This is a genomic window from uncultured Mailhella sp., from assembly GCF_944324995.1.
Lineage (GTDB): Bacteria > Desulfobacterota > Desulfovibrionia > Desulfovibrionales > Desulfovibrionaceae > Mailhella.
The window spans coordinates 57,672-103,653 of the sequence record NZ_CALUYL010000005.1 but is presented as its reverse complement, the minus strand read 5'-3'; the positions used below and the strand labels follow the sequence as shown (position 1 = coordinate 103,653).

The following is a 45,982-nucleotide window of genomic DNA, read 5'->3' as shown; positions in this document are numbered from 1 at the left end:
ATGAACCAGGATTTGTCCTTCTGGGCCTCGTGGAAGGTGCGGATGTGCGAGGCGGCTTCCACGATGACGCTGCGTTCTTCGCCGGAAATGGAAGCCGCGGCGCGGGCGAGTTCTTCCTGCGGAACGGCGAGGGGCGGTTCAATGTCGGGAGCGTCGAACTGGCGGGTGCGCTCGATGAGCGCCTGATCGCCGCGTTCGCGCACGTCCGCTAGAATGGCGCGCACCTGATTTTCCACGTCCTGCCCGTTGCCGTCGGCGGGATTGCCGCGTTCGGCCAGACGGCGGAACAGTTCGGCGGCTTCCGCGTCAGTGGGCGACTTGATGTTCAATATACGACAAGACATTGATGACTCCTTGCTGTTGGAAGCATGCGGCGGGCCGGAGCGGCGTCGCGTTGCAAAGAATGGAGATTCCGGGGGCAATAGTCAAGTTTTGCGCCGCGTCTTGCGCGCCGCGTCACTTTCTGCGTTCCTTGATGACCTGTCTGCCCCGGCCGAGGGCGAGCTTTCCGGCGGGCACGTCTTCCACGATGACGGAGCCCGCGCCGACGAGGGCGTTGTCGCCCACGGTCACGGGGGCCACGAGCGCCGTGTTGCTGCCGATGAAGCAGCCTTCGCCTATCACGGTGCGGAACTTGTTTTTTCCGTCGTAGTTGCAGGTGATGGTGCCCGCGCCGAAGTTCACGCCCGGGCCGACTTCGGCGTCGCCGAGGTAGGTGAGGTGATTGGCTTTCGAGCCCTTGCCGAGGCGGGTTTTCTTGAGTTCCACGAAGTTGCCCACGTGGGCGTTTTCATCGACGAAGGCCTGCGGACGCAGCCTTGCGTAGGGGCCGATGAGCGCGCCGCTTTTCACTTCCGCCTTTTCGATGTGGCAGAATTCGCGGATCTCCGTGCCGCCGTCGATGCGGGCGTCGCGCAGCACGCAGTGCGAGAGAATGCGCGCGCCGCTCTTGATTTCGCTGTCGCCGTAGATTTCGCAGGGGCCGAAGATTTCCACGCCCTTTTCCACGCGGGAGAGCGGGCTCACGCGCACGAGCGAGGGAGCGTGCAGCACCACGCCCGAGGCAAGCAGTTCGTCGGCGCGGCGCTTGGTGAGAATTTCTTCGGCCGCGGCGAGTTCCACGGGCGTGTTCACGCCGAGCAGGGCCGTTTTTTCGCAGCCCGCGCCCTCGGCGCGGATGCCGCGCACGTCCATGCCTTCGGCGAGGCCCAGCGCGACAAGATCGGTAATGTAATATTCCCCGCCTCGGTTGTCGCAGGTGAGGCGCGGCAGCAGACGGCGCGCCGCGGGCAGAGAAAAGAGGTAGATGCCCGTATTCACTTCATGCGCGTCTTCGAGCGGGCCGTAGAGGGCGGGGTCGAAGTCCCTGGCCTCCACGATGGCGCTCACCTTTCCCTCGCGGCGCACCACGCGGCCGTAGGCGGCGGCGTCTTCGAGTTCGAGGCTCAGAAAGGCCGCGTCCGCGCCTTCCGCGGCGTCGAGAAAGTGATTGAGCACCTCGGGGGTGACAAGGGGCGCGTCGCCGTTCACCACGAGCACGCAGCCGTCGCCGCCGAGCCCGGGCATGGCGGTCATGAGGGCGTGGCCCGTGCCGAGCTGCTTTTCCTGCCGGATGCAGGAGGAGGCTATGCCCAGCCTTTCGGCCGTGCGTGCGGCCTCGGCGGAAACCATGTCGGCCTCGTTGCCCACCAGGGTGAGAATGCGGCCCACGCGGGGCATGGCCGCCAGCGTGGACGTGACCAGCGCAAGCATGGTTTCGCCAAGAAGCGTCTGGAGCACCTTGGGCCTGGGGGAGGGCATGCGCGTGCCCTTGCCGGCCGCGAGAATGAGGGCGTCGATATTCATGTCAGTCTCCACGGAGAAAACGGCCCGCGGCGCACACGGCAACACCGAGAACCATGAGGAAAATGCCTCCCCTGCGCAGCGTCTCTTCAGGCAGCGAGAGCATTTCGAGAAGCGTCTGACGCGTTTTGCCGGGCGAAATGAGCCAGGGCAGCGCTTCGAGAACGCAGGCCAGGCCGAGCGCGGTGAGGAAGAGGGAAAAATTGAAATTCATCGGGGCAGTATCCTAGGTATCGGCCGACTTGTAAAGAGGGTTTTTGCCTTCTCAAGCCGTGCGGCGCCGGGCTTTGCGGGAACAGCAGGACGAAAATGCTTGCGAAGAATGAAAAATGCGTTCAAAACGTAGGGAAAGATTCTCCGCGACGCCCGCAGGGCAAAGGTCTGAATTTATGATAACGTTTGTGTCCGTGCTGAAATACGAGCAGGTGAAGGTCAACGCCGCTCTGGAAAGGGAACTTGCCGCCATGCCCGCGCCCCTGCGCGATATTGTTGGACATGTGCTTCTTGCGGGCGGCAAGCGCCTGCGTCCGCTCATGACGCTCGCCTCGGCGCGCCTGTTCGGCGCGGAAGGCGACGGCCTCTACGACGTGGCCGTGATTCCGGAAATGATTCACGTCGCCACGCTGCTGCACGACGACGTGCTCGACGGCGCATCCTCGCGCCGGGGCCGGGTTTCGGCGCACGTGCTCTACGACGTTCCGCGGGCCATTCTCGCGGGCGACGCGCTGCTCGCCGCGGCGAGTCACAAGACCTCGTCGTTCGGCAGGCCCGAGCTTCTCACCTGCGTGTCGGAATCGGTGCTCATGACCGCCGCGGGCGAAACGCATGAAATTGCGCTTCAGCATTCGCTCTCGCACAGCCACGCGGAATACGTGGACGTCGTGGCCGGAAAGACGGGCTGGCTCATCCGCGGCTCGTGCCGTCTGGGCGCGCTGTACGCCAAGGCGTCCCCTGCGGAGGTGGACGCCATTTCCGACTACGGCCTCAATCTCGGCATCGCCTTCCAGATGGTGGACGACGCCCTCGATTTCGCCGACGAATCGGAAACCGGCAAGCCCACCGCCGGAGATCTGGAAGAGGGCAAGTTCACGCCGCCCATCATGAAATATCTGGAGTTTCTGCCCCGCTGCGACAGAGAGGGATTCTGCGAGAAGTTCCGCAACGGCACATTCACCCTTGAGGACAGGGCGCGCATCGCCGCGGACATCCGCCGCCTCGGCTTCGACGCCGAATCCCGCGCCATGGCCGACGAATACCTCGACAAGGCGGAACGCTGTCTCGACGGACTGCCGCAGCGCTTCGAGCAGAAGCTCTTTCGGGAAGCACTGGAATTCGTGCGCAACCGAAAATCGTAGGAGCAGAAGATTATGGCTTATTTCCGCGTACTTTCCGCGCAGCTTGCGCAGCTTCAGGCTCTGCTTGTCAGGGAAGAGTCGTGGGCCATACTCATCACCGCCGACCCCGACGCTCTTGCCAGCGCCATGGCCCTTCAGCGCATCATACGCTCAAAAGTGAAGAGCGTGACCATCGCCCGAACCAACGAAATCACCCGGCCGGACAATCTGGCCATGATCCGGTATCTGAACATTCCGGTGGTGAAGTGGCGTCCTTCCATGCGCAGGAAGTTCCAGCGCTTCGCCCTGGTCGATTCGCAGGCGCATCACAATCCGGCGTTCGCGGATCTGGAGTTCTCCGTGGTCATCGATCATCATCCCAAGGCCGCGGAACCCTGTTCCGCGCCGTTTCAGGACATCCGTCCCGACTACGGCTCCGTGAGCACCATGATGACCGAATACCTCTATTCCGCAGGCATTCGCCCCGCAAGGCTGCTGGCCACCGCGCTGCAATACGGCATCCGCACCGACACCGCCACCTTCGGCCGAGGCTGCACCGACGTGGATCTGCGCGCCTATCATTATCTGAGCCGCTTCGGCGACGCCAACCTCATGAACCGCATCCTGCGCAGCGAATACATGCCCGAATGGCTTCCGTACTTCTCGCGCGCCTTTGAAACGCTGCGCCCCTGCGGACGCGGCAGCTACGTGTGGCTCGGCAAGGTGGAAAGTTCGGACATTCTCGTGGTTGTTGCCGATTTCTTCCTCAAGGTTCACGGCCTGCGCTGGGTGGCCGTGTGCGGCGTGAGCGCCGGGCGGGTCATCGTTGTGTTCCGCGGCGGCTACGGCAAAATGGATCTCGGCGCCGTGGCGTCGTGCGTGTTCACCGGTGTGGGCGGTGGCGGCGGTCACAAGACCATGGCCAGAGCCGAGGCTGCGCTTGTCGATCTTCCCGGCGAAGCCCGCAGCGGCCTTGAGGAGTACGTGTTCCAGCTCATTTACTCCGCCGCGGAAAAACGCCGCAGAAGCATGTTCAGCCACCCGAAAAAGGTCGAAACGGAACCCGCGACACAGGACAAATGACGCCCGGTTGGGCGCTGCGGCCCGTTTGCACAAGACACGCTGTACGGACTGCGAAACTTGTACGACGGCGGCTGCGTTTAACGCCGGAAGTGAATTCCGGCTACTTGCCTGCCGTCGGCGCGACCGTCTGAAGACAGGTCGCTGGCCCCGGAGCGTTGAGAGAATATTTTTCGGTCTGCATCGTCAGCTCTCGACGTTTCTTCCCCTAAAAAAACATCTGGAAATCCTTTCCTTTGACACGACTGTCCGGCGCAGGCCGGACAGGAGTCGGCCGCCGCAGGTGGGCGCAGCAGCGCACACCTGCACTGAGTCCGCAGCCCGAACAGCGCCCGCCGAGCACACCACCCCTTGCAGCCGTCGTCTTTCCGAACGCCCCGCCCTTTGCCTCGGGCATAATCTTCCCGTTCACCATGTCCTGCCGAACCGGCGAAGCCGGGAGGCGGAATCAGGGGGGCGCGGGGGGCTTGTCCCGACTTTGTCGGGGAATTATTTCCCCCGCATGCCTTTCCTTTCTTCCTGCCTTTCCGGGGTTCGGGGCAGCGCCCCGAGGCTCTTTCCTGATCCTCTTCCTCTCAATCCCTGTTTTGTCCGTCGAGGCAGAGTTCCATGAATGCCTGGAGGGGCGGGGTGAGGTATTTGCTTTTGTGTCGGATGATGATGAAGTTTCGTTCGAGGGCGGGCTGGAGGGAGAAGGGGCTGATGCGGCCGGTCTGGACGCTGGGGGCGACGAGCAGTTCGGAGAGCACGGCGACGCCGAGGCCTGCGGCCACGCCGCTGATGATGGCCTGGTTGCTGACGCTTTCCCAGAGGGGGCGGACGGAGAGCTGATCGAGGGCGAAGCAGGCGTCGAGGATTTCGCGGCTGCCGCTTCCTTTTTCTCTCAGCAGCAGGGGGAATCGGGCGAGTTCCGGCAGGGTGACGCCGGCGCGACCGGCGAGGGGGTGACCGGGCGGAGCGATGCCGCAGAGGCGGTCCTTTCTGAACGGGGTGCTGTGGATGTCCGGGTGTTCGGGATTGTTTTCGATGAGTCCCACGTCAATGGCGTTGTCCACGGCGAAGCGTTCTATGGTGGCGGAATTGTTGATGACGACTTCGGCGCGGATATCGGGAAAGCGCTGTTTGCAGCGATCGAGCAGGGCGGGGAGCACATGGGTTCCCACGGTGATGCTTGCGCCTATGCGCAAGGTTCCGGCGCTGTTCCAGTCGGCCATGTGGTGTTCCATGTCGCGGAACAGAGAAACGATGTGCAGCGCGTAGCCGTAGAAGCTTCTGCCGCATTCGGTGGGAACGATTTTTCGTCCTGTGCGTTCAAACAGGCGCACGCCGTAGTGTTCTTCCAGTTCATGCACGGCGAGGCTTATGGACGGCTGCGCCACGTGAAGAATATGCGCCGCCCTCGTGATGCCTCCGGCCTGAAACACCGTCACGAAAATATGCAGATGTCGGAGTGTCATGGCGATACATAATTAAACGGTTATGGATTTCATCAGATAATACTATTTTACTTCTTAATCAATCCGATTCATGGTTGCTGCGCAAAGGAGCACGACATGGCACGGCAACGCGGACTTTTATGGAAGCTGTTTCTTTCCACGCTGGAACTGAGCGCGTTCACCTTCGGGGGCGGCTACGTCATCGTATCTCTCATGAAGAAGACGTTTGTGGACAAGTTTCACTGGATAGAGAACGATGAAATGCTGGATCTTGTGGCCATAGCGGAAACGGCGCCCGGTTCCATAGCCATCAGCGGGGCCATCGTGGTGGGCTACAAGCTGGCCGGACTTCTGGGCATGTTCATCACGGTGGTGGCCACCACGATTCCGCCGCTGGTCATCATATCGCTGATTGCGCTGGGCTATCGTGCCGTCGGCGACAACGAACTCGTGAAGCGGCTGCTTCTGGGCATGCAGGCCGGCGTGGGAGCCGTGATTTTCGCCGTGGTGTGGGACATGGCGAAAGGATACGTGAAAAAGCGCGACCTGACGGCCATGCTCGTCATGGCGGGGGCGTTTGTTGCGGCGGTGTGCCTTCGCATCAACGTGATTTATGTGGTCCTGGCGTGCATCGGCGTGGGGCTCGTACACGCCCTGCGCCTCATGAGGAGCAGAAAACAATGATGTACTGGGATATTTTTTTCTGTTTTCTCAAGATAGGCGCGTTCAGCTTCGGAGGCGGATACGCGGCCCTGCCGCTCATTCAGGGCGAGGTGGTGGGAAACTACGGATGGCTGTCCATGCGTGAGTTCACCGATCTCGTCACCATATCGCAAATGACGCCCGGCTCCATCGCGGTCAACGCGGCCACCTTCGTGGGCACGCGCCTGGCAGGGCTGCCCGGAGCCGTCATCGCTACCGCGGGCTGCGTGCTCCCGGCCTGCTTCATCGTCACCCTGGTGGCGAAAATGTACCTGAAATACAGGGACATGACCCTGCTTCAAGGCGTGTTCGACATCCTGCGCCCGGCCGTGGTGGCCCTTATCGCCGCCTCCGGCGTGGATATCCTCATGTCGGCCTTCTGGAATCATGAGGCGATTTTCGCGCTCGGGGACGTCAATCTGCGTCTTGCGGGCATCTTTGTCTTCAGCCTTGTTCTGCTCCTGAAATTTCGGATGAATCCCATTCTCGTCATGCTGCTGGCGGGCGTCATCGAGGTGGGCGCGTGCCTTATGGAGTGACGCTGGCCATTGCAGAACGCGCGGGGCGCATCGCCTGCGGCCGCAGGGCCGGTTGCAAAAACGGGGCGGCTTCGTGCGCTTTTTCCGGCCGGGGCGTCGCCTTGTCTGCGCATCTCGTTCCCATGAGCGGCGGGACCCTTTTCCCTGCGTCCGACGCCGGTCTTTGGGGGAGGCGGGCGTTTGCGCAGCATGTCGTTTTCCCCTTTACAGAAAGGTTTGGATGATATATTTTGATATCGAATAATATCGACGGCGTTTTGCCGCACGTCTCTGTTGCCGGTTCGTGAACGGGACGCCGGGGCGGAGGCGCGGCGCAGGGAGGAAGAGCATGACCATACGGGAGATTTACGAACGGTTCGACCGCATAGGAAGCTGCGTGTTCGCCACGGTGAACGGCGACGAGCCGGCAACGCGCATTGCCCATTTTCTGGCGTGCGACGACGAGGGACTGTACTTCATGACCATGACCACGAAGCCGTTTTACCGTCAGCTCAAGGAAACGGGCAAGGTGTCTGTGTGCGGCATGTCGGCCTCGTCTCTGGTGACCATGCGGGACGACCGCTCGCTGGAGATGGCTCCGGGGTATTTCATCCGCGTGACGGGCGACGTGCGGGAAGTGAGCATGGAGGAGATAAAGGCGAAGAACGATCCGGCGTTCAGCTACGGCATAGAGGATCAGCAGCGCTACCCGGCCATGACGACCTTTGTGCTGTACCGGGCGAAAGGCGAGATATTCGACTATGATTTCGACATGAAATTCAGGGATCACAAGCTGGAGCGGGAGCGCTTTTCCTTTGGCGGACATCCCGTGGAAAAGGCCGGACTCCGCATTACGGAAGCGTGCGCGGGCTGCGGCATGTGCGAGCGCGTGTGTACGTTCAAGGCCGTGCATCGGGAAGGAGACAGGTATGTCATCGACGGTTCGCGCTGCGACGAGTGCGGCGACTGCTGGATTCATTGTCCCGCCCATGCCGTGCAGCACAAGGGACTTGCCGACGAGGCGGGGAAAAGGGCGTGACGCAGGGCGAGCGCAGAACATGGCTTATTGAGGCCCTGCTCAGGGAACGGGGCGAGGCGGCCGCAGCGCCTGCGGGCGAAGCGTCGCAGAAAAGGCTGCTTCGGGCGCTTTTCAACGTACGGCCTCCCGTGCCCGCATCGCGGGAGTTCTTGAGCGTGCAGGACGCCTATCTGCAGGAGGAGCTGCGCGCGCGGGGCGTGACGCCCGAAAAGGACGTGCCGTTCATGCGCGGGCGTCTCTCGCTCTGGCAGGGCGACATTACCACGCTCGGCTGCGACGCCATAGTGAACGCGGCCAACAGCGCCATGCTGGGCTGCTTCTGCCCGAATCACGGATGCATCGACAACGCCATACATACCTTTGCGGGCGTTCAGCTTCGTCTTGCCTGTGCTCGCATCATGAAGGAGCAGGGGCATGAGGAGAAGACCGGCGGCGCAAAAATCACGCCGGGCTTCAACCTTCCGTGCCGCTTCGTCATCCACACGGTGGGACCGGTGGCGCGCGGGCCGCTCACGGCCGGGGACAGGGCGGCCCTGGCCTCGTGCTACGCTTCCTGTCTCGACCTTGCGGCGAAAAACGGCGTCGCCAGCCTGGCCTTCTGCTGCATCTCCACGGGAGAGTTCCATTTTCCGCCGCAGCAGGCCGCGGAAACGGCCGTGGAAACCGTAACGGAACGCCTTGCCTCCCTTCCGTCCATACAAAAGGTGATATTCAATGTGTTCAAGGATTCCGACGCACAAATATACCGACGTCTGCTTCAGTGACGCCGAACGACTCGCGCGGGCGCTGGCCGAGGCCGACGCCGTGCTCGTAGGCGCGGGAGCCGGACTTTCCGACTCGGCGGGACTGACCTATTCCGGCGAGCGCTTCCACCGGCTTTTCGGCGACTTTGCCGATGCCTGCGGCATAACGGACATGTACTCCGGCGGGTTCTACCGCTTTCCCACGCCCGAGGAACACTGGGCCTGGTGGAGCCGCCATATCTGGTACAACCGCTACGAGCCCGGCCCCATGCCGCTGTACCGGCGGCTTCTGAAGCTCGTGCAGGGGCGGGACTATTTCGTGCTCACGTCCAACGTGGACCATCAGTTTCAGCTCGCAGGCTTCGACAAGTCGCGGCTTTTCTACATGCAGGGCGACTACGGCCTCTGGCAGTGCGCCACCCCCTGCCACGAAAGCACCTACGACAATGAATCCGTCGTCAGACTCATGATGGAACAGCAGAAAAATATGCGCGTCCCCTCCGAACTCGTGCCCCGCTGCCCCCGCTGCGGCAGACTCATGACCATGAACCTGCGCTGTGACGACTCCTTCGTGCAGGACGAAGGCTGGTTCGCCGCCAATGAACGCTACCGGAAATTCCTGAAGGAGCACGAACACTGCCGCCTCGTCTGCCTCGAACTCGGCGTGGGCTACAATACCCCCGGCATCATCAAGTTCCCCTTCTGGCAGCTGACCCGGAAAAGCAGCCTCGTCACCTACGCCGCCATGAACGGCGCCCCCCCCTGCGTCCCCTCGGAAATCGCCGACCGCTCCGTCTGGCTCAAAGGCGATATTGCGGAATCCCTCTCCCTCCTTGGATATTGAGAAAGGCAGGAAAGGCATCGGGGGGAATAATTCCCCCTGCGCCCCCTTGGTTCTTTCAGCTTTTTGACAACGCTCGGGGGAACGCGGGCGAGGTGAGGAGCCCGCGCCGACGTCCGCCAGTAGCCGCGATTCACCCGCGGCGTAAAGCGCAGCGGGCGTCGTGCAAGTCCCGCAGGTCGTACAGCGTGTCCAGGGCAGACGGGCGTGGGCGGTACTCGGGAGAAGTGTAATTTGCAATCTTCAATCAAAAGGTTCTCTCCCTTCCCCCGCCTAACCTCTTCTTCCTCTCATCTCACCAGCCTACGCGGGTGCAGGAGAAGATCATTTGCCAGATATTGCCGATATGGGCGCTGCGCATGGGGCAGTCGGAGTCTTCGTTGAGTTTTTTCAGGCGGTCGATGGTTTGCTGTTCTCTGTCGTGGCTGAACACTTCCACGGGCATGCCGTAGCGGTGTTCGTCGGTCATGATGCGGCGGCTCAGGTTGAAGCGTCGGCGCACGAGGGTGAGCATTTCGTCGTCAATGGCGTCAATTTCGGCTCTCAGTTTTTCTATGGCCGCTTCCGATCTGGGGTCTGCCATGCGTAGCCTCGCAGGTATGGGGCGCGTTGGTGTGGTCTTCTTCGTGCGGGGCGCGCCGTTTGCCGCTTTGCGGGAAGAAGGCCGAATTTCGGGGGAGCGCGTTGAGCGTTCCCCATAAGCTGGGAATGCTCTTGCCGGGCGTCGGTGTCAAGGGCGGGGCTTTTGCCGCGGGCAAAATTTTTCCCCGTCTCGCCCCATTGCCGAGAACGGGCAAAAAGCGTATCTCTTTCAGGACATTTCCGCTCCGGCTACGGAGATCGGGATATTTCACCACAGGAGATGACAATAATGAACAGAAACATAGTTTCCGCTCTTGCCCTTGTGTCCATGCTGGCGCTGCTCGGCGGCTGCAACGAAGAAGCCAAGCCCCAGAAGCCCGTTCCGCAGTTCGGCGTGGTGCAGATTTCCAAGCTGTATCAGGATACGAAGCTCGGCAAGCAGGGCATAGCCCGCGTCGGCGAACTGGAAAACAAGGCCATGGCCGTGCTGACCGAACTGCAGCAGAAGGTCGAAAAGGCGCAGAAGGACAAGAACGAGGCCGAAGTGCAGCGTTTGCAGAAGCAGCTGCAGAGCCGCGTCTATTTCCTGCAGAACGTCATCAAGCAGGATCAGGAACACGTGATGAACGTGATGCAGACCGAAATGAAGAAAGCCTTTGAAAAGTGCCAGACCGAGCGCGGTCTGTTTGGTCTGTTCAGCGACGAAGTCATGCCTTCCTACGCCCCCGAAGTGGATATGACGGAAGCCGTGAAGGCCATTCTCGACGCCGATCCCGCCACCTTCGGCGAGCTTCCTTCTCTGGAAAAGCCCGCGCTGCCCGAACCCGGCAACGCCACCGCTCCCGCCGACAAGGCTTCCGCCGATTCCGCCAAGGCTGCGGCTCCCAAGGCTGCCGCGCCTGCCGACAAGGCCGCTCCCAAGGCCGCGGCTCCTGCTGAAAAGGCTCCCGCCGCGAAGTAGCGTTTTTTCCGCGTCATGACAAAGACCCGTTCTTTTCGGAGAGCGGGTCTTTTTTTCTGCCGGACGGGCGACGTTCCGGGAGAAGGGCGGGGCGGGGCGTTGCGGGGCGCGGACAAGGCCGGGAGCCGTGATGCTGTTCGGTGCAGTGATGAATCTTTGGGGGGAGTGGGAAAAGCGGGCGCAGAGAGAGGCGCTCGCGGGAATGCGGCGGAATACTGCTTCGCGGAAAAAGCGCAGCAGGGGCAAGGCGCAAAAGCAGGGCAAAGGAACAGGCGCGGCGCAGGCAGGGAGAAAAAGCTGTCTGCGGCTGCGGCAAAGGAGCGGAGCGGCACGCATCGGCCCGGAAGACGGAATGCGTGGAGAAACCTCCCGGGAATATCTTTCAACATACTGAAATGTATTGTCTTCACTCGGCACTTGCCCCCCGGGCCTTCCCCTAGTATAAGGACGATATATTTTCCCTGAAACAGGAGTCCTCATATGTGCGGAATCATTGGCTACAGCGGGCATCGTCCTGCCGTTCCCCTTCTGGTGGAGGGGCTGCATCGTCTGGAATACCGGGGCTACGATTCTTCCGGCGTGGCCTTCGAGCAGGCGGGCCGCCTCCATGTGGTGAAGGCGGCGGGCAAGCTGGCGGCCTTGGAGGCCAAGCTGGAAAACAACGCCTATCTTCTGGCCACCTCCGGCATCGGCCACACGCGCTGGGCCACGCACGGCCTGCCCGTGGAGAAGAATGCCCATCCGCATCTCTCGCAGGATGGAGACATCGCCATCATCCATAACGGCATCATTGAGAACTTTCAGGAAATCAAGGACGAACTGTCCGCCAGGGGACACACCTTCCTTTCCGACACCGACACCGAAGTGCTGGCGCATCTCATCGGCGAGGAGCGCAAGAGCGCGCCGAGTCTGTGCGAGGCCTTTGCCCGCGCGCTGCGCCGCGCGCACGGAGCCTACGCCGTGGTCATGATGGGCGTGGAGGAGCCGGGCGTCATTTACGCCGCGCGCATGGCCGCGCCGCTGCTCATGGGCGTGGGCGTGGGCGAATGCTTCGTGGCTTCCGACATTCCGGCCTTCCTGCCCTACACCCGCGAAGTGGTGTTTCTGGAAGACGGCGAAGTGGCCCGCATCGAGGGCGCGAAGTGGCAGGTGTTTTCGCTGGCCGATCTTTCGCCCGTGAAAAAGAGCGTGAGCCATGTGCCGTGGGATATGCAGGCTGCGGCCAAGGGCGGCTACAAGCACTTCATGCTCAAGGAAATCATGGAGCAGCCGCGCGTGATCACCGACTGCCTCACCGGTCGCGTGAGCGAAGGGAGCGACGGCGAGCTTTCCGTGCATCTTCAGGAGCTCGACGACATCCCCGTGCCCGCGCGTCTGCACATTGTGGCCTGCGGCACGTCGTACAACGCGGGCCTCTGGGGGCAGCAGCTTCTGGAAAACGTGGGCGGCATTCCCACGGATCTCGACATCGCCTCGGAGTTCCGTTACCGCGATCCCATTCTGCTGCCGGGCGAAGCGGTGATGGTCATCAGCCAGTCCGGCGAAACGGCGGACACGCTGGCCGCGCTGCGTCTTGCCAAAGAAAAGGGCTGCCGGGTGATCGGTCTTTGCAACGTGGTGGGCTCGTCCATTGCGCGCGAGGCGGACGTGGTGCTCTACACGCAGGCCGGGCCTGAAATCAGCGTGGCGTCCACCAAGGCCATGTGCAGTCAGATGGTGCTGCTGGCGCTCATGGCGCTCTATTACGGACAGCGCCGCACGCCGGCCGTGTTCGACAGGGAACTGCTTGCCGCGCTGCACGCGCTGCCGGAAAAGCTTTCGGCCGCGCTTCCGGCCATGCAGGAGCGGGCCGGACAGCTTGCCCTGCGCTTTGCCTCTTCGCGCAGCTTCTTCTATCTCGGCCGCGGCCAGTGCCACGCGCTCGCGCTGGAAGGCGCGCTCAAGCTCAAGGAGCTTTCCTACATTCACGCCGAAGGCTACGCCGCGGGCGAAATGAAGCACGGCCCCATTGCGCTCATTGATCCGCAGTTCCCCACCTTTGCGCTCGCGCTCGACAACGCGCTCTTTCCCAAGGTGAAGTCCAACATTCAGGAAGTGCTGGCGAGACAGGGCAGAGTCATCGCTCTCGTGCAGGAGAAAAACGGAAAGGTTCCGGATCTTTCCGTGGAAGAGCTGTGGGTGCTGCCTGCGGCGCATCCGGTGATTTCCTGCTTCTTCGCGCTGCCTGCGCTCCAGCTTTTCAGCTATCAGATGGCGGACTACCTCGGCAAGGACGTGGATCAGCCGCGCAACCTCGCCAAAAGCGTGACCGTGGAATAGCCCTGGAGAGATTTCTTGCCATGGCGGCCCATAGGGGCTACCATGGCCTTTCCACATCCTGTGCCGCGCGCAATTTCGGCGCGACGGCTTTCCCTGAACCCGCCTCAACGGAAGTTGTCTATGAAAAAAATTGACGTCAGGCAGATGATGGAGAAAAACCAGTTCGCCAGGAACTACAAGCGCATGTGGCCGTTCATCAAGCCTTTCTGGCCCATGGCGCTGCTTTCTCTGCTCATCTGCGTGCCCGTCGGCAGTCTCGATGCCGTCATTGCTCTCTTTCTCAAGCCCTATACCGACGTGGTCGTGGTGGGCAAGAGCATGGAATCGCCGTGGTACATTCCCATTCTCATCGTGGGCTTCACCACGGTGCAGGGCCTGCTGAACTTCGGCGGCGCGTATCTCAACGCGTGGGTGGGCGGCAAGCTCACTCTGGGGCTCAAGGCGAAACTCTACGAAAAGCTCGTGGAAATCGAGCCTTCCTACTTCGACAAGACCACCTCCGGCGAGGTGCTCTTCCGCTTCAATTCCGACGCCGAACTCGCCTGTTCCGGTCTGCTCGGCAACCTGAAGAGCTTCATTACCAGAATCTGCTCTTCCATCGCGCTCATCGGCGTGCTGCTTTACAACTCGTGGCAGCTTTCCATTCTGGCCATCGTGATTCTCGTGGTGGCCGTGGCTCCGCTCACCAAGGTGAAAAAGCTGCTCACCTCGCTGGTTTCGCGCAACAACAGCTGCATGTTCCAGCTCAACACCACCTATAACGAAACCTTTTCCGGCAACCGCACCATCGCGGCCTACAACCTTCAGGAACGTCAGAGAAAGCGCTTCAACGGCCTGCTCGACGACGTGTTCACCCTTACCGTGGCCATGACGCGCCGCACCGCGTGGATCACGCCGTTCATGCATTTCGTCATTTCCATCGGCCTCGGCCTCGCCATCGCGCTCGGCAGCTGGCTCATCGTGCAGGGCACCATTTCGGCCGGCAACTTCGTGTCGTTCATCACCGCGCTGCTCATGCTCTATACGCCGCTCAAGAACATTACCAACGTGGCGGTTTCGGTGCAGCAGTCGTTTCTGGCCATCGACCGCGTGTTCCAGATTCTGGAACGTCCCAGAACGCTCAAGGAAAAGGAACATCCCGTGTCGCTGCCTGCCGTGAAGCGCAACGTCACCTTCGAGCACGTGTGCTTCTCCTACACCAAGGGCGTGGAAGTGCTGCACGACATCAATCTCGACGTGCGCGTGGGTGAAATGCTGGCGCTTGTGGGCAATTCCGGCGGCGGCAAGAGCACGCTCGTGAGCCTGCTGCCCCGCTTCTACGACGTGACCGGCGGCAGCATCAAGATAGACGGCGTGGACATCCGCGACTTCGGCCTCAACGATCTGCGTCAGCACATTGCCGTGGTGTTTCAGGACAACTTCCTTTTCGACGGCACCATCAAGGACAACATTCTGCTCGGCAATCCCTCGGCCACGGATGAAGACGTGCAGCGCGCCCTGCAGTGCGCCTGCCTTTCCGAGTTCATCGACTCGCTGGAAAAGGGCGTGGACACCTACATCGGCGAACGCGGTATTCTGCTTTCCGGCGGCCAGAAGCAGCGCGTGGCCATTGCCCGCGCCTTCGTCAAGAATGCGCCCATCGTCATTCTCGACGAAGCCACGTCCGCGCTGGACAACAAGTCGGAAGAAATCGTGCAGCGCGCCATCGACAACCTCATGCGCGACAAGACCGTGTTCGTCATTGCGCATCGTCTGTCCACGGTGAAGAACGCCAACCGCATTGCCGTCATTCACGAAGGCCATCTTGCGGAACTCGGCACGCACGAGGAACTCATGGCCATTCCGGGCGGTCAGTACCGCACGCTGTACAACATGCAGTTCAAGGCTCCCATTCATCATGGCGAGGTTGAGGAAAAGGCGGAAGAAGTCGCCTAGCCTGCGGCTGCAACGTGATTATGGAAAAGGCGGCGTGCTTCACGCCGCCTTTTTTGCACTCTGAGGCGGAAGTATGGCAGGCGTCGGGAGACGCATGGCCGGTTCTTTCGCTGCGTGAACATTTCAATGGCCGGACGGAACGCGCGAGGCAATGTTCTGAGAGTCCCTTGCCGTGACATTCCCTCGCTGTTCGAGGAAAATGTCCCACATTCTCACGCTGAATGTTCCTGCATGCTTCGGGAGAACGCGGACTGCGCCGACGCCTGACCGCCCACGCTGCTTGATGGCACGCAGCCTGAAGGGAATGGCTGCCGGGGAGGGGACAGGGCCCTCGCATCATTGCCGTGCGGCGTATCGAACACGCGCTTCATGCGGCGGGCCGGGCCCGGCAGAGGCGCGCGACATGCTCCGGCGGAAGCCGCGGATGCGCCGCCTCCCCGGAGCCGGTCGTCTTCGGCGCGGCAGGCGTTTGGTTCAGCGCTGCCTGCGGTTGTTTTCCGAGCGGGCGTAGAATTCGCGCTTGGCCAGATACATGTTTTTGTCGGCCTCGTTGAGCTGTTCGTCGATGTTGCCGTGTTCCGAGCGCCAGGAAACGCCGTGGGCCACGGAAATGTCGTCGTTGTGCATGGCCTGGGCCGTGGCCTGCACCAGGCTGTGAAAGACGTCACTGTCGGATTCGGTGTCGATGACGACGAACTCGTCGCCGCCGATGCGGTAGGCCTTTTTGTCGAAGTGGCGCAGCAGATGTTCGGCCGTGCGCCGGATGAGCGCGTCGCCGGCCTGATGACCGTGCAGATCGTTGGTTTTCTTCAGACCGTTGAGGTCGAAGTAGGCAATGCCGAGCCTTCCGCAGTCCCTGCCGTGCAGGCTTTCGCATACCTGATTGAATTTGTTTCTGTTGTGCAGGCCGGTGGAGAGGTCTTCCACGTACATGTGAACGATGAAGGCGTGCTGTTCCTCGATTTGTTTTTTCTGCAGGGCGATTTGTTCCTGGAAGTAGCGACGGGATTCGAGCGACATTTTTTCCGGGAATCCGACGTCGCCTTCATCCATTTCGTCGTAGGGATTGGAGAGGTGCAGATGACAGCATCGGGGGCCCTTTTCGCTCCAGCGGAACACGGTGCTGATGCGCTGATGCACGCGCAGATACGTTTCGGACGCGGGCGACGTGGACACCCACAACGTTCCGGAGCAGATGAAGATTTCCGGCATGGGCTGAATGACGTCGTAATGTTCGTCGGCAATATTGCAATGGGGGACTTTGCCCGCAAAGGAGCGCAGCGTGCTGGCCACCACGTCGGGATCGGCCGAGTATTCGTGTTCCGCCGTGCCTACCCAGCTGAACACGTCGTCGAGGTGGGCGAGCAGAAGTTCCGTGCTGTTTTCGCCGTAGTGCTTGTGCAGAAAAAGACTGGTCAGTTCCATGACCTGTCTTTTTTTCTCTTCGTCCGTGAAAGAGGCGTGTTTCATCGAAAGGCCCCTGAATTTTTTATGTTGTTGAAACAAAAGATATTTTTAAAAAGTATGTTATACTGATCCCGTATATGCAACAACAGCATGATAATGAGAGTTCGCTGTTTCCTTATCATGTTGAACGCGGGAAAATCAACTGTTTTCGGATGAGGCGAAAAAGAAGCGTCGGCGTTTTGGCGGACTGTTGCATGCATGGCGACGGAAAAAGAATGATTGTGGAAGTATTTTTTCAATGATGATGCGATGATAACGGCAACGGCGCGTCGCGAAAGCAGGCGGTGGAGCCGCATGATGCGGCGCGGATCGGAGCAGAGTGCGGCGCGTGATGGCAAGTCGGAGAGCGGCGTTTCGACCGGGCGGGCGTTGAACGGGCGGCCTTTTTGCGGAAAGGGAACAGCGAGATCTCTCTTGCGGATATCTGCGGCGGCCTGTGCGGGGGAGACGGCCCGGAGGACGAAGGCGCGGGCGGCTGCGGAGCGAGGGGCGGAAAAGTTGCGGAAGCGTGCGACCTCGACGCGGCGAGGTCGGAGAGGCCGTTGATGGGAAAAAATGTCGTCGAAGCGGGGGCGCGGGCGGGGCTGCTGGAGAGCGCGCAGCAAACACTGCGGAAGCGGGGGCAGGAATGAGCGCCGCAACCGTGGCGGACGCGGGTGCGGAAAAGGACGCGGAAGGACGAGCGGACAAGGGCGCGGAGCGGCGCAAAAGCGTGAGCGCGGCGATGGGCGCGGGCAAGGCGGAGCGAGTCGCGCGGCCCGGCTGCGGAACAGGGGCGTTTCGATGCCGGAAGGGCGCGGCGAAGGTGAGGAAGGAGGCGGAAGAGGGATGCTCCGGAACGAAGCCGGGCGAGCGGCGAAGAGCAGAAGGTTGCGCAGAGGGCAGAGCAGAAAAGAGCGGCTGGGAATGCGGGGAGCTTTCGGATAGGGAGACGCGGCGGGCGCGGACAGACGGGCGTTGTGAAAAGCGCCGTGCCGTTGCCGTCCGAACTGTGGTCCGAGGTCATGCTGCCCGCCTGCGGGCGCGTCAAGGCTCCGAGGCGGCTGTTTTTTCCGCTGCAAAAACTGCGGAGAGGGCGCAAAAAGCCGCCGGTTAAAGCATGCGATGGGCGGAGCTTCCCTGCGGACGCAAGAGACGTTTGTGCGGATTTCGCGCAAACGATGACCGACGCGTTTTTCCGAGAAGATTCTCAGAGCGACGCTTGAAGACAGCAAGGGAAAACAAAACCGTATCTATCTGTCTTTATTACTAAAAATGGTTATTATGGAAACCTTGCAGCGCCATTGTTTTTGCCAAATCTCATGGGATTTGGACGTTGATATTCCCACACGTAGCGGTTAAAGTCGAAATGTCAATACGATCAGTAAACGCCCGTAAATCTGTTTTTAGAATATTTTTCTGTTCAAGTAAAGCAGAATTATAGGGCAAAACTTAAAATTTTGTCCAACGTCTTGTTTTCATGCTTTTTGCAGCCGTTTAAGGCCCCATGCAGGATAAAGTTTAAAACAGGATGTTGGCTGTCAGAACGTTGTTTGTCCTATGAACACTCTTGGAGAACGCATAAAACTGGCGCGGGGCGGCATTTCGCAGGAGGCGTTTGCCCGGATTCTCAGCATCAGCAAAGGAGCTTTGGGCTTTTATGAGCGGAACGAAAATCTGCCCAACGTGGACGTCATACTAAAAATCTGTTCAAAGACCGGCGTGGGGCTGGAATGGCTTCTCATGGGCAGGGGGCCCATGCGTCCGGGCTGCGCGACGGAGGGTGTGCAGGGATCGCAGGCGGAGGAGTCCGGAGCGCCGGAGTCTGCCGCGTCGTGCGAACGCTGCGCCAGAATGGAAAACCGGCTGGATCGTCTGGAGGACGAACGCCGGGAACTCTCGGTGGAGAATCGTCGTTTATGGAAGGAAAACGCGGAGTTGCGCGAGCGTTGCGCGCGCTTTGAAGAACGCGAGAAACAGGAGGGCGTGCCGGCGTTTCTTGAGAAGGCAAAGAGAATGCGTTCCGGCGACAGAACGGAAAACGGCTGACGCAAAAGAGGCCCCTGGAAGAGGGACGTGTTTTTTGCGGCATCCGCTGATGCCGGAGGAGGCTGCATAGGCGGCGGCGAGGCGGAAAAAGGAGCCGTCCGGCGGGACGGCCCCTTCCGATGTTGAGATGAGCGCGCCGGGGAAAGAACTCCGGCGTCTGCGGCGTCAGCGGCTCATGACCATGCCCTGCGCTTCAAGGTCGTTGTAGAGCATGTTCAGGGACTGCCTCAGCGCAAAGGGACTGATGGTCTTGTTTTCCAGGTTGGCCAGAAGGTCGATGTTGTGACCCTTGGCGAACGAGGCGAGGTTGGGGCTTTTGTTGCCGTCGGCGTCTTCAAAGTGCCAGGCGTTCACGGTTTTGCCGTCAAAGTCGTCGATCACGATGCGGAAGTAGTTTTCGGGGCCAGCAAACACGTTGCTGGCGCTGTCGAGAACAATCTCGTCGGTGTTTTCGAGAATGATCTCGTTCAGCTCGCTGCAGGAAGCTCAGGTGTCGGGGCGAACCGTGAAACGCGGATCGCCCGGCCACTGCTGCGGGTTTTTGATGGCGAAAATGCCGCTGAACATGTCGAGACGCACCTTGCCGTCGGCAGTGAGCGCGCCTTCAGGATGGAGCATGGCCACCTGCACGCGCACCTTGCCGTCTTCGGAAGCCATCTGCCACTTTGCCCGTTCGGCGGGGCTGGAGGGCAGGAAGTCAAGGGCGTGCTTGTCGCGCATATTCTTGAATTCCTTCACGGTTTCCTTGCCGTTCTGCGTGAGGGCCACCTTGGCGGAATCCTTGCCCACGGCGAGAATCTTTACGGTGGCGCTGCCCACCTTCACGCTGTCCCCGGCCTTGTAGGCGCCGGAAACGCGGGGTTCGGAGGTGAGCCATATTTCCGTGAGGCTGGGCGTGGCGAATTCCTTGACTTCCACTTCGGAGGGGCTGGTTCTGCCCACGATGAGGTAGGACTTGCCGCTGGGATAGATGGACGCGCCGAAGTAGCTCTTGTGCTGCACGGGTTCCCCGGTGGCGGCGGTGACGGGATGCCGTCCCTCGCTCAGGCCGAGACCGTGGAATTTGCCGGAATTCACGTCCACCAGCGTGGGATCGACGGCCACCTGGAAGTTGGTGCCGTAGAAGTTGCCGGAAGACTTCATGATGCGCAGGCTGGAATAGCCCGCGCTGTTGCCGTAGGGATGCGAGCTGCCGCTCACGAACTGCAGGGCGCGGGAGCCGTCGGGCAGCAGATTGATGGAGTCGCCCTTTTTCATGACGCGGTTTTTCAGCACGAGGTATTCAAAGGCCTCGTCCACTTCGGAATAGCGCTTGCCGAGCAGCATGACTTCAATGTTGGTCATGGTGCCTATGCTGGCAATGCGCGAGCTGTAGTACAGGCCCGCCGGAGGAATGACGATTTTGCCGTCGCGGATGAAGCTCTTGCGGATGACCACGCCCTCGCTGATGCGGCGCTGACCGAGATAGAGATCGAGGTCGGCGGCCTTGAAGCCGGGAACCTTGGCAATGATGGCCGCATTGCGGGCCGGGGCCTGCATGAGCGCCGATTCGGAAGCCGCCGGGGCGACCGAAGGCAGCAGCAGGGCGAGCGCCACGCCGGCGCTCGTGAGCCACAGGTGTCTGTTCATGACATCTCCTTGCGTGTGTCCGGAACGCTTCCGCGAAGACCATTTCTCCCCGGAATGATTCCGATTTTTCGTAGAGGAACGAACATGTTCCTGCGCGAGTATAAAATGTCGACAAAAAAATCACAAGACGTTTTCCGAAAAAATTTTTCGGCGTCGGCAGGGCGACGGGGAGGGCTTCGGGGAGGGCTTCGGGGAGGGCTTCGGGGAGGCTGCCCGACGCGTCGTGGGGAAATTCGCCTGACGGGCTCCGAGGGCGCTTGAGGGGCATGTGCCGGAAGGGGGCTGTTTCAGCGTCTGTGCAGGCCGTATTCCTCGCTCATGGACGACGCGAAGAAAGGCGACGGAACGGCTCACGAAGGTGAATTTGACGGCTGCCTCTATTCAGCAGGAACGTGCCGCCGGAGGCGTGGCGGACGACGGAAAAATAGGTTGCGGCGGCGATGCGCGCCGGAACAAGGCGCGCCGCGAAAGAGTGTCGGATGACGAAGGGCTTTTTCGAGAGGGCTTTTTGCCCGGCATCCGAGCTCTTCGGAGAGAGAGACGGCGCAAAGGCCGGGGCTTTTTCGGCAAAAGAGGGCTATTCGGAGCCGGAAGGCGGGCAGGGGGCGGGTTCGCCGCATTCCATGACTTCGGCCTCGTCGCCGAACACGCGGGCCCAGCGCACCACTTCCTGCGGATCCGACACGCGCACGGTGAACAGAATTTCTTCCGGGCCGGTCTGTTCCATGTTTCGGCTCTCCCGCCACACCTTTTCCCGGATGTAGTGGGAGGCCTGACCGGTGAAGCGGATGGTCACCGGGTATCCGTTGTCGTCGGCGTCGGCGGGGGCGGGCTGCTGATGGCGGAAGCCGTCGTCGGCATCGGCGGGCCAGAACAGGCGCATGCCGGTGTCTTCGACCTTGCGGATGCGGCTCACGCGGAAGCCCTGCCATTGAAAGGGCGATTCGTCCACGGTGCGGGCGTAGAGGTACAGCGCGCGCTGACGCAGGTACAGATGCCGGGGATCGATTTCCCGCCAGCGGGCGTCCCAGGCGCTGCTTGCGGCGTACAGAATGCGGATTCTCCGGCCCTGACTCACGGCTTCCAGCAGCAGGGAAAGCGTTTCCGGCGGTCGATGGTTCTTCCAGCGGGGAAAGCTGCGGTCGAAGGTGGAGAGCATCTGTTCCCGAAAGGGCGCGGGCATGCCGCCCGCCAGCTTGCGTCCGGCGTCCACGGCGAGGGCGGCGAGCATGCCGTCGCCGGTGAGACAGAGCTGTTCGAGCGCCAGCATGAGAATGAGCCGGTTGGAGAGGCTCAGGTCGATGTTCGGCACGAGAGCGTCTTCCAGAATGCGGAAGCCGTTCTTCTTGCTGTAGCTGAAGCGGAATCCGGCTTCGGCAAGGGCGGCCTTGTCCTTGTAGAACTGACTTCTGCCGATGCCGAGCTCGGCCTGGAGCGCGCTCAGGGTTCGATGCGGATCCTGGCGGATGGCCTGCACGATGCGCAGCAAACGGGAAATCCGGGAGCCGCTTTCCCCCGAAGGGGCGGCGTGAGCGAGCTCGGAGGGTGGATGAGAAGACATCGACAGGAAACTCCAGAAAAATTTTCCGGGCGGAAGCGCCCGCCGGGGACGGGCGGACGTTGCGCCCGGCTGTCGGAAGGCCTGAAAGACGCCGGACGTTCGAGCCCCTGACCACGAACGTTTTTCCGATGCTCTTTCCGGAGAGACGCCGACAACGCCGCTCCGACGCGGCTTCGATCCTTTGCGGACGTCCGCAAAGGTCCGGCGCAAAGCCGGAGCGCGGGAGAGAATTTTTTAATGAAAGATATGTTCTATTGGACATCCGAAATTGCAGGGAAAGTCAAAGAGATTCTCATAATCAATCCACAGCAGTGTGGCCCGGAACCGCAGATTTTTGCAGTCGGGGAACGACGGAGGCGGGCAGGAGCCGGAAAAGGAGCGTGTTTTGCGCCCGGAGGGTGGCGAACGCGGCTTTTTTGTGTGCGCCGGAAGTGTTCAAGGGGGGATGCGCCGGGCGGCGGACGTTTCGGGGCGTTGATCGGCGGGGTTTCGGCGGGGATTTCGGGCGGCGTTTTGATTCGGGCCGGAGCCGGAACGCCGGGCGGGAGCGGACGCGGGGCGGGAACGAGGCGCGATGAGGGCAAGGGAGGCTGTTGCCGGTGGCCGCGCAGAGCTGAGAGCCGGAAAGATCCGGAGGGAACGCGTCGGGGAGGGAATTGTCGGCGCCGGAACGCCCGGCGCTGAGCGGACGACATGCGGGCCTGCCGGAATGAGGCGCGGGGGAATCTGGAACCGGTTTTATCCGGGCTGTCGAAGCGAGGGCAAGGGCGGAAAGGCGGGGCGGCCGGGGCGGGCCGAAGTGAGGGGCGGCAGGGCCCGGGGGCGCGGCGCGGGGGCACGGCGCGGGGATTGCCGAAGAGAGCGGCTGCGTCTATCGTTGTCTTGCGGCACGATTTTTGCTTTATCGTTCATACGGAGCGTTTTTTCCGGCGCGCCGCCAACTTTGGCGTCATGAGGAGGCCTGCATGTCTGAACGCGAAGCGTTGCGTCTTCCCGAGGGGTTGACGGAATTTCTGAAAGACAACGATATTCCCTGTCCGCCGGTGCCTCTGTCGGCCCTGGACGTGCTGGATCGGACGGATGACAACTTTTTTGCCACGGACCTGCGTCCCGTGTCTTTTGTTCCCGTGCTGCCCGGAGACATGGACGCCGTGCTCGACGCCTGGAGCGATCGGCGGGAGAGCGCCGAGGCTTCGGACAACGCTTCGGCATCCGGCGAGGACGAAGACGCCCGGGCGGGCGCAGAAGTCGGCGGTTCGGAAGAGGCGGCGGCCTCCGCGCCTTCTTCCGACGGGGAGGCCGTGCCCTTTTACGAAGGCGGATACGTCGGCTTCGGGCTTGCGGGAAGCGGACTTCAGGGAATGCGCGTGCTTTTTCTGCTGAAGGAGGGCTCGTTTCGATTCGGCGTGAGTCTGCCGTGGAACCGGGCCTTCGGCGATCCTGCGGAGGAGCGGGAAGATCTTGAGGCGGCCTTCCGGCTGGCGGAAGTCTGCCTGCAAAGCAGGCCCGGGAGCGGAGAGCTGCGCGTGTTCGTGAACGATCTGGGCTGCCGCTGGTCGCTCACGGGCGAAGGCGCGGAGCGCGGAGGCGACGACGTGGACGGCCTTCTGGACTGTCTGGAAACCGGGGACATGCGCTGCGAAGAAAGCGTACCCTTCAGCATGTGGATGCGGGTTTAGCGGGGGAGAAGCACATGAGTCAGGTTCATAATCCTCTTTACACTCCTTTGATATCGGATCTGCCGGAACCTTCCGTGACCGGCAGCCATGCCGTGGCGACGTCTCCCGCCGTGGAACCGGAAATCCGCCCGGAGGCTGCGCAGTCCCGCGAGTCGTCGGTGGCGGTGCAGCTTCAGGGCGCGCAGAAGCGCCTCGACAGGCTGCTCGGGCGCGCGTCGGGCAATCTGCCCTGTCTGACCGGTTCGGTGTACGCCGAGCTCGGCCGGAATATTCCACGTCCGGGGCTTTTCAGCGGCCTGCGGAGCGCGCACGGCCGTCTCATGGATGCGGCCCGGGCCTGCGACAAGGCGGCCGCGGCGCTGGCGGGCATTCCGGCCCGCTCCTTTGCCGGGGTGCCGCTTCCCAAGGCGCTGCTGAACAGGCTTTCGGCGTACACCGAGGCGCAGAACGCGCTCTACGGCGAGGTGCGCCGTTTCATGGAGGCGTCGGGGAACGATTCCGCGCTGCTTTCGTCGCTGCTGCACTCCACGCAGTACCGGGCCTCGGAGGCGCTGAATCTTGTGGCGTCGCTCCAGCTCGCGGGCGGAAGCGGGGAAGGGCTTTCCGCCGAGCAGCAGGTCGTGCGCGCGAACATGCAGGACCGCATGGCGGACATGGGCGACATGACCGTTTCCGGCGGCATGAAGGCGCTTGCGCCGGGCATGCACGAGCGCACGCTGCAAAGGCGTGTGGACGGGCAGATGAAGGAACTTTTCGACGCGCTCGACAGGCTGGAACAGCAGGGCGCGGGCATGTCGGAACAGCAGTTCCGCCGCGAGGCCGCCGATGTGAGAAACGTGCTCGACAGGGCGCGGGCCGCGGTGGCGCTGCTGAACACGGACGGCATGAGCGTGGAGGACAGAAGTCTGCACGCGGGCCTGAACGATCTTTTGGATCGCTGTTCCGCAAGGCTCGGAAACCTGTCCGGCTGCTCGCTGCACGGGGAGGTCGTCAAAGCCGTGGACGAGCTCATGCCCGGTATTGATCCCGACGCGTGCCGCGCCCTGGCTTCGAAGACCGGCCTGACCAGACTGCGGAACGCGCTGATGGACGTCGCCGGCGGCCTTGCCCGGTACAACGCCGATCTCAGGGCCCTGAAAGGGGACATTCAGGCGGGCGCGTCCTCGCCGGACAGAGTCAGGAGCGGGCTGATGCAGGCGTGGCGGCGGCTTCGTTCCGGCAGCACGGACAAGAATTCCACGCTGCTCTACGCTCTGTACCTCGCAGGCAGCGGCGGATTGTCGAACAGCGTCGCCCTGCGCAACTTTCTTGGAAGGTGCGGCGTTTCCGTTTCGGTCCGGGAGGCGGTCAATCTGTTTGCCGCGGCCCGCAGCAGCGACTTCTGCGAGGGCGCGGGCGCGGCGTTTCTGGAAAAATTTGCCGGCACGCTTTCGACCCGGCAGCCCATTGTCGAGGCGCAGGCGGAGGAAATCGGAGCCATGTACGCGGGCACGGCGGCCGATCGTGCCGTGCTGCGCGGCGAATACATTGCCGCGGCCTTCGAGCACGACGTGGAGATTCCCACGCTTCTTGAGGCGTCGCTGCGGGGCATTCCGACCGATCAGCTCGAAATGAAGGCCGGCAGCGACACGCTGAAGAGCGCCAAAGTGCTGGGGCACGGCGCGGCCAACACCGTGACGCTGTGCGTGTACCGCGGCGAGAACGGCGAAGACGTGCCTCTGGTGTTCAAGCCGGAAACGGCTGCGCGTCAGGGCTTTCCCGATCTCACCGTGTACCGGCTCGGCTACCGGGCCGGGGCGCGCGTCATGCAGATCAACGTGGCGGCCAGCCGCAGCGCCGATGCCGCAGGCTGCGGCGATGCCGTGGCCCGTTCCCGCATAGGCGTGTACGACGGGCGCGTGGGGCTGTTCATGGAGAAGGCTCCGGGCAGCACGGCCTGCGATCTCATGACGGGGCGTTCGTGCGTGCCCGACGGCCGGGGCAACAAGCTGACGCTCGGGCAGGTCGTGAGCGGACTCAGAAAGAAAGGACTGCTCGACGGCATGCGGGCCAATCTCATGCGCGAGCTGAACAGGCTGGAATGGGCGGACGCGCTTTCCGGTCAGGCGGACCGTCATTATCAGAACTATCTTGTGGACATCAATCCCGAAACCGGCGCGGTGAAGGTGACGGGCATCGACAACGATGCGAGCTTCGGCGCGCGCAAGGTGGGCGTGGCGAAGGTGGACATCGCCGGCAGGGACGAACTTCGGCAGGCGCTTGAGGCCGCGCATGCCGGACCTCTGCCGGTCATGGTGGACGCATCTGCCCTCAGCGACGATCAGAAGCGGATTCTGCGCATCTTCATGCCCGATCTTCCCGACGACGCGACGCAGGTGAACATTGCCGGGAATCCGGCGCTTCAGGCGCAGCTTTCCGGCGCGGGAGTTCATCTTTCCGTGGTGGTGGACGGCAGCACGCTCAATGAGGATCAGCTCGGCGTCATGCGCAGGCATCTGGGCTTCAATCAGCTGTTCCGGCCGTCGTTCATCGACAGGGAAACTTATGACAAGCTCCGTCTGCTGGATGAGAACGCCTACCGCATGAGCCTTCGCGACTGCCTTGATGACGAGGCGCTGGACGCCGCAGTCTCGCGCCTCAGGGATGCGAAGGCCGTGGCCGAGGATCTTGCCCGGCGCGGCCGCGTGGTGGACGACTGGAAAGACGCCGCCGTGCTGGACGCCATGAAGGCCGAGGTGCGGGGCGTTGACCGCGACTCCTTGTTCCATCACCTGCATTTCGGCTTTTTCCAGCGCGATTTTCTGGGAAAGGTATAGCCCTCTTTGAGGCATGAAAAAAGGCCGTCCGTTGCCGGGCGGCCTTTTTTCTTTCTTCGGCGTGCCGAAGGCTTCCGGCCCCGGCATGCACGCGGAGCCGGGATGGTTACATGCCGAGCAGGCGCGGCAGGAAGAGGGTGATGTCGGGGAAGAGCACGATGACCACGAGGGCCAGCACGGACGCAAGGAGCATGGGCAGCACGGGCGGCGTGATTTCTTCCATGGTGAGGTTGCTGATCTTTGCGCCCACGTAGAGGTTCACGGCCACGGGCGGCGTGACCTGACCGAGGGCGAGGTTGATGGTCATCATGACGCCGAACCACACGGGATCCCAGCCGAAATGAGCCATGATGGGCAGCAGGAAGGGCAGCAGCACGTAGTAGATGGAAATGGCGTCGAGCAGCATGCCCGCGATGAAGAGGATCACGTTGATGAGCAGGAGCAGCACGATGGGGTTGTCGGAGAGGGAGAGCAGCACGGAAGCGCCGCGCTCGACGAGGCCCACGGTGCTGGCGACCCAGGCGTAGAGACCTGCGCAGGTGACCACGAACATGATGACGGCGGTGGCCTTCACGGATTCCACGAGCACGTCCACGAGGATGGAGAGCTTGTTGATGGTGCGGTAGATGAACACGCCCACGAACAGGCCGTAGAAGATGGCCACGGCGGCGGCTTCGGTGGGGGTGAACACGCCGCCGTAGATGCCGCCGAGAATGACGACCGGGGTCATGACGCCCCAGAAGGCTTCGCGCAGGGCCCTGGACACGGGCATGGAGCGCGGTTTGCCGCGATAGCCCTTCTTTTTGGAGGTGATGAGCACGGAGCCCATGAGGAAGAGGGCGACCACCACGCCGGGAATGAAGCCTGCGGCAAAGAGGGCGGGCACGGAGACGTCGGCAATGCCGCCGTACACGATGAACGCGATGCTCGGCGGAATGACGATGGCAAGGCCGGAAGTGACGGACACGGTGGCGGCGGCGAAGGGCTTGTCGTAGCCGCTCTTGACCATGGCGGGAATGAGGATGAGGCCGAGGGCGGCCACGGTGGCGGGGCCGGAGCCGCTGACGGCGCCCCAGAAGGTGGCGACGCCCACGGTGGCGACGGCGAGGCCGCCGGTCATGTTGCCGACGAGGGTTTCCACGAGCATGACGATGCGGGCCGCGATGCCCGCGCGCTCCATGATGAAGCCCGCGAGAATGAAGAACGGAATGGCGAGCAGCGGCACCTTGGCGATGCCGGCAAAGAAGTTGTAGGAGAGCATGTCGATGCCCATGTCCCACCACCAGCCGACGAAGATGGCGGAAACTCCGAGGGAGATGGCTATGGGCACGCGGAAGATGAGCGGAACGATGAAGGTGACGAGAAGCCAGAAGGCCGGATCGTGAAAAAGTGAGGTATCCATGCAAAATTCTCCAGACTTCAAAGACGCGGGAGGCGTTTGAAGCAAGCGGTTTGACGTGCGGATCAGCGTCCCTGCGGGGGACTAGTAGTTTCTGGAACGGAAGTCTTCCCAGAGCTTCTGGAGAATGCGCACGATGATGAGGGCGGAAAAGAGCGGCGTGGCGATGGTGTAGATCCAGACCGGAATGGCCAGCGATTCGGAAATCACTTCGAGTTCGATTTCGTCCTTGACTTCAATGTATCCCTGCCAGCAGAGGGCGGCGAAGAACGCGATGCTGCACAGCGCGCCGAAAATGTAGAGGAGCTTTCTGAGAGGGCGGGGCATGGCGTCGTAGAGCAGGTTCATGCTGAAGTTCCCGCCTTCGCGGAAGGCGCGGGAGGTGCCCAGCAGCACTATCCACACGAAGAGGTTGACGGTGAGCTCTTCCGACGAGGAAAACGAAAAATTGGTGCAGTAGCGCACGATCACGTTGATGAACGATATGCACGCCATCACGGCCAGCAGTACGGCTCCGAGCAGTTCCTCGAAGCGTGCGTTCAGAAAGTTCCACATAGTGAGAATCCCCGATGATGAAAAGACGGGAGCGGCCCGGCCGCTCCCGGAACATGTTGTTTTACTGAGCGGCCTTCATGTCGGCCTCGGCGGCCTTCACGAGTTCGGGGCCGACTTCCTTGGTCCACTTGTCGCGCACGCTCTTGGTGGCGTCGTAGAATTCCCTGACCTGTTCAGGCGTGAACTTCACGATGTTCATGCCGTGTTCTTCCATGGTCTTGAAGGGATCGGTCACGGCGGGCACCTTGTTTATGCTCTGGAGGAAGGCGAGGGAGGAACCGTCGTCGAAGCCGAGGCGGGAAAGGGCCTTGCTGTACTTTTCCATTTCCCTGGCGCATTCGATGAGGATGGCCTGATCTTCCTTGGAGAAGGACTTCCACACCTTGGCGTTGGAGGTGAGCAGCAGCGGATCGATCATGTAGTGCCAGTCGGTGTGATACTTGTGCCAGGTCCAGATCTGGAGCGTGATGTTGATGCCGTTGGTGGGGTTTTCCTGGCCGTCCACGATGCCCTGCTGGAAACCGGTCACGGCTTCGGACCAGTTGATGGCCTGCGGATTCGCGCCGAGCGCGGTGAAGATGTCGGCGAAGATGGGCGTGCCGCACACGCGCAGCTTCATGCCCTTCATGTCGGCGGGATGATTGATGGGGCCCTTGCTGGTGGTGAGTTCGCGGAAGCCGTTTTCGCCCCAGCCGATGAACTTCACGCCGGTCTTTTCCACGGCGGCGACGAGCATTTTGCCGGACTCGCCGGCTTCAATGGCGTCCATGGCCTTGTAGCGGTCGGGATTGTTGGCCACGAAGAAGGGCAGGGCGGTGAGGTTGAGTTCCTGCACCTGGGGCGACCAGTTGATGGTGGAGGCGAGGGCGAAGTCGATGGCGCCGCGGCGCACGAGCAGCAGTTCGGAAGTCTGCTTGCCGGCCATGAGCTGAGCGCCGGGGTACACCTTGATGTTGATGCGGCCGTTGGTGCGCTCCTTGACGAGATCGGCGAAGTAGGTTGCGGAAAGGCCCCAGCCGGAGGTGGCGGCGGGCACCACGCTCAGCTTGTATTCCTTTTTGTAGGCGGCGAAGGCCGGAGCGGAGAGCAGACCCACGCACACGGCGGCCATGAGGGCGGTACGGAACAGACGATTCATAAAATCCTCCTCAGGATATATTCTCGGTGACGCGAAGTCACGTTGCACCCGTAAGCAGGGAGAGTACTCCCGCCCGGGTACTGGGGCGGAAGTACGGTTGAGCCGCCTACAGCAGCGGCAGGATAATAATGAGGATGGGCAGCACCAGCACGAGTTCGAGCGTGGTGAACACCCAGCAGGCATTGGCCAGGTCGAGGTCCAGACGGAACAGCGACGGAGGAATGAGCGCGTTCATGGCCACGGGCATGGCGGAAAGGATGGCGGTCACCTTGAGGGGAATGCCGCCGTCCACGTCGCCCAGACCGGCCAGGGCGGCCAGCGAGGTGACGATGACGGGCACGAACGCAAATTTGATGAGAGATATGACGGCGGATTCTCGCACGTACATGCTCATGCGCGAAAGACGCAGTCCCATGCCTATGGAGAGAAGGAAGCCCACGGTGGCGGCGATCATGGCCGCGGTGGACACCGTGCCGAGCGCCGCGGGACGACGCACCCCGGCGAGATTGAGGCAGAGGCCGAGGGCGAGGGCGGTCACGATGGCGATCAGCACGGGATCGAGACGGAAGCGGCGGGAGCGCGCGTTGCCGGAATCGGAGCCGAAGCTGCGGGACACGGGCACGGCCACGCCGAAGTAGAACATTTCCTCGCAGAGGCGGTAGAGGGAGGCCATGGCGATGGCCTGCTCGCCGAACTGCATGACGGCCACGAGCGAGCCCACGGCGCCGATGTTGGTGAAGGTTCCGCAGCAGTACATGCTGCCGGTGCGGGGCCTGTCGAGGCGCATGGCGCGGGAGAAGAGCAGGGCGAGCGCGCCGCCCGAGACCCAGGCGGCCAGCCCGAGGGCGGGCAGGCAGAGCAGGCGCGGATCGGGAGAAGGCAGGCCCCACAGGGAGAGCATGGCGGAGAGGGGAATGAGCCCGAACATGGACACCTTCTGCATGAGAAGGCGCAGGGCGGAGAAGGTGGTCTCGCTCATCGGGGACGAGCCGGAACTCACCCACTGCCGGAAGGCGTATCCGGCAATGAGGCTGACGAAAATGATGGTCAGAGTGAGCAGCAGCCGATCCATGGCGGGACAGGGGAAAAACGTTGCCGCGCGGATTCTGGCCCTGTACCGTACAAGGAGAGAGAAAAAACCGGCGGACATCTGCCCGGGATGACTTACCTCCCGAAAAGGAGATAACAACGCCCCTCCGAAAGTCGGATGCGTCCGTTGCCGCGGGTGCGGACGGACGGTCTCCGAGGTTCCGCGCGAGGCGGAGGAGAAGACGATCCGGGAAGACGATTTTTTTCAGACTAATAGGTTTTCAAAAATTGTCAAACACGGGGAGGCGTTTTTTTCAAAGGGCGTTTTTACTGTAAAAGAACAAATCTTTCGCGCCGGTTAGCAGATATGCAGCGCAATACGCCGCGCCAACAAGAGAGGAGGCCGCTGTGCCGCAGCCCGTTTCGGGCAAGTTGGAGTGCTTGTGCATAAAAGTACAGAGTGACGGGCCTCTCCGAGAGCGCGTCCTGCGGAGCGCGGGCGTCCGGGATTTGCGCGCGGCGAAGCGCGCCGTCTCGCTTGCGCCTGCAACGCGCGTCGGCACATGCGGGGCGCTCAGTCCGTGCGCTTTTTCGGATCCAGGCCGAGCCTGACCATGCGGCTGCGCAGCGTGCCGCCGTTGATGTCCAGCATTTCGGCGGCGCTGTTCTTACCCGTGAGCTTGCCGTTTGCCCTGCGGAGCGCATGAAGAATATAGGCCCTCTCCATGTCCCGGAGGGGAATCACGGGCGCGTCCTCGCTGAAGAGCGCAGCGTGGGCCGGTTTCGTCGGCGCAGGACGGCACGGAGGCGGCGTTTCGCACGGCGCGTCTTCTTCCGGGGCAAAGTGCAGCTCTCCCGTGCGCTGGGCCAGAATGAGCGCCCGCTCCACCAGATTGGAAAGCTCGCGGATGTTGCCCGGCCACGCTCGGCCCGCGAGCTCGCGCAGATCGTCTGCCGAGGGTTCCGGCATGAGGGCGAGCCCCAGCTCGTTTTTCTTTTTCCGCAAAAGAAAGCGCACCAGCGCGGGAATGTCCTGCCGACGTTCCCGCAGCGGCGGCAGGTGCAGCGGAAACACGTTGAGGCGATAGTACAAATCCCTGCGGAACCGGCCCTCGCGCACCCGCTCGGCCAGATCGCGGTTCGTGGCCGCAAGAATGCGGATGTCGAGATGAATGCTGTCGCTGCCGCCGAGGCGTTCCATGTCCTTGTATTCCAGCACGCGCAGCAGCTTGGCTTGCGCGCCCGGCGTCAGTTCGCCTATTTCGTCGAGAAAGAGCGTGCCGCCGCCTGCGCGTTCAAAGCGCCCCTTCTGCAGGCGTCCTGCGCCCGTGAAGGCGTTGGCCTCGTGTCCGAAGAATTCGTTTTCCAGAAGATCGGGGGGAATGGCCGCGCAGTTCACCTTGATGTAGGGGCCGTTTGCGCGGTCGGAAAGGTGACGGATGTAATCGGCCATCACTTCCTTTCCGGTTCCGGTTTCCCCGGTGATGAGCACCGGCGTGACGGTGGGAGCCACGTCGCGCGCCATCTCGCAGACCCGGCAAAACGCCGCGCTTGCGCCCACCATGGGGAAGGGCGGCGTTTCCCTGACCGCGTTGCGGATCCTGCCGGAGCGTTCGTCGAGGTAGCGGGTCAGAAAAAGCGTGAACGGCGTGGAGAGTTGATCCAGCACCCGGGCGTCGTGTTCCGAAAAGGCCCGCGCCTGCTCGGAAAACATGTCCACGGAGCCGCAGTAGCGCCCCTCCTGATGCAGATGCAGCACCACGGCCGACTGAAAGCGGGAACGTCCGCAGTCGTGCATGTGGGAGCGCACGGGATTGTCGGCGGCGGATTCGGTGAGCACGCAGCGCTTGCCGGAATGGATGATCCCGCAGGCGAACTGCAGCGCGCCGTCGGGAATCTTTTCCAGCGATTCGCCTTCTTCCGCGCCGTTTCTGTGGCAGAGCGCAAAGCGGTGCACGGCGGATTTGTCTTCTTCAAAGCGGCTGAGGGCCAGGGCGTCCAGAGGCAGACAGCCGGACAGATACGCCAGCAGATCGTGCAGCATGCGGTGCATGTCCGTAGAGCCGCAGATGATGCCGGTGGCGTGAAGAAAGAATTCGGGAGAAAAGCCGTCGACGCTCATGCCGCCTCCTGTGCTTTCTGAATATTGATATTTCATTGAACAGCTTGAAATATCATGCTGATTCTTGATATTTCAACAAAATTTTTTGCAGCGAAAGGCGCAGATATCGCTATGGCGCTGAAAATATGAAAAATATCACGAACTGGCATGCCTCTTGCATAAGAGAGGAGGTCCCCATGCAGGAACAACGGCGGCGTTCCGGGACAGAGCGCCCCGACTACGAAAGGTAGGAGAGTATGAACAGACTGAAGAGCTGCGCGCTTGCGCTGACGCTCGCGCTGGGCGTGGCCGGAACGGCCGCGGCCGCGCCCACGGTGTTTCCCACCGGCGTGACCATTTACAATCCTGAGAAGGCCTACAACGGCTACACGCTTCTTTGCGTGCTGCGCGCCACGCCGCACGGCCTGCCGCTCATCGACATGAACGGCAACGTGGTCAACAAGTGGATGCGCGTGGAAGGGCAGCCCGCCCAGCTTCTGCCGAACGGCAATCTGCTTGCCGAAAAGGTGCTCTACGATCCCGACAAGTGGACGGGCCGTCTGCTTGAGGGATCCGCCGTGGTGGAAAAGACCTGGGACGACAAGATCGTGTGGGAATGGGACAAGGGCGTGGAAATCGAGGCGACGCCCGATTTGAAGGCCAAGGGGCAGAAGACCATGTGGAGCGCGCAGCAGCATCATGATCTTCAGCGCGAGGGCATGGCCGTATACTACACGCCCACGTCCATGCCCAAGGAAGGCGGACGCACCCTCATTCAGTGCCACAAGGAAGTGAACGGGCAGGACAGCGCCGCGCTCGTCATCGTGGACAAGGACGGAAACACCGTGTGGTCCTGGAACTACATGGATCACGCCGCCGATATGAAGGGCATAGCAAACTTCCAGAACGCGGCCTCCTGGCTCGGCCCGAACAAGTGGTACGACGCGGGCGATCAGCGTTTTCATCCCGAGAACATCATCTGTGACGACGGTCAGTCGGTGATCTACATTCTCGATCACAAGACCGGCAAGCCCGTGTGGCAGGTGGGCCCGAACTACGGCAAGGACGAACCGCTTCGTCACCTCGGCATGAAGCTGGAGGAAGGCGGCTATCGCGGACTGTTTGCCGGCGGCATGATCCATCACGCGCACATGATTCCCCGCGGCGTTCCCGGCGAGGGCAACATCATGGTGTTCAACAACGGTCTGCCGTACTCCGAAGTCATTGAATTCGATCCCGTCACCGGCAAGAAGGTGTGGGAATATTCGGGCCAGGCGCTCGGCTACGGTCCCACGCATTCGCTTTCGCATTACTTTTTCAGCGCCACCATCAGTTCCGCGCAGCGTCTGCCCAACGGCAACACGCTCATCTGCGAAGGCGACGGCGGCCGCATTTTTGAAGTGACTCCCGAACTCGAAACCGTGTGGGAATACGTGACGCCCTACATGTGGTACGGCATGGTGAGCGGCTTTGTGGCCGAAGAACTCCAGAGAGCCGACAAGAAGGCCCGTCCCACCAATTCGGTGTATCGCGCCTATCGTTATCCCTACAGCTACATCAAGCAGGTGCAGGCTCCCAGGGAAACGCCCGTGGAATACGAAGATCCCTTCATCTACGACGACTCCATCAAGGGCGACCACGAAGTGGAAATGTCCGGCGAGGAGTTCACCACCTTCAAGCGGTATTGACGCGCGGCGACAAGCCGTGACGGGGAGCGTCCTTCGGGGCGCTCTCCGTCCGGAGCCGCATTTCGGAGAGAATTATGGACGAGGCGCGCATGGACGGACGCCGAATTGCCGTTCTTTTTTTCTGTTTCTGTTCGGGCTGCTGCAGTCTGATTTATCAGATGGTGTGGATACGGCTGTTCAGCCTCACGCTGGGCTCGACGCTGCTTTCGGTGTCGTTTGTGACGTCCATGTTCTTTCTCGGGCTGGCGCTGGGGAGCCGTCTGGGCGGCAGACTGGCGGAAGGCGGCGTGCCGCCGCTGCGGCTGTACGGTCTGCTGGAAGTGCTGATTTCCGCACTGGCGTTTCTGGTGCCGCCTGCTCATGACGCGCTGGACGCGCTGCGTTCGCCCGCGCTTGCCCATGCGGGGGCGGCGCTGCTCATGCTGCTTGCCTCGCTGCCCATGGGCTGCGTGCTGCCCGTGCTTGCGCCCTGCTTCGCCACGCGCGCAGGGGAGGGGCACGGGCTCGCGTGGATGTACGGCGTGAACACGCTCGGTGCGTGTGCGGGATCGCTCCTTGCGGGAGCGCTCGGCATCCGCTTTTTCGGGGTGGCCCTCACGCACGGCGTGACGGCGGCGTGCAATCTGGCGCTCGGCGTGGTCGTGCTCGCGTTTGCGCGGCGTCCGTTTGCCGTGGAAGTTCCGGAGCGGGCGCAGGAGGCGGGCGCGCCGCGCATGCTGTATGCGGCGGCCTTCCTTTCCGGGCTGGTGTTCATGGGCTGGGAGGCGTGCGCGCTGCGCTGGCTGGGCCTGTTTTTCCGCGACACGTCGCTGCTGTATTCCGGCGTGACGGCGGCGATCATTTTTGCTTCCGGCGCGGGCGATCTCGCCTTCGGAACCCTGCTTCGACGCAGAAGAGTGCTGCCGCTGTTCGCCTCCGCCACGGCTGCGGCCGCGGTGCTCGCCGCGCTCGGAACCACAATCATGCTGCGCCGCTATGCCGACGTCGTCCGCCTAGATCCGACGCCCGGGCCGCAGCTCCTCTTCCTTCTGCTGTTTGCGGGGCTTCCCGCGTTTTTCTTCAGCGTGAGCATGCCCGCCTTTTTTGCGTCGCTGAGCCGACGCCGCCTGATTTCACGCAATACGGGCCGTCTTCTGGCGTGCAACACGCTGGGCTCCGTGGCCGGCGCGCTGCTTTTTCCCGCAGCGCTGTTTCCCCGGCTGGGAATCACGGCGTCGCTGGGCCTGCTCGGGGCGTTTTTTGCCGCGTATCTTGCCGCGGCGTGCGGACTCTGGATGTCGCGCCGGGGCGGCGTCTGCGCCTGCGCGGCGGGAACGGCGGCGGCGTTTCTGAGTGCGACGTGCGGCGTGTTTTCGCCCGATCTGGCGCGCGCCGCGCTGGAAGCCAAGCTTCGGGAGGATCTCGGGCCGTGGGCGTCCATGGCGCGCATTCTCGACGTTCGGGAAGGGCGTTACGGCGATTCCTGGGCGGCGGAACTGCCGGGCGGAGAGCGCTTTCTGTTTTCCGGCCGCGTGATCATCAGCCGCGACCGTTCGGCGAGCTTCCGCACGGAAGGCTTCGTGCCGCTGCTTGCCGCAGAGAGCGCGCCGCAGCGCGTGCTTTCGCTGTGCTTCGGCGGCGGACTTTCCACCGTGGCGGCGGGCATGCTGCCGCAGGCGAAGCGCTTCGACATGGTGGACATTTCCCGGGAAAACGTCGAGCTCGCCCTGAAATATTTTCACGACAACGCCCGCTGGCAGGACGACGCGCGGGTGCGTTTTCACTTTGAGGACGCCTTTCGATTCCTGCGTCAGAGCGCCGAGCGCTGGGATCTCATTCTTGCGGAGCCCACGCCGCCGTATTTCGGCTACCGCGGGGCGGTGTTCTACACGGTGGAGTTTTTCCGGAACGCGGCCGCGCATCTGACGCCGGACGGCGTGTTTTCCATGCCGCTGCCCTGCGGACAGATGACCCCGGAACAGGCCCGCAGCGTGATGAAGAGCTTTGCCGCGGCGTTTCCGTTCTGCCGCCTGTGGTGGAACGGCGTGGATCCCGTGATGACGGGCAGCCTGCGCCCGATGACGCTTTCGTCGCGGCAGTGGCGGACGCTGGACGAGGTTCCGGGCTTCTTCGGCGAACTTGCGCGCGTGTCGGGCCCGGCGGCGCTTCAGACGCGCGCCTCTGCGGCGGCCGCGCTGCTGCTTGTCGATGAAGATTTCCGGGCCTTTGCCCGGAGCGGAGAGGAATATGTTCTGGATCGGCCGAGACTGGAGTTTGAAAGCTCGGAACGGCAGACCTTCCGCAGTGCGGTGGAGCTGTTTGAGCATCTGTCCGCGGCCGAGGCCGTGCGGCGCAACGCGTCGCCGGATTTTCTGCCCGACTCCTACTGGCAGAGGGAATTTTCTCTGCGTCGCACCCGTCTCATCAATACGTCGGTGCGCATGGCCGGGCCGTTCTGAGGTTCCGTGCTTCCACAGGCGTCAAACGCCCTGCATCAACAAAAAAGCCGGACGCGTTCTGCGTCCGGCCTCAGAATTTCGAGCGTCTCAGCCCTTCATCCGCGCGATTGTCTGCGTGGTGGAGTAGCCGTCGAGCCGCGAGAGCGTGACGGCCTTGCCGCCGTAGCTTTCCACAAACTGCGCCTCGGGCCAGCGGTCGATGGTGTAGCCTTCCTTGAGAATGACGTCGGGACGAATGGCGTCCACGAGGGGCAGGGCGGTGTCGTCGTCGAACATGATGACGAAATCCACAAATTCCAGCGAGGCGAGCAGCAGCGCGCGGGTCTTTTCATCCTGAATCGGACGTTCCGGCCCCTTGAGCCGCTTGATCGAGGCGTCGGTGTTCAGGCCCACCATGAGCACGTCGCACTGCGAGCGCGCCTGCATGAGAGAATGCAGATGCCCCTGATGCAGCAGATCGAAACAGCCGTTGGTGAAGCCCACCTTTTTGCCCTGTTCGCGACACTGCGCCGCAATGGCCGCGGCCTCGCGCCGACTCACGATCTTGTTCTTCTGCTTCCAGCCGGGCCCCGTTGAAGAGCGCCGCCGCGAAAGCGCGTCGAGAATTTCCTGCGCGGTCACGCAGGAGGTGCCGAGCTTGCCTACCGCCACCCCGGACGCAATGTTGGCCAGCTTCATGGCGTCCTGAATGTCGGCTCCGGCCGCGAGCGACGCCCCGAACGTTGCGAGCGACGTGTCGCCCGCGCCCGAAACGTCGAACACTTCCCGCGCCTCGGTGGGAATCCGGAACACTTCGTCGGGATGCGCCGCCGAAACGAAGGCCATGCCGTATTCGCTCAGCGTGACCAGCAGATTCCGTATGCCGTAGCGCTCAAAAAGCCGGGTCGCCCCTTCGCGCAGCCTGTCCTGAAAATCCGGCTCGGAGGGATGACAGCTCAGGCCCGTGGCCTGATTGAACTCCTTAAGATTGGGCTTCACCACCGTGGCCCCGGCGTACTTCGAGTAATCGTCGCCCTTGGGATCAACAATGACGGGCTTTTGCGCTTCCACACACGCCTTCACCACACGCTGACAACGCTCCGGGGAAAGCAGTCCTTTCGCGTAGTCGGAAAGCAGCACAATGTCCGCTTCCCGCACGCGCTCTTCAAGCTTCGAGCCGAGAATCTCGTCGTCGCACTGGAAACGACGCTCGTTGTCGATGCGCAGCAGATGATTGTTGCCCGCAATCACGCGCGTTTTTTCAATGGTGGGAAATCCGGGAACCACCAGCGCGGCCACATGATCGCATACCTGCTCCAAAAGCGCATGCACCTGCCGCCCCGCCTCGTCGTCGCCGATGAAGCAGATGATGTCCGCCGAGCAGCCCAGACTGTGCAGATTGGCCACCACGTTGCCCGCTCCGCCGAGCATCTTCTTCTCGCTCTGAAAATTGAAAACGGGTACAGGCGCTTCCGGCGAAATACGCTCAACCTTCCCGTAAAGAAAATGATCGAGCATCACGTCGCCGATACAAAGCACCCTGATCTTCCTGTACCCCTTGACAATGGAGGAAAGCAGCATGGTCGCTCCCAAACGTTGCAGTCTTCAAAAAAAAGAGAGCGCCGCCGCCCCCTCAGCCCCAGCAAGAATACCAGCCGCTAAAACCGAAGTAAAGAAGAGGAAGGAAAGGGGGGAGGGGAAGAATGCGGGGGAAGAGAGGGAAAATTTTGAAAAATTTTCCCTCTCTTCCCCCGCGCCCCCATCTCTCCTTTCAAAACTTTTTAATTTTTATGGGGAGGGAACAGGGGGATGAGAAGGGAAACGAAACATGGGGGGAGAGGCAAAGGGAGAGGAATAATTGAAAAAGCGTTGAGAGAACTCTTTTCGGTTTGCTTTTGCAACACTCGATGTTTTTCCCAAAAAAACATCTGGAAATCCCATCCTTTGACACGACTGTCCGGCGAAGGCCGGACAGGAGTCGGCCACCGCAGGTGGGTCCGACAGGACACACCTGCACTGAGTCCGCAGCCCGAACAGCGTCCGCCAGGCACACCACCCCTCGCAGTCCCAGCCTTTCCGACATCACGCCATTTTCGGCAACGCTCTCTGCCTGCACACTCCCGCCCGCCGAGGGCGAAGCCTGAGGCGGAAACAGGGGGGCGCGGGGGGAATTATTTCCCCCGCATGCCTTTCCTGTCTTTTCTGCCTTTTCTGCCTTTCTCGGGGCTATCTTGGCGCTGAACGTGTTGAGGCCGCCCGAGGGTTCCTCTGCGACCTCTGGGGCGGCCTCTGTTGGCAGTGACTATTCAGGGGTTATTCCTTGTTTCTGGGGAACTTGAGGGCGGCCTGGGCGGCGGCGAGGCGGGCGATGGGGATGCGGTAGGGGGAGCAGCTGACGAGGTCGAGGCCTGCCTGGTGGCAGAATTCGACGGAGCTCGGGTCGCCGCCGTGTTCGCCGCAGATGCCGATCATGAGGCCGGGTCTGGTTTTACGGCCTTCGTCGATGGCGATTTCCATGAGTCTGCCTACGCCCTTGCGGTCGAGGACGGCGAAGGGGTTGTCCTTGAGGATATGCTGGTTGATGTACACGGGGAGGAACTTGCCTTCGGCGTCGTCGCGGCTGAAGCCGAAGCAGGTCTGGGTAAGGTCGTTGGTGCCAAAGCTGAAGAATTCCGCGGCCTCGGCGATTTCTCCGGCGAGCAGGGCGGCCCGGGGCAGTTCTATCATGCTGCCGCACAGGTAGGGGAATTCGACCTTATGCAGTTCCATGCATTCCCTGGCGATGCGGTCGCAGCGTTCCTTGAGCATGGCCATTTCGGCGAGGCTGATGGTGAGCGGGATTTCGATTTCCGGCAGGGGGGTGTAGCCGTCGCGCGCGAGTCTGGAGGCCGCGTTGAAGATGGCGTACATTTGCATTTCATAGACTTCGGGGTAGGTGATGCCGAGGCGGCAGCCGCGGTGGCCGAGCATGGGATTGACTTCATGCAGCTTTTCGACCTGGGCGAGGAGACGTTCCTTTTCAGCGAGCAGGTCGGGGTTGTCGCCGCGCACGCGCAGTTCGGTGGTTTCCACGAGCAGCTTGTCGAGGCTGGGCAGGAATTCGTGCAGCGGCGGATCGAGCAGGCGGATGCACACGGGCAGGCCGTTCATGGCCTTCAGAATGCCGTAGAAGTCGTTTTCCTGCATGATCTGGAGGGGCAGGAGCGCGGCGGTGCGTTCTTCGGTGGTTTCGGCAAGGATCATCTTCTGCACGTAGGGCAGGCGTTCCTGCGCCATGAACATGTGTTCCGTGCGGGTGAGTCCTATGCCTTCCGCGCCGAAGCGGCGGGACTTTTCGGCGTCTTCCGGGGTATCGGCGTTGGCGCGCACCTGAAGATCGCGCACCTCGTCGGCCCATCCGAGGATGGTCTGATACTCGTGGGAGAGTTCCGGATCCTTGAGGGGCACGGCTCCGAGAATGACGCGTCCGGTAGTGCCGTCGATGGAGATGAGATCTCCCTTCTTCACCACGGTGTCACCCACGGTGAACTGCTGATCGTCGTAATCCACGGTGACGGCTTCGCAGCCGCACACGCACGGCTTGCCCATGCCGCGCGTGACCACGGCCGCATGACTGGTCATGCCGCCGCGGCTCGTGAGAATGCCCTGCGCCTGCACGATGCCGTGAATGTCGTCGGGAGTGGTTTCCACGCGCACGAGTATCACCTTGGCGCCCATGCGGCCGAGATGTTCGGCCTCGTTGGCGTCGAACACCACCGAACCGAACGCCGCGCCCGGCGAGGCGGCCAGACCCGTGGCCAGCACGTGCGGATTCGCCGAGCTGTCGATCTGCCGGTGGAGCACGTTGGCGAGGTGTTCGGGATCAATGCGGAGAATGGCTTCCTTCTTGTCGATGAGGCCTTCGTCCACCATTTCGCAGGCGATTCTGAGGGCTGCCTGCGCGGTGCGCTTGCCGTTTCTGGTCTGCAGGATGAAGAGCTTGCCGCGTTCGATGGTGAGCTCGATGTCCTGCATGTCGCGATAGTGCTTTTCGAGGGTTTCGGCGATGCTGCTGAACTGATTGTAGATTTCCGGCATTTCGTCGGCAAGGCGGGCGATGGGCTTCGGGGTACGCACGCCGGCCACCACGTCTTCGCCCTGGGCGTTGAACAGGTATTCGCCGTAGAGCTTCTTTTCGCCGGTGGAGGGGTTGCGGGTGAAGGCCACGCCGCTGCCGGAGTTTTCGCCCATGTTGCCGAACACCATGGACTGAATGTTCACGGCGGTGCCGAGGTTGTGATCTATCTTGTTGATGGTGCGGTACACGATGGCGCGGTGATTGTTCCAGGAGCGGAACACCGCCTCGATGGCGAGCAGAAGCTGTTCATGCACGTTTTCGGGGAAATCGCCGCCCACTTCCTGCCGATAGAGTTCCTTGTAGCGTTCGATGACGGTTTCAAGCGACTCGACGGAAAGTTCCTGATCGAGCTCGACGCCCTGCGCGGCCTTCTGTTCCGCGAGAATGTGCTCGAACTTTTCCTTGGGGACTTCCATGACCACGTCGGAGAACATCTGAATGAAGCGACGATAGGTGTCGCAGGCGAACCACTGATTGTTCGTGAGCCTTGCCAGCGCGGGGAAGGTCACCTTGTTCAGGCCGAGGTTGAGAATGGTGTCCATCATGCCGGGCATGGAGAACACGGCACCGGAGCGAACCGAAAGAAGGAGCGGGTCGTGTTCGTCGCCGAAGCGCTTGCCCACCTTTTCTTCCACCCTGGCGAGGGCGGTCATGACCTCGTCCACGAGTCCTTCGGGCAGCTTGCCGCCGTGAGCGTAGTAGTCGCGGCAGGCGTCGGTGGAAATGGTCATGCCGTAGGGGACGGGAAGGCCGAGATTGGTCATTTCCGCCAGATTGGCTCCCTTGCCGCCCAGCAGACTCTTCATCTGTGCATTCCCTTCGTGGAACAGATACACGTACCGCATATGGACGTTCTCCTTCATCGCTAGAGGGTGACAGTTCTTTGCTTCAGGATACGAAACTCCCGGATTTCGGTCAATACGGGAAAAGAGTTTTACAAGGTTTCTGCAGAGAGCGGCGGAAAAAGAAACTTTTTTCAGGCGGCCTGCGGCGGAAAATCGCAGCGGAAGAGATGCCGCTGAGCGGTCACATGCGGTCGCGACGCACGGAACATCCGAAAATCGTTGCGGCGCAGTCGCTTTGAAAAACTGCGCGCGGGGCTTTTCCCCCGGCACGGAAACGCGCATTCGTGGGTTCTGCGTCGGGGCCTGATTCGGCTTTTTCACCCTGGGGAACGGAGACGCGAGCGCCGAGCTTAGGCAGGGCAGGAATGAGGGACTTTTCCCCCCTGGAGCACGGGAACGCGCCCGGCGGACGCCCGGCGAAAAGAAGGCCTGCCCGCATCGCGTCAGAAAAAGATTCCCGAAACGCCGGAAAGCGTCGTTTTTCCGTTCCGGGCGAGCACCGCAGGCGACGAATACGCGCGAGACGGGAGCGCATCCGTTCTTTTTCCGGCTCCGGAAGGCGGCAAGGGCGGGGAATTCTGCGATTTTTTTTCGACAGGCCCGAGTTTTTGTTTGCGTCCGCAGAGAATAGTGCTACGTTTATCGTTGTGACGGCATTGTGCAGTCGGCACACTGAACGACAGCCGCTAAAAAACACTCCGGAGAAGCCCTACGATGAGAACTTTTTCAAAATCCAGCAAGCTCGACAACGTTCTTTACGACGTGCGCGGACCTGTCGTGGACGAAGCCGCCCGCATGGAAGAAAGCGGCATGAAAATTCTTAAGCTGAACATCGGCAATCCCGCGCCGTTCGGCTTTTCCGCGCCCGAAGAAGTGATTTTCGACATGCGCGATTCCATCGTGCAGTCGCAGGGCTATTCCGAGTCGCGCGGCATCTTCTCCGCCCGCAAGGCCATCATGCAGTATGCCCAGATAAAGAATATCCCCAACGTCACCATGAAGGATATCTACACGGGCAACGGCGCCAGCGAACTCATTCAGCTTTCCATGCAGGCACTGCTCAACAACGGCGACGAAATACTCATTCCCTCGCCCGACTATCCCCTCTGGACCGCCTGCGCCAACCTCGCCGGCGGCAAGGCCGTTCACTACATCTGCGACGAGGAATCCGACTGGTACCCCGATCTTGATGACATGGAAAGCAAGATCACCGACAGAACCAAAGCCCTCGTCATCATCAATCCCAACAACCCCACCGGCGCGCTCTATCCCGTGGAAGTTCTCGAACGCATCGTGGATATCGCCAGACGTCACGAGCTCATCATCTTTTCCGATGAAATCTACGACCGCCTCGTCATGGACGGCGAAAAGCACGTGTCCATCGCCTCCCTCGCGCCCGACCTCTTCTGCGTGACCTTCAGCGGACTTTCCAAGTCGCACATGGTCTGCGGCTTCCGCGTCGGCTGGATGATCCTGAGCGGCAACAAGAGCCTCGCCGCAGACTACATCGCCGGCATCAACATGCTTTCCAACATGCGCCTGTGCTCCAACGTGCCCGGTCAGTCCATCATCCAGACCGCCCTCGGCGGCTACCAGAGCGTCAACGAGTACATCGTGCCCGGAGGCCGCATCTACGAACAGAGAAACTTCATCTATGAGGCACTCAACAGCGTGCCCGGCATCTCCGCCAAAAAGCCCAAGGCCGCATTCTACATCTTCCCCAAAATCGATACCGAACGCTATCATATCATCGACGATACGCAGTTCGCCCTGGACTGCCTGCGCGAAACCCGCATCCTCTTCGTTCCAGGCTCCGGCTTCAACTGGAAAAAGCCCGACCACTTCCGTATCGTCTATCTGCCGCGCATCTCCATTCTGGAAGAAGCGGTGGACAAGCTGGCCGCGTTCCTGCGTGACTACCGTCGCTAGGCGCGTCCGCCCGGCCGACGCTCTCCACGCGGGCGGCTGTGGCCATCCTTGAAACAAGCCCCGCTCCCAAGGCTCCTGCTCCTGACAGGAAGCCCGAAGAGCGGGGCGACTTTTTTAAAGGCAGGAAAGGCAGAAAAGGCAGGAAAGGCATGCGGGGGAAATAATTCCCCCCGCGCCCCCCTGATTCTGCCTCCCGGCTTCGCCGGTTCGGCAGGCGCCGAAGGGAAGGCATGGAGCGTTTCTGAGAACGGGCGGGAGTGCGGAAAGGCAGTGACGCCGGGCTTGGTGTGCTTGGCAGTCACTGTTCGGTCTGCGGTCTCAGTGCAGGTGTGTCCTGTCGGACCCACCTGCGGTGGCCGACTCCTGTCCGGCCTGCGCCGGACAGTCGTGTCAAAGGAAGAGATTTCCAGATGTTTTTTGGGGGGATACTGAATGCCGCAAAGGTAAACCGAAAAGTGTTCTCTCAACGCTCTGGGGTCCGCGGGCGACATCAAGAGCCCGCGCCGACGGCAGCAAGCAGCCGGAATTCACTTCCGGCGTTAAACGCAGCCGCCGTCGTACAAGTGAGGCAGCTCGTACAGAGTGTCTTGCGCAAACGGGCTTGGGTGTTTTTCGGGAGAGCTGCAAAGTCAGAAATAATTCCCCGACAAAGTCGGGACAAGCCCCCCCCCGTGTCCCCCTGATCCTGCCTCCCGGCTTCGCCGGACAGGCAGGACAGGGTGAACGGGAAGATTATGCCCTAAGCTATGGGCGAGGGCGGGCACGGGCAGACGTCCTGCCCCTGCACGGGAGGCATTCTCGCCCCGGCGGCATGCAAGGCGGCGTCAGTTCATTCCCGGCATGCCCGCCACCGCCGTTGCAAGAAAGTAGAGGCCCACGGCCACAACGAGAAGTCCGGCGGCACGGCGGCCCCATGCGGAGGCGGTACGCATGCCTCTCGATTCCACGAGGCGCTGACAGAGCGCCACGGAACTCCCCGCGAGGGCGATGGGCAGGCAGTGCCCGGCGGCAAAGACGACAATGAGCATGAGTCCTTCGGCCACGCGCTGCTGCATGGTGATGATGGCGAGAATGGGCGCGATGAAGCCGAAGGTGCATGCGCCGGAAAGTATGCCGTAGGTGCCTCCGAGCACGAACGCTCCCCGGTAGCCGCGCAGGGAGAAGCGCCCGAGGCCCTTGCCCGGAAGGCGGCACGCCGTCACGCCCATGAGGTCGAGGCCGAGCCACACGAGCAGCGCGCCCACAGGCAGGCCCCACAGCGGGGGCACGTCGCCCAGCATGCGCCCGAGCATGGAACAGGCAAGCCCCACGACGGCGATGGACAGAAACAGTCCCGCGCTGAACACGACGGCGTAGGTCCCGGCTTCCATTCCTGAGAGAGCGTTCCTGTCCGGCCACGTACCCGGTCATGAGGGGAATCGACGCCAGGTGACAAGGGCTGAACAGCACGCTCACCACGCCCCAGAGAAAGCAGCCGACGAGCGCGTAGCCGAGTGAGTCGGCCATCCACATGTTGATGGTAAGGAGAAAGTCGTTGAACATCGCAAGAACCGTTCCTGCCGAGCGTCAGCGCGCGGAAGCACCGTCGGCTTCCGAAAGCAGGGCGTCCAGGATCTTCCGTATGCCCGCTTCATCCAGAAAGCCGACGTGTCTGGAACGCTCTCTGCCGCTGCCGTCATAGAATATCTGCGTGGGAATGGCGCTGATGCCGAATTTCTCGGGCGCTTCACGATCCTTCCGCATGTCGATGAAGACGATTTCAGCCCGGCCTTCGTAAAGTCCCTTCACCTTTTCAATCACGGGAGCCATCATTTTGCAGGGAATGCAGGTACCTGCTCCGATGTCGACCATGGTGACCCTGCCGGGCACGGGAACCTCCCCGGCGCAGACGGGGGAAGAGTACAGCAGAAAAACGGAAAAAACGGAGAGAAAAAGGCGTCTGAACATGGGAAGTCCTGCCGAAGCGTTGAAGATCAGCGGAAAAGAAAGGGAAAATTGTCGGGAAATGAGCGGAGAAAAAGGGCGATTTCGTCGCGTACCCTGCGGTAGACCGTCAGCGCTTCCTCACGACTGCCGGCTTTTCCGATCAGCGCAGGAGGATCGTCGAAGCCCCGGTGAACGATCATGTCTCCCCCGGGAAAAACGGGACAGCTTTCCCGGGCGTTGCCGCAGAGCGTGACGATCAGGTCGAAGTCCGCGGCGGGCAGCTCGTCGATGCCCTTCGGCTTTTGTCGGGAAAGATCCGCTCCCAG

Annotated in this window: 37 protein-coding genes (1 of these 37 running past the window's edge); 17 read left to right on the top strand and 20 right to left on the bottom strand. The window is 61.9% G+C overall.

From position 1 onward, the window contains the following. From Q0K02_RS04060 to Q0K02_RS04050, 3 genes are all read right to left on the bottom strand, one after another. Positions 1-344, bottom strand: a 344-nt coding sequence (locus tag Q0K02_RS04060) for a histidinol dehydrogenase (protein WP_294485307.1), incomplete at its 3' end; no start/stop codon positions are given. A 112-nt stretch (positions 345-456) separates the two neighbouring features. Beyond that, on the bottom strand, positions 457-1,845 hold the full coding sequence (gene glmU / locus Q0K02_RS04055) for a bifunctional UDP-N-acetylglucosamine diphosphorylase/glucosamine-1-phosphate N-acetyltransferase GlmU (RefSeq protein ID WP_294485306.1): 1,389 nt from the start codon (positions 1,843-1,845) through the stop codon (positions 457-459). A gap of 1 nt (position 1,846) precedes the next feature. Beyond that, a complete protein-coding gene (locus tag Q0K02_RS04050; protein WP_294485305.1) occupies positions 1,847-2,056 on the bottom strand; it encodes a DUF2065 domain-containing protein in 210 nt (69 codons plus the stop codon). Positions 2,057-2,231: 175 nt separating this feature from the next. On the opposite strand from Q0K02_RS04050, the gene Q0K02_RS04045 reads away from it, so the two are divergent. Next, a complete protein-coding gene (locus Q0K02_RS04045; protein ID WP_294485304.1) occupies positions 2,232-3,197 on the top strand; it encodes a polyprenyl synthetase family protein in 966 nt (321 codons plus the stop codon). Positions 3,198-3,209: 12 nt separating this feature from the next. Beyond that, positions 3,210-4,259: a DHH family phosphoesterase gene (locus Q0K02_RS04040; RefSeq protein WP_294485303.1), complete on the top strand. Its 1,050-nt coding sequence runs from the start codon at positions 3,210-3,212 to the stop codon at positions 4,257-4,259. Between the two features lie 572 nt (positions 4,260-4,831). On the opposite strand, the gene Q0K02_RS04035 is transcribed toward Q0K02_RS04040, so the two are convergent. Next, positions 4,832-5,713: a LysR family transcriptional regulator gene (locus Q0K02_RS04035; protein WP_294485302.1), complete on the bottom strand. Its 882-nt coding sequence runs from the start codon at positions 5,711-5,713 to the stop codon at positions 4,832-4,834. Positions 5,714-5,809: 96 nt separating this feature from the next. Here Q0K02_RS04035 and Q0K02_RS04030 point away from each other — a divergent pair, with 96 nt between their 5' ends. The 5 genes from Q0K02_RS04030 to Q0K02_RS04010 all read left to right on the top strand — a co-directional run bounded on the left by Q0K02_RS04030 (position 5,810) and on the right by Q0K02_RS04010 (position 9,538). Next, the gene (locus Q0K02_RS04030; RefSeq protein ID WP_294485301.1) at positions 5,810-6,376 is read left to right on the top strand and encodes a chromate transporter; all 567 of its coding nucleotides are present in this window, start codon (positions 5,810-5,812) and stop codon (positions 6,374-6,376) included. Continuing rightward, on the top strand, positions 6,373-6,933 hold the full coding sequence (locus tag Q0K02_RS04025; protein WP_294485299.1) for a chromate transporter: 561 nt from the start codon (positions 6,373-6,375) through the stop codon (positions 6,931-6,933). Before Q0K02_RS04030 ends, Q0K02_RS04025 begins: the two co-directional genes overlap by 4 nt. A 328-nt stretch (positions 6,934-7,261) precedes the next feature. Beyond that, positions 7,262-7,951: a 4Fe-4S dicluster domain-containing protein gene (locus Q0K02_RS04020; protein WP_294485298.1), complete on the top strand. Its 690-nt coding sequence runs from the start codon at positions 7,262-7,264 to the stop codon at positions 7,949-7,951. Next, the gene (locus tag Q0K02_RS04015) at positions 7,948-8,715 is read left to right on the top strand and encodes a protein-ADP-ribose hydrolase (protein WP_294485297.1); all 768 of its coding nucleotides are present in this window, start codon (positions 7,948-7,950) and stop codon (positions 8,713-8,715) included. The genes Q0K02_RS04020 and Q0K02_RS04015 overlap by 4 nt, the downstream gene beginning before the upstream one ends. After that, positions 8,666-9,538 carry a hypothetical protein gene (locus Q0K02_RS04010; RefSeq protein ID WP_294485294.1) on the top strand — a complete coding sequence of 291 codons (873 nt, stop codon included), beginning with the start codon at positions 8,666-8,668 and terminating at the stop codon, positions 9,536-9,538. Before Q0K02_RS04015 ends, Q0K02_RS04010 begins: the two co-directional genes overlap by 50 nt. Positions 9,539-9,830: 292 nt before the next feature. Here the strand turns inward: Q0K02_RS04010 and Q0K02_RS04005 are convergent, their stop codons facing one another. Then, complete coding sequence (locus tag Q0K02_RS04005) at positions 9,831-10,118, bottom strand: chorismate mutase (protein ID WP_294485293.1); 288 nt, start codon at positions 10,116-10,118, stop codon at positions 9,831-9,833. Positions 10,119-10,406: 288 nt separating this feature from the next. Here Q0K02_RS04005 and Q0K02_RS04000 point away from each other — a divergent pair, with 288 nt between their 5' ends. From Q0K02_RS04000 to Q0K02_RS03990, 3 genes are all read left to right on the top strand, one after another. Next, complete coding sequence (locus tag Q0K02_RS04000; protein ID WP_294485291.1) at positions 10,407-11,078, top strand: hypothetical protein; 672 nt, start codon at positions 10,407-10,409, stop codon at positions 11,076-11,078. Between the two features lie 480 nt (positions 11,079-11,558). After that, positions 11,559-13,397, top strand: a complete 1,839-nt coding sequence (glmS, locus tag Q0K02_RS03995; RefSeq protein ID WP_294485288.1) for a glutamine--fructose-6-phosphate transaminase (isomerizing) — start codon at positions 11,559-11,561, stop codon at positions 13,395-13,397. Positions 13,398-13,517: 120 nt separating this feature from the next. Further along, positions 13,518-15,332 (top strand): ABC transporter transmembrane domain-containing protein, encoded by a 1,815-nt coding sequence (locus tag Q0K02_RS03990; protein ID WP_294485287.1) that lies wholly within the window; start codon positions 13,518-13,520, stop codon positions 15,330-15,332. Positions 15,333-15,806: 474 nt separating this feature from the next. On the opposite strand, the gene Q0K02_RS03985 is transcribed toward Q0K02_RS03990, so the two are convergent. Together Q0K02_RS03985 and Q0K02_RS03980 are read right to left on the bottom strand one after the other, a co-directional pair. Next, positions 15,807-16,802: a GGDEF domain-containing protein gene (locus Q0K02_RS03985; protein ID WP_294485286.1), complete on the bottom strand. Its 996-nt coding sequence runs from the start codon at positions 16,800-16,802 to the stop codon at positions 15,807-15,809. After that, positions 16,799-17,404 (bottom strand): hypothetical protein, encoded by a 606-nt coding sequence (locus Q0K02_RS03980; RefSeq protein WP_294485284.1) that lies wholly within the window; start codon positions 17,402-17,404, stop codon positions 16,799-16,801. Before Q0K02_RS03980 ends, Q0K02_RS03985 begins: the two co-directional genes overlap by 4 nt. A gap of 934 nt (positions 17,405-18,338) precedes the next feature. Here Q0K02_RS03980 and Q0K02_RS03975 point away from each other — a divergent pair. Next, entirely contained in the window at positions 18,339-18,827 is a 489-nt protein-coding gene (locus Q0K02_RS03975; RefSeq protein ID WP_294485283.1) for a helix-turn-helix domain-containing protein, read from the top strand. A gap of 165 nt (positions 18,828-18,992) precedes the next feature. Here the strand turns inward: Q0K02_RS03975 and Q0K02_RS03970 are convergent, their stop codons facing one another. The 3 genes from Q0K02_RS03970 to Q0K02_RS03960 all read right to left on the bottom strand — a co-directional run bounded on the left by Q0K02_RS03970 (position 18,993) and on the right by Q0K02_RS03960 (position 21,945). Beyond that, the gene (locus Q0K02_RS03970; protein ID WP_294485281.1) at positions 18,993-19,241 is read right to left on the bottom strand and encodes a transcription factor; all 249 of its coding nucleotides are present in this window, start codon (positions 19,239-19,241) and stop codon (positions 18,993-18,995) included. Between the two features lie 72 nt (positions 19,242-19,313). Next, positions 19,314-20,456 carry a hypothetical protein gene (locus Q0K02_RS03965; protein ID WP_294485280.1) on the bottom strand — a complete coding sequence of 381 codons (1,143 nt, stop codon included), beginning with the start codon at positions 20,454-20,456 and terminating at the stop codon, positions 19,314-19,316. A 577-nt stretch (positions 20,457-21,033) separates the two neighbouring features. Beyond that, complete coding sequence (locus tag Q0K02_RS03960; RefSeq protein WP_294485279.1) at positions 21,034-21,945, bottom strand: WYL domain-containing protein; 912 nt, start codon at positions 21,943-21,945, stop codon at positions 21,034-21,036. A gap of 1,037 nt (positions 21,946-22,982) precedes the next feature. Here Q0K02_RS03960 and Q0K02_RS03955 point away from each other — a divergent pair. Both Q0K02_RS03955 and Q0K02_RS03950 read left to right on the top strand, forming a co-directional pair. Beyond that, positions 22,983-23,696, top strand: a complete 714-nt coding sequence (locus Q0K02_RS03955; protein ID WP_294485278.1) for a hypothetical protein — start codon at positions 22,983-22,985, stop codon at positions 23,694-23,696. A gap of 14 nt (positions 23,697-23,710) precedes the next feature. Next, positions 23,711-26,512 carry a hypothetical protein gene (locus Q0K02_RS03950; RefSeq protein ID WP_294485277.1) on the top strand — a complete coding sequence of 934 codons (2,802 nt, stop codon included), beginning with the start codon at positions 23,711-23,713 and terminating at the stop codon, positions 26,510-26,512. A gap of 106 nt (positions 26,513-26,618) precedes the next feature. On the opposite strand, the gene Q0K02_RS03945 is transcribed toward Q0K02_RS03950, so the two are convergent. The 5 genes from Q0K02_RS03945 to Q0K02_RS03925 all read right to left on the bottom strand — a co-directional run bounded on the left by Q0K02_RS03945 (position 26,619) and on the right by Q0K02_RS03925 (position 32,755). Further along, a complete protein-coding gene (locus tag Q0K02_RS03945; protein WP_294485276.1) occupies positions 26,619-27,914 on the bottom strand; it encodes a TRAP transporter large permease in 1,296 nt (431 codons plus the stop codon). An 81-nt stretch (positions 27,915-27,995) separates the two neighbouring features. Next, positions 27,996-28,466 (bottom strand): TRAP transporter small permease, encoded by a 471-nt coding sequence (locus Q0K02_RS03940; RefSeq protein ID WP_294485275.1) that lies wholly within the window; start codon positions 28,464-28,466, stop codon positions 27,996-27,998. A gap of 61 nt (positions 28,467-28,527) precedes the next feature. Beyond that, positions 28,528-29,604, bottom strand: coding sequence for a TRAP transporter substrate-binding protein DctP (gene dctP / locus Q0K02_RS03935; RefSeq protein WP_294485274.1), 1,077 nt, complete (start codon positions 29,602-29,604; stop codon positions 28,528-28,530). 106 nt (positions 29,605-29,710) lie between these two features. Further along, positions 29,711-30,676, bottom strand: coding sequence for a hypothetical protein (locus Q0K02_RS03930; protein WP_294485273.1), 966 nt, complete (start codon positions 30,674-30,676; stop codon positions 29,711-29,713). A 531-nt stretch (positions 30,677-31,207) separates the two neighbouring features. Next, positions 31,208-32,755 carry a sigma-54 dependent transcriptional regulator gene (locus Q0K02_RS03925; protein ID WP_294485271.1) on the bottom strand — a complete coding sequence of 516 codons (1,548 nt, stop codon included), beginning with the start codon at positions 32,753-32,755 and terminating at the stop codon, positions 31,208-31,210. Between the two features lie 236 nt (positions 32,756-32,991). On the opposite strand from Q0K02_RS03925, the gene Q0K02_RS03920 reads away from it, so the two are divergent. Both Q0K02_RS03920 and Q0K02_RS03915 read left to right on the top strand, forming a co-directional pair. After that, the gene (locus tag Q0K02_RS03920) at positions 32,992-34,422 is read left to right on the top strand and encodes a thioredoxin (protein WP_294485269.1); all 1,431 of its coding nucleotides are present in this window, start codon (positions 32,992-32,994) and stop codon (positions 34,420-34,422) included. Between the two features lie 89 nt (positions 34,423-34,511). Continuing rightward, positions 34,512-36,860, top strand: a complete 2,349-nt coding sequence (locus Q0K02_RS03915; RefSeq protein WP_294485267.1) for a hypothetical protein — start codon at positions 34,512-34,514, stop codon at positions 36,858-36,860. Between the two features lie 87 nt (positions 36,861-36,947). Here Q0K02_RS03915 and Q0K02_RS03910 read toward each other — a convergent pair whose 3' ends face one another. After that, positions 36,948-38,420 (bottom strand): bifunctional heptose 7-phosphate kinase/heptose 1-phosphate adenyltransferase, encoded by a 1,473-nt coding sequence (locus tag Q0K02_RS03910; RefSeq protein ID WP_294485266.1) that lies wholly within the window; start codon positions 38,418-38,420, stop codon positions 36,948-36,950. Here Q0K02_RS03910 and Q0K02_RS03905 point away from each other — a divergent pair. After that, on the top strand, positions 38,419-38,652 hold the full coding sequence (locus Q0K02_RS03905; RefSeq protein ID WP_294485264.1) for a hypothetical protein: 234 nt from the start codon (positions 38,419-38,421) through the stop codon (positions 38,650-38,652). The two genes, Q0K02_RS03910 and Q0K02_RS03905, sit on opposite strands and share 2 nt — an antisense overlap. A 500-nt stretch (positions 38,653-39,152) precedes the next feature. Here Q0K02_RS03905 and ppdK read toward each other — a convergent pair whose 3' ends face one another. Then, entirely contained in the window at positions 39,153-41,801 is a 2,649-nt protein-coding gene (gene ppdK, locus Q0K02_RS03900; RefSeq protein ID WP_294485262.1) for a pyruvate, phosphate dikinase, read from the bottom strand. A 714-nt stretch (positions 41,802-42,515) separates the two neighbouring features. On the opposite strand from ppdK, the gene Q0K02_RS03895 reads away from it, so the two are divergent. Then, positions 42,516-43,730, top strand: a complete 1,215-nt coding sequence (locus Q0K02_RS03895) for an aminotransferase class I/II-fold pyridoxal phosphate-dependent enzyme (protein ID WP_294485260.1) — start codon at positions 42,516-42,518, stop codon at positions 43,728-43,730. An 824-nt stretch (positions 43,731-44,554) separates the two neighbouring features. Here the strand turns inward: Q0K02_RS03895 and Q0K02_RS03890 are convergent. The 3 genes from Q0K02_RS03890 to Q0K02_RS03880 form a co-directional block, all read right to left on the bottom strand. Continuing rightward, positions 44,555-45,100 carry a cytochrome c biogenesis protein CcdA gene (locus Q0K02_RS03890; protein WP_363315660.1) on the bottom strand — a complete coding sequence of 182 codons (546 nt, stop codon included), beginning with the start codon at positions 45,098-45,100 and terminating at the stop codon, positions 44,555-44,557. 196 nt (positions 45,101-45,296) lie between these two features. Then, positions 45,297-45,677 (bottom strand): thioredoxin family protein, encoded by a 381-nt coding sequence (locus Q0K02_RS03885; protein WP_294485258.1) that lies wholly within the window; start codon positions 45,675-45,677, stop codon positions 45,297-45,299. Between the two features lie 26 nt (positions 45,678-45,703). After that, positions 45,704-45,982, bottom strand: partial view of an arsenate reductase ArsC gene (locus Q0K02_RS03880; RefSeq protein ID WP_294485257.1) — the 3' portion only. The gene runs 159 nt beyond the window's last position; the window shows 279 of its 438 coding nt (coding positions 160-438); the start codon falls outside the window, past its right edge; its stop codon occupies positions 45,704-45,706.

Bases quoted from the DNA above. Each gene is read 5' to 3' on its own strand.
- Q0K02_RS03945 (WP_294485276.1), bottom strand. From the start codon at position 27,914: ATGGATACCTCACTTTTTCACGATCCGGCCTTCTGGCTTCTCGTCACC.
- Q0K02_RS03905 (WP_294485264.1), top strand. From the start codon at position 38,419: ATGGTCGCTCCCAAACGTTGCAGTCTTCAAAAAAAAGAGAGCGCCGCC.
- dctP (WP_294485274.1), bottom strand. From the start codon at position 29,604: ATGAATCGTCTGTTCCGTACCGCCCTCATGGCCGCCGTGTGCGTGGGT.
- Q0K02_RS03965 (WP_294485280.1), bottom strand. From the start codon at position 20,456: ATGAACAGACACCTGTGGCTCACGAGCGCCGGCGTGGCGCTCGCCCTG.
- Q0K02_RS04020 (WP_294485298.1), top strand. From the start codon at position 7,262: ATGACCATACGGGAGATTTACGAACGGTTCGACCGCATAGGAAGCTGC.
- Q0K02_RS04035 (WP_294485302.1), bottom strand. From the start codon at position 5,713: ATGACACTCCGACATCTGCATATTTTCGTGACGGTGTTTCAGGCCGGA.
- Q0K02_RS03950 (WP_294485277.1), top strand. From the start codon at position 23,711: ATGAGTCAGGTTCATAATCCTCTTTACACTCCTTTGATATCGGATCTG.
- Q0K02_RS03895 (WP_294485260.1), top strand. From the start codon at position 42,516: ATGAGAACTTTTTCAAAATCCAGCAAGCTCGACAACGTTCTTTACGAC.
- Q0K02_RS03955 (WP_294485278.1), top strand. From the start codon at position 22,983: ATGTCTGAACGCGAAGCGTTGCGTCTTCCCGAGGGGTTGACGGAATTT.
- Q0K02_RS03910 (WP_294485266.1), bottom strand. From the start codon at position 38,420: ATGCTGCTTTCCTCCATTGTCAAGGGGTACAGGAAGATCAGGGTGCTT.
- Q0K02_RS04030 (WP_294485301.1), top strand. From the start codon at position 5,810: ATGGCACGGCAACGCGGACTTTTATGGAAGCTGTTTCTTTCCACGCTG.
- Q0K02_RS03885 (WP_294485258.1), bottom strand. From the start codon at position 45,677: ATGTTCAGACGCCTTTTTCTCTCCGTTTTTTCCGTTTTTCTGCTGTAC.
- Q0K02_RS04025 (WP_294485299.1), top strand. From the start codon at position 6,373: ATGATGTACTGGGATATTTTTTTCTGTTTTCTCAAGATAGGCGCGTTC.
- Q0K02_RS04050 (WP_294485305.1), bottom strand. From the start codon at position 2,056: ATGAATTTCAATTTTTCCCTCTTCCTCACCGCGCTCGGCCTGGCCTGC.
- Q0K02_RS03940 (WP_294485275.1), bottom strand. From the start codon at position 28,466: ATGTGGAACTTTCTGAACGCACGCTTCGAGGAACTGCTCGGAGCCGTA.
- Q0K02_RS03985 (WP_294485286.1), bottom strand. From the start codon at position 16,802: ATGAAACACGCCTCTTTCACGGACGAAGAGAAAAAAAGACAGGTCATG.
- Q0K02_RS04040 (WP_294485303.1), top strand. From the start codon at position 3,210: ATGGCTTATTTCCGCGTACTTTCCGCGCAGCTTGCGCAGCTTCAGGCT.
- Q0K02_RS04010 (WP_294485294.1), top strand. From the start codon at position 8,666: ATGTGTTCAAGGATTCCGACGCACAAATATACCGACGTCTGCTTCAGT.
- glmS (WP_294485288.1), top strand. From the start codon at position 11,559: ATGTGCGGAATCATTGGCTACAGCGGGCATCGTCCTGCCGTTCCCCTT.
- Q0K02_RS04005 (WP_294485293.1), bottom strand. From the start codon at position 10,118: ATGGCAGACCCCAGATCGGAAGCGGCCATAGAAAAACTGAGAGCCGAA.
- Q0K02_RS03990 (WP_294485287.1), top strand. From the start codon at position 13,518: ATGAAAAAAATTGACGTCAGGCAGATGATGGAGAAAAACCAGTTCGCC.
- ppdK (WP_294485262.1), bottom strand. From the start codon at position 41,801: ATGCGGTACGTGTATCTGTTCCACGAAGGGAATGCACAGATGAAGAGT.
- Q0K02_RS03920 (WP_294485269.1), top strand. From the start codon at position 32,992: ATGAACAGACTGAAGAGCTGCGCGCTTGCGCTGACGCTCGCGCTGGGC.
- Q0K02_RS03925 (WP_294485271.1), bottom strand. From the start codon at position 32,755: ATGAGCGTCGACGGCTTTTCTCCCGAATTCTTTCTTCACGCCACCGGC.
- Q0K02_RS04045 (WP_294485304.1), top strand. From the start codon at position 2,232: ATGATAACGTTTGTGTCCGTGCTGAAATACGAGCAGGTGAAGGTCAAC.
- Q0K02_RS03930 (WP_294485273.1), bottom strand. From the start codon at position 30,676: ATGGATCGGCTGCTGCTCACTCTGACCATCATTTTCGTCAGCCTCATT.
- glmU (WP_294485306.1), bottom strand. From the start codon at position 1,845: ATGAATATCGACGCCCTCATTCTCGCGGCCGGCAAGGGCACGCGCATG.
- Q0K02_RS04000 (WP_294485291.1), top strand. From the start codon at position 10,407: ATGAACAGAAACATAGTTTCCGCTCTTGCCCTTGTGTCCATGCTGGCG.
- Q0K02_RS03915 (WP_294485267.1), top strand. From the start codon at position 34,512: ATGGACGGACGCCGAATTGCCGTTCTTTTTTTCTGTTTCTGTTCGGGC.
- Q0K02_RS03890 (WP_363315660.1), bottom strand. From the start codon at position 45,100: ATGGAAGCCGGGACCTACGCCGTCGTGTTCAGCGCGGGACTGTTTCTG.
- Q0K02_RS03975 (WP_294485283.1), top strand. From the start codon at position 18,339: ATGAACACTCTTGGAGAACGCATAAAACTGGCGCGGGGCGGCATTTCG.